Source organism: Mesorhizobium sp. M0437 (assembly GCF_040321335.1).
In the GTDB taxonomy this organism is placed as follows: domain Bacteria; phylum Pseudomonadota; class Alphaproteobacteria; order Rhizobiales; family Rhizobiaceae; genus Mesorhizobium.
Genome location: NZ_JAMYRK010000051.1, coordinates 1 through 43,976, shown reverse-complemented (window position 1 = coordinate 43,976; position 43,976 = coordinate 1). Strand labels below are relative to the sequence as shown.

Genomic DNA, 43,976 nt, shown 5'->3' with positions numbered 1-43,976 from the left:
CTTGAACTCTTCCGCCCGGACGCATCTTCGTCGCGCCAAAGCTCACCACAACGTGAGCCAGCCGGCTACGTTCCTCAGCCGGGGCTTCGGTCCAAATCCCAGAGCGTCTCGCTTGGGACCTAAGTCTGACCAGCTTGGGCGCGCTGAGGCCATGCCGAGCGGGGACGGTCGCCGGCTCGAAGAGAGGGTTCAGGATGCTATCGCAGACCCAAAAAGCTCAAAATGGCGATTACGATCACGATCGCGCCGACCAGCCAGATAATGTTGTTCATCATTGCACTCCTTCGCCTCCGGGCGGGGCGCACGCCGGGGCGAAGCCCGCCACGCAAGTGGAACATTAGATGCGGCTAAAGGTTCCTCGCGGGCCTCGCTGTCGAAAGAGCCACCGCACCAGTCGGCACGGCGGGCGACGCAGAGTTTTACCCCGGTGGTGGCGCAGCAGACGGCGTTGCGCCCAAGGCTCAGCTGATGCTTCGGGACCAGTCATCTACCTGGCGCTCTGCCTCTTCCTTGGCGATGCCATATCGCTCCTGGATACGTCCCAAAAGCCGGTCCCGGTTGCCCTCGATGCGATCAAGATCGTCGTCGGTGAGGTCACCCCACTGCTCCTTCGCCTTGCCTTTGAACTGCGTCCATTTTCCCTTGATTTGATCCCAGTTCATATGTTCCTCCTTGCTTGCGCGCCAGCTCGCGTTGTTGAAAGCCACCTTTCAGGAGAAACCGCTCAGGCGATAGGCTCGGTTGATGCCAACAAAAACTGGGTTGCCAATGCCCTTGCTACAAGCCCGGAAGCCTACGCAACGCATCGAGGAGATCGGGAGGACGGCCCGGGGGCTTTGGAACTCGCCTTAATCCGGCAACAGGATCTGAAGCTTTACGTCCGCGGGCCGGGCTTCGACTGCGCGGTTGAAGGCGTTGATGGAATCTTCGAAGGGGAAGGTCGCCGAAATGAGTGGCTTTAGGTCGACCCGGCCCGACCCCATCAGCGCGATTGCCCGCTCATATTGGTGGGCATATCGGAATACCGTTTCGATGCGAACTTCCTTGGTCGAGGCGGTGGCGACATCGAATGCGATCGGCGCCACCGGCAGGCCGACCACCACTACCGCGCCACCGGGCCGCGGCAGATCGAGCAGGGTCTCCCATGCCTTGGACGAGCCCGAGCATTCAAACACCACGTCGGCGCCCCAGCCATCGGTCAGGCGCTTTACCTCCGCCGCCAGGTTCCTGTCGCGGACGTTGATCGGGATCACGCCTTGATAGCCGCCGGCGATGTCGAGCTTGGGTTGGGCGAGATCTGCAACAACGGCGCGGGCGCAGCCGCCGGCGAGCGCCGCGATCGCCACCATCGTGCCGATTGGCCCTGCGCCAATCACCACCGCCGTGTCGCCCGGCGCGATCTTTGCTTTGGCAGCCGCCTGCATGCCGACAGCGAAGGGCTCCACCATGGCGCCTTCGGCGAAGCTGACATTGTCGGGCAGTTTGAAAGTGTAGTTGGCGGGGTGGACGACATAGGGCGTCAGCACGCCGTGGATCGGCGGCGTTGCCCAGAACCTGACCGCTGGATCGATGTTGTAGAGGCCGAGCCGGCTCGCCCGCGAATTGGGATCGGGGATACCCGGCTCCATGCAGACGCGGTCGCCGACCTTCAGATGCTCGACGCCTTCCCCCGTTTCGGAGACGGTGCCGGCGGCTTCATGGCCCAAGACCATCGGCGCTTCGACCACGAATGGGCCGATGCGGCCATGCGTATAGTAGTGCACGTCGGAGCCGCAAATGCCCACCGTATGGATCTTGATGCGAACTTCGCCCGGGCCGACGGTCTGTGGCAGATCGATGTCACGCAGCTTGAGTTCGTGCTGGCGTTCGAGGACAAGGGCGCGCACGTTCGACATCGACGTAGTCTCCTCTAAAATTTATTGTAGGGGCCTTCGTGACCTTACTTGCACTCGGCGCGTTCATCATAGCCGCTCGTTCACGGCTTCAAAATCCAGCTCGGAAAACAGGGGTATTGCCTGATTCCGACTATCCGTACCAACTTCCTGGCCAAAGGACTTTGAAGGCCGGCCATGCCGCTGCCGAATGCCCTCGGCGGAGTTCGCCCCGAGACTCCCCACTCCCCAGCCTCCAAGCCAGCAGGCCGGCATCGGTCAGTCATCAACAGGGGTCCAGCAGGTGCGCGATACCCGACGCTACATGCCATGGAACGCTTGCCCAATCCGCTTCTGGTCGATGCGGCCCACCAGGTGAAATGTCCGCCATCTTTTTTTTGGCGCCAGAAGTTCCCGGTTCGCTTCCGGCCCATAATGCTGCCCGGGCGGCAATGCGCTTCATTAACGTCATTCTCCATCCGAAGCGCTCAGGCCGGAAGCTGCGGTGCGTAAGACGCCGGGTCATTGCCCGCCGCGGATAAGTTTGCAGCTGGACGATATTGGCCAGCCGGGCGATCCCAGCATTTGGCGTTGCTTCGGCGAGTCAATACTGAGCCTGCGCTTACGCGCCATCCTTCTCGACAAGACCAACGGCTGGACCCGATCGAGTGCAGACGGGTTCAGTTGGTGCTGGTTGTGGCGGTGAACCCGCACTGCTTCTGTTCCATATCGATCTGCTTCGTGATGCGGATGGCGTTCTGTGCGTAGGCCTCCGTCACGGAGCCACTATTCACAGTCTTGTCCTTCAGCGGGCTCACGCCTGCGCAGAGGTGGAAAACATGCGGCTCGCTGGACTTCGCGGCTCCGTTTTCGGGCGCGATCCAGTAGACGACATCCTGACCGGCGGGGTGGCTCGCGTCCCGCGTCGCCGCCGCCACGGCGGCGGTGTCCGTTGCAATCGCCTGCGCCTGAGCGGCGACATCGGGCGAACAGGCCGTGGTGGGCTGCCCCGACTTGATCTGGGCTGCGCATGCGTTCATATCCTGGGTGTACTGTTCGACCGACGGGGGTTTGAAACTGATCCCCATGACCGTCGCGAGCACGGCCAGCGCGGCGCCGACGCCGCCGGCAACCTTCTTGGTCCGCGGATCCATGTTCTTGTCAGTGAGGATCAGGAAAACCAGCGGGAGGAAGGCAATCAGCGTGATGATTGCGCCGAGCTGGTTTTGGAAGAAGAACCTGGCCGCGTCGGATGCACGAGCCGGATCGTGTCTGTTGGCCGCCTTCCATAGCAAGTTGCCGGCGATTGCGAAAATCGCGATGCCGACCAGAAGGCCGATGACCAGCGGCAGGTGTCCCTGGTCGAACTTGTTCTGGCGAAGCAGCATAATTCCGTAGATCTCGCCGCCAATGGCGACGACCCACGAGAGTGCGGCGAAAAGGCGAAGACGTGTGGCGGAGGACTTCTGGCCCTGCGTCGCTTGCCAATCCTTGGTAACGTCTGGCTTGTTGTCGGTCATTGACCAGATCCCCTGATATCGACACTTCTGCCGGCGGCGTTAGACCAGAAGGCCAACCCGCCCTGCGCAGCGTCATTGAACGAGCGTCACCTGCCTTAGCGACACGGCAAAAATGTGAGCGCCACGGCAGGCCTCATCTCCATTCATGATTCATATTGCGCATGAGTGAATCCGTCCATACCCACGCAGGCAGACGCCTATGCGGCGATGGCTTCGTTCTTGTTAATCTCTGGCTCGAACTTGACGCTCCCTTCCCTCGCTTCCCGGCGGCGGTCGCGCCATTCCCGACACCAGCCGAAGCGAAGTGACGAGCCATTTTTAACGAGACAGTTCTAACGAGACAAACATTGCGGCAAGATCGACGCGGATAGCGGCCGTGGTGTTGGCTTGCATGCTGACCTCCAGGTGATGTTTGGCGACTTCGCTCTGGCAGAGCGCTGGTCGCGATTCAGTCGCCGCATGGACGCCAAGCTTGGCCCCGACCATTTGCATAATAATGCAGATTTGCATTGCCTTATCGCGATGAACAGGAATGTTTAACATGACAACGTTGACAGTGACGACAAGGGGACAGGTGACGTTCCGCAAGGACGTGCTGCAACATCTGGGCATCAAACCGGGCGAGAAGATCGAACTTGATCTGCTGCCCGACGGTCGGGCGGAATTGAGGGCGGCACGGGCAAAGGGGTCGTTCCGGGACCTCCACGGGTTCCTCAGAGGCAAGACGAACGGCCGGGTGCTCAGCATCGAGGAGATCAACGAGGCAATGGCGGAAGCGGGCGCTGTGGCCGGGTCCGGCGAGGAATGAGGGTTACGCCCGACACGAATGTGCTGCTGCGCACCTATGTCGTCGATGATGAGGGGCAGGCGGCCATTGCCGTGGACCTGCTGGCCAAAGCGGACGTCGTGGCCGTGAGCGTGAAGGCCTTGTGCGAGTTCCCAGGGCTCTGGCCCGGCGGTACCAGACAGAGCGCGAAAATTTGCCGCAGCGATCCGGGCGTTGCTGAACACCGCGAGTGGTTGTCGTCAACCGGCCGGCAGTTGAGGCAGGGCTGTCAGTCCTCGATGCCGGCGGCGATTTCGCGGACGGCGTGATCGCTTTTGACGGCGGCTGGCTTGGCAGGGATAGGCAGGTAGCCGTACAGCTTGCGGAGTTGCGACAATCTCGGACCAAAGGCAACAGGCGAAAAGATGAACAAAATTGATACTTTGATCCACCGAAGAGCTGACGATCGCCGGAAGACCGCGCAAGCCTGTGTAGCGCGTATTCTTCGGAACGCCAAAGCCCGCGGCGTCGATATCTCTGTTGTCGGATCCCTGGCGAAAAACCGTTTCCGCGTCCACTCGGACGTAGATGTTCTGGTGCACGGACGCACTAATCCCGCGCGCCGGGCCGTGGTAGAGCGCTTGGTCGCAGACCAGCTTCGTGGAACGAACATTCCTTATGACCTGATCTTTGCCTCAGACGTTTCGTCCGAACGAGTGCAGGAATTGCTTAATGATAGCGTTTAAGCATCCGGCATTCGCAAAACTGTCGCCAAAATCGACTGCGCTGCGAAGGAACTGCAGCAAATCTAGGAATATCTGGCGGCTCATCGGAGTGAGCTGTCACATGGCGAATGGGGCGCGGTCCACAATGTCTACAACGGCATCGAGGACACGCACGACAGTGATGGCGGCGGCGACGGCTCAGGAGGCCGGGCATCAGGTGGTCGCTGAACCAATGGCTCAGTCGTGCGCGCCGGAAGAGATTCTGCGGGCGTTGACCCCTGAGAATTGTCGGCTGGTGGCGCTGATCCATCGGTATCGACCGCAAAGCATCACGGAACTGTGCAGATTGGCGGCGCGTCCGCAGCCGAACGTATCCCGCTCCTTGGCGGCCCTTGAGCGGGCGGGAATTGTCTCAATGGCGGGCGCCAGGCCGAAGAGACCCGAACTCGCCGTGCAACGAGTCACGATCGATCTCGCTGAGCTTAGAATGGCCGATGCGAGGTCGACGATTCGTGGAGACAAACCGCCGGACCATCATCTTTGCTGCGCGATGGGTGACAGGGCAAAAGTCGATCAGTGGGTTGCGAAACCGCCGCTGACCACGCTTGGCAAGTATTGGACGTGAAGCCGCATTTGCGCAGAGTTCGGCGTCCTGGAAGCATCGCCGATGCCTGCGCAGTGACTGCGTCGTTGTTATAGCCAGCATCGCCAACAATCGCCCAGCCTGGCCCGTATCGCTTGCTCGCAACGCTGCGCCAGCGAGTGGCCTCTCGCGCCTTGCTGCGCCAAGACGGTCGGCGAAGGCAGGCCATCCCGGCTCCGATCAAGAGCCCCGCGCGCCAGCCGGCCCACCAAGGTTGCCGCGATCTCCCTTGATGTCGTAGAGCCTAAGGTCGGCGGTTAAAATTGATGGAGAAGAATATATGCCAGAGCACCTGAAACTGGTCTCGACTGCCAAGTCGCATGGCGGCGCCCAGCATGTTTACTCTCATCTTTCGACGAGCTGCTCGTGCGAAATGACGTTTGCCATTTTCGTGCCTCCGCAGGCACGGGAAAGCCGTTGCCCCGTGGTGTGGTACCTCTCCGGACTCACCTGCACCCATGCGAATGTAATGGAAAAAGGTGAATACAGACGTATTGCCGCCGAACTTGGCCTGATCGTCGTCTGTCCCGACACCAGCCCGCGTGGTGCCGACATTCCGGATGAAAAGGACAATTGGCAGTTCGGCAGCGGCGCCGGTTTCTACCTTGACGCGACGCAAGAGCCGTATGCCAAGAACTATCGCATGTATTCCTATATCGTCGAGGAGCTGCCAGCCGTGATCGGGCGCGAATTTCCCGCCGATATGGCGCGCCAGTCGATCTTCGGCCATTCGATGGGCGGGCATGGCGCGCTGACGATCGCACTGAACAATCCCGGGCGTTTCAGAAGTTGCTCGGCCTTTGCGCCGATCGTGCAGCCAAGCACAGCCGGCTGGTCGAAGCCGGCTTTCGAAAAATATCTCGGCCTGGATGAGGCCTCGTGGCGGCGCTACGATGCAACTTCGCTCATCGAGGATGGGCACCGTTTCCCGGAATTCCTGGTCGATCAGGGAACGTCAGACGGTTTCCTCCAGGAGGGCCTCAGGCCTTGGCTGCTCGAAGACGCCTGCTCCAAGGCAGGCATTCCGTTGAAATTGCGGATGCAGGACGAATACGATCACTCCTATTTTTTCATTTCGACATTCATGCATGACCATATGACGTGGCATGCCGAACGGCTTTCACGAGGGTAGGCCGTAGGAATTGGTCGGCAGTCAGGCGGGCTCGGTGACGACGCCGATGCGCCGGTAGACGAATGGTTCGTCCTTCGAAGGAACCGTCGCAGCGCGCTGGGCCTCGTCGATCAGCATTGCCATGCGCGCATGGATCGGCGATTTCGCGCAAGCCGGGTCCGTCGCGGCGGCATCGCCGGCGATTGCCATCGCCTGGCAGCGACAGCCGCCCCAGTCGATCTCGCGCCGCTCACAGTTGCGGCAGGGCTCCTGCATCCAGTCTGTGCCTCGAAAGGCATTAAATGCCGGCGAATCGGTCCAGATCGCGGCCAGGCTGCGTGTTCCAAAACGCTCGAAACCGAGCGACGGGATGGTCTGGGCGGCATGGCATGGCAGTACGGTGCCGTCCGGCGTCACCATGAAGGCGTCGCGCGCCCAGCCGCCCATGCACGGCTTGGGATAGATGGCGAAATAATCCGGCGTGACGAAATCTATGTTTATGATGCCGGTGAGCCGTTCGCGTGCCGCCGCGACGATCTCCGCCTGGCGGTCGACGGCAGCACGCTCGGGCATGAGTTGATCGCGATTGGTCAGCGCCCAGCCGGCGTACTGCACGTTGGCGATCTCGAGACGCTCCGCACCCAGCGAAAGGGCCAGATCGATGAATTCCGGTACCTCCTCGATATTGTGGCGATGGATCGGCGCGTTGATGGTAAGCGGCAAGCCGGCCGCGCGAGCGCGGCGTGCCGTTTCCAGCTTCTTTTCGTGGCTGCCCCTGTGATTGCCGATGCGCTCGGTGGTCGCCGGCCGTGCGCCTTGAAAGCTCAGTTGCAGATGGTCGAGCCCGGCTTCGGCAAATGCCTCGATGCGGCCATCCGCAATGCCGACGCCGGCGGTGATCAGGTTGGTGTAGACGCCCCGCGCCGAAAGCCCGGCGATCAATTGCTCGAGATCGCGACGCAGCGTCGGTTCACCGCCGGACAGATGCACCTGGATAACGCCAAGGTCGGCCGCCTGCGAGAACAAGTCGAGCCAGCTCTGCGTGTCGAGTTCGCGATTGGCCTTCAGCAACTCGAGCGGATTGGAGCAATAGGGGCATTGCAGCGGGCAGCGATGCGTCAGTTCCGCCAGCATGCCGATCGGGGGGAGAGGGGGCTCGCTCATAGCTTCACCAGCAGCTTGTCCGACCATTCCTGCAGGAAGGCGACGACATCGGCCGCCACAGCCTCCCGTTCGGCATCATAATCTGCGGCAAGGCCGGCAATGATGTGGCCGACCGTGGACCGTCCGTCGCAGCGGCGCAATATGTCGAGGCTTATGTCGTTTGGCCAGAACACCTTTTCGGGCGACAGCACGGCGAACGCCTGGCGCACGGGGTCATGCTGTATGCGCACGTGCTTCGGCAGCGATGGAACCGACTGCAGCGACACCATGGCTCTTTCGCGCAGTGCCATCATTGGGCTGCCTCCGGACGGAAGGCGCCGGGCGGGATATTGCCCGGCTCGCCATAGGCGTGTTGAAGCGCGTCGAGCATGGCCCAGAGTATATCGCATTTGAACACCAGTGCATCGATCGCCTGCTGCTGGCGTTCCGCCGCGTCGGCATGTTCGAGCACATAGGCGAGGGCGAAGTCGGCGTCGCGCGAGGCCTGTTCGGGCCGTCGGGTGAAATAGGCCAGCGTGTCCTCGGTGATATAGTCGTATCTGGCCAGCATCGCGGGTACCCGCTCGCCGATGATGAGCGGCGAGAACATCTCGGTCAGCGACGACGCGACCGCCTCCAGCAGGGTCCGGTTCGTGCAAAAGGAGAGGTAAGCGCCAACCGCAAAACGCGTCGCCGGCAGGGCCAGCCTCTCGCTCTTCACCGCGTCGGCATCGAGACCGAGCGAGGTCGCCAGGTGCAACCAGCGCGCAATACCGCCGCTCCAGCCGTCCTCGCCGTCATGATCCTCGATGCGTTTGCGCCAGGCGGCGCGAAACGCCGGATCCTCGGCATGCGCGAGGATCATGGCGTCCTTGCGCGGAATGACCGCCTGATAGCAATAGCGGTTCAGCGCCCAGGCCTGCATCTCGGTCCTCGACAGCGCACCGCTGGTCATCCTGTGATGGAAAGGATGGCGGTTGTGATAGCGCTCGGCACCGACCTGCCGCAGCACTGCTTCGAGCTCGCTTGAGGACAGGCCGTTGCTGGCCGCGTCGTGGAAATCACTCAAAGTTCTATCTCCATCCCGTCGCGGGCCACTTCCCAGCCAGCCGCTTCGACGGCTGCATGCTCGGCAGAATTCTCGTCCAGAACAGGATTGGTGTTGTTGATGTGGACGAAGACACGGCGGCCGATCCTCACATCGGCCAAGCCGGCGATCGACCCCGCGTCTCCCGACATTGCCAGATGCCCCATGCGTGCACCGGTCTTTTGGCCGACGCCGGCAGCAATCATCTCGTCGTCGGTGAAGACCGTGCCGTCGAACAGAAGGCATGCGGCATCGGCCAGACGCGTGCGCAGGGTCGCATCGATGCGGGCGCAGCCGGGGATGTAGAAGCCGGAGCCGCGACTGCCGGCACCGGCGATACGGACGCCAATCGTGTCGCCGGCATCGGAGCTGAAATTGGCATCCGGCTGGCCTCTTTCTTCGAGATAGAGGGCTATCTTCCCGGGCACGGGAAAGCTCTCGACAGCCACCCCGGTGTCGTGGCCGTCTGCGTCGCAGATCGACAGCTCTTGCGCCGGCGGCAAGATGCGTCGCGGCACGAGCGCCGGATCGAGGACATTGAAAATCGAATTCGCCTTCAGCGTCGCCAGAACCTGTGTCGTTGCATAGATAGCGAAAGGCTGCCGCTCACGCAGGCTGAGCAGGCCGGCGACATGATCGACATCGGCATTGGTCAGCACCACCGCGCGAATAGGCGTCGAGCGCAGCGGCGCATCGTGCGCGGGCTGCAATTCAGGCGTTGCCGCGATCTGCTGGCGAATGTCGGGCGAGGCGTTGAACAGAACCCACCCGAGGCCATCCGCCGACGCGGCGACACTCGATTGGGTTCGTGAATGCACACCAGCTACCCCGGTGCGAGCCGCACGGCTCAGACGATAATTGCAGTTCCATTGCGGAAAGCCGCCGCCGGCCGCCGATCCGATGATTCTCAAGCGCATGAAAACGCCCGCCCCGCGGCTTCTCTGACCAGCAGCCAATTTGCAGCCGCAAAAAACGGCCCGCCCGCCTTGCGCGCCTCAAACTCTTTCACGAAAATCCCATACGGCAAGGGGATGCGTGCCCCTGTTGCCAGGGACACGCACCTCTGCGGCCTACTTCTTGGGAGTAATTTCAGCAGGCAGATAGCGCGAAATTTCAAAGCCCGCAGCAACCTGGCACATGGTCGGTTTTGTCCAGCTCTTCTTCATAGCATTTCTCCTCTTTTACCAGCCCGAAGGGGCCGATCCGGTGGTTAGCCAACCATTGCAGGGCACCGAAGCAATGGCTCGTCCATCACGTTCTCAAAATGGACAAATGAACACAAGGTTTTGAAAGGCCGAAAAACAAAAAAGTATCGAAAGTAGCTGTAGTCTTCTCTTCAATTGTTCATCGCGTAGGTTTTTCCTCCTCCTGACCCATCCCAACTATTGCGTAATCGGATTGTCGTGCTCGTCGATCAGCGGCACATTGTAACCCAGCAGGAGCTTGGTGATCTCCGCCTGGTTTTCCCTGATCACCCGGTTTAGCGTCCGTTTCCATTCCTGGTCGGACGGACGTACACCCATGGTAATGCGGTAGGACATGCGCGAGCCGGTTTTTTCCTTCAACAGCGGAACAATGGTGACATCGGCTCCGAGTTCCCTGGCATAGTAGCCAGCCATCGGCCCCCACAGGACCGCCGCGTCGATCTTGCCGGCGAGCATGTCCTTGATCATGACCTCCCCCATGGAAGGCGTGACGCGCGTATCCACCGCCAGCGGGTAGATCTTGGCGGTCCGCAGAAGCTTGTTGGCGGCCATGTTGGCGGTTGGCGGCGTGCTTTCGACGACGCCGATTCTCTTGCCGGAAAGTTTCGGGTCTTCGATCGTCTCGATGCCTTCCATGCCGTTGCCTTTGGGGTATACGAGCACATAGGCGGAGCGGTAGTAGGCGTTGGTGTTCTGCACCAGTTCATCGCCTTGGGCGTAGCCCATGATGATGTCGCATCGATTGGCCCCCAGCGTATTGCGCACAAAGCCGGTGACAGTGGGAAACCACGTGTAAGCGACTGATTTCCGCCCCGTCTTCTTGGCAACCAGTTCAGCCAGCTTGTTTTCGAAGCCTTGGCCGTTCTTGTCGGTAAAGGGCATGTTCGAGGGATCTGCGCAGACGCGCAGAATGTCGGGATCGACCAGTTCGCCCGCAGCGCCAAGCCCGGCATTTTGCGCCAGAACATTCGACGGCAGCAAGGCGAGCGCGCCGAGGATCGGCAGAACGACACGCAGCTTCGATGCAGTGCAGCCGGTCATATCATCCACCCATGCAGGATGCTTCGGCATCCTTGGCTGCCTGAGCCTTGTTTTCATGCTTCGGCGGCCTGCCGCGGGGTGCCGCGCCATCGGCGCGCGCGCGCAGATAGACGTAGAGATCGTCCAGGTAACAATAGACGTTCTTGTTGTCGCCAAAGGCGGGCATGACGTTTTCCTTGCCGCCGCCGACATTCTTGCGGCCCTCGGCGACGATCGACAGGAACGTGGCGTAATCCATGGTCTTCAGGCTATTAGCCAGGGCAGGCGCATAGCTCGAACCTGTGGCGTCCTGTCCGTGACAGACATGGCAATCTGAGTGATACCGGCGGTACCCGCTGAAGGTGTACCAATCGACGGTTCCGTTTTCGATCTTGTAGGTCGGATTTCCGTCCGCATCTAAATATTTGCCTCCTTCTTGCTTCACCGCCTTGGCTTTCTCCATGCTGTCTTCGGCCCGTACCAGACTTGAGCTGGCCAGAGGCAGCAGGACCAGGGCGAGAGCGGAAACTGCAATGCGAACGATCATTCAGGCTCTTCCTTCGTTTGCCAGAAACCCTGGCTGCCGTCGTGCAGCGGCATTGATCGGAGTTGGGTGCGCGGCGCAATCGAGAGCCCGGTTCCCGGCTTCGGGGTGACCCGGGCTCTCGTTTTCGAACCTAGCCGTGAGGCTCTTCCCGGTTATCAGTCCGGGAGGCCGAAGACGGTGAGCTGGCCGCCCAGCGTCGTATAGTCGGCAAGGGCCGCATAACCGCCGACGGCACCCAGACCGGCGGTTCCAACGACCGCGGCCTGATCGCCCTGCGCACGGCCCTGATCAACGGCGCCATGCCAGGCGGCGGCGTTATCGGGCGAAAGCAGCCCACCTGCCAGACCGATACCGGCCCATCCACCGACGCCGGACAGAACGGCGACGTACTGCTTGCCGTCATGCTCGTAGGTCGTGATGTTGCCGATGATGCCGGACGGGGTCTTGAACTTGTAGAGTTCCTTGCCGTCCTTATCGACCGCCTTGATGTAGCCTTCGAGGGTACCGTAGAAGACGACGTCGCCATCTGTCGCCAATGCGCCCGACCACACCGAGAACTGCTCGGGCTTCGACCAGACGATCTCACCCTTGGCTGCATCCCAGGCAATGAAGTTGCCCATGTTACCGTCACCGCCGGGCGCCGCATACATCGACACGGTGGCGCCCACATAGGGCTGACCGGCGGTGTAGCTCACTTTGTAAGGCTCATAGTCCATGCAGACATGGTTGGTCGGCACGTAGAACAACCCGGTCTTCGGCGAGTAGGCGGCCGGCTGCTGGTCCTTGGTTCCAAGCGCGGCCGGGCAGATACCGGTCGAGTTGGTGTCTTCGCCGTTCTGCTGGGTCGAATACTTGGCCACGACCTGCGGGCGGCCATACTGGTCGCTCTTGGGATCCATGTTGACTTCCGTCGCCCAGTTCACTGCCGGATCGTATTTCTTGGCGACGAGAAGTTCGCCGGTGGCTCGATCCATTGTGTAGGCAAAGCCGTTGCGGTCGAAATGCACCAGCACGTCGTGCTTGGCGCCGTTGACCTCCATGCCATCGACGAGAATCATCTCGTTGATGCCGTCATAGTCCCACTCATCATGCGGGGTCATTTGGTAGAGCCATTTGGCAACACCGGTATCCGCATCGCGAGCCATGATTGTCATGGACCAGCGATTGTCACCGGGGCGCTGGACCGGGTTCCACGTCGAGGGATTGCCGGTGCCGTAATAGACCAGGTTCAGCTTGGGATCATAGGAATACCATCCCCATGTCGTGCCGCCGCCCGTCTTCCACTGTTCGCCTTCCCAGGTGTTCGTGCCGGAATCCTTTCCGACAGGCTTGCCGAGATGGGTCGTCTTCTCGGGATCGAGAAGGGTGTCTGCATCAGGACCTTCCGAATAGGCTTTCCAGGCGAGCTTGCCGTCTTTCAGATTGTAGGCGGCCAGCCAGCCGCGAACACCGAATTCAGCACCGGAGACGCCCACGAGCACCTTGTCCTTGATGACTACGGGTGCCGACGTGCCGGATTCGCCCTTTCCGCCGTCGGTCTGGTCTCCGTTCTTGACAGACCAGACGACCTTGCCGGTCTTGGCATCGAGCGCGACGACGGTGGTGTCGGCCTGGTTGAGAATGATCTTGCCGTCGCCATAGGCAACACCGCGATTGACCGTGTCGCAGCACATGATCGGAATGACGTTCGTGTCCTGCTTGGGCTCGTATTTCCACAGGATCTTGCCGTCATTCTTGAGGTCCAGAGCATAGACGTTGTTTGGGAAAGGCGTGTGGACATACATCACGTCGCCGATGACCAGCGGCCCGCCTTCGTGACCGCGCAGCACGCCGGTGGAAAAGCTCCATTTGACCTGCAGGTTCTTCACATTGTCGGCAGTGATCTGGTTGAGTTTGGAATAGCGGGTGTTGGCGTAGTCACCCGTCTGCATCGCCCAGTTCTTCGCATCCGATGCGAGCTTTGCAAGGTCTTCATTGGCCGAAGCCGTATAGGCAGCGCCGAGCGATAAAAACGCCGCGGTCGTCAGAATGTAAGTAGTTTTCGCAAGTACACGCATCCAAAATCCTCCCGGGTTCGCAGTGAAGAATCGACCGTCAAGCCCCACAAGGGCTTGCCCAAGCAATTCATGTTGGGAAGTTATTTTCCGGCAGCTGTCACGACCTACCCCGAAGCAGAGGGCACCGTTACCGCCCGCCCCCCTTGGTCTTCGAAAGACTGCCGCCGCTCCCTGATGACGGTGGCGCTCTTGAAGCCGGAAACAGGAAAAAGCTATGTCATCGTAAAAGGCCAGGCAAGCAAAAACCTACAATGGGTCGCTGCGCTGCAATATCGATATGGTGCAATGCAATATTTAGAAACAATTGAAATAAGAACCGTATGAACAACTAATAAGAGGATGACCGCCAGCCGCGATATATATAGCAAACATATTGTTCGGGTATTCTCGAGGTGATACACATTTGACTTTATTTCGGTATATTCTGCGGTGCACCTCCGAGTAAGTATGCGTCCTTATCGCTCGCTGCCGATAGTGAGCGAAGCATGAAATGAACGCATGAAGGAGGGTGCGCAGCGGGTCATGAAGCGGGCTCTTGTCGGTCGATAGGGCATTCCTCCTTTGGTCCTATACGCAGGCCATGGGAGCTTGACTGGCTTTGCGGCACGTCGCCAATTGGAGCGATGACCCCGTCTGGATGCATGGTGTCCAGGCCAACTGGAGGTTCCTCATGATAAGGTCTGTTGGATCTCTCACCTTGCCGGTGGCCTTTGCGGCGACGCTGGCCTTTGCGAACTCGGCCAACGCCGCGGGAGACTACCCGACGGCAACGATTGCCGACTACGTGCTCGGCTGCATGCAAACAAATGGCCAGACACGTCAGGCGCTTGAAAGCTGTTCCTGCTCGATCGATGTTATCGCCTCGATCCTTCCTTACGATCACTATGAGAGGGCGGAGACCTTCAAAAGCATGTCGCTGACGACAGGGGAGGCGGCAGGTTTGTTTCGCGAAAGCGCGCCAGCGAAGGCGGCGCGCACGGAACTGAAACGCGCGCAGGCTGAAGCCGACGTACGTTGCTTTTAGTCAGGCGGAACAGGCACGCGTGGCCGTGCGCCTCACAGTCCCGCCGTTTCCATCGGCCATTGGCTGCGAAATACCTTGCCATCCGCGTTCGAGCCGTAAGGCGATCAGGCCACACCCGGAAATTTTTGCTGGAATGACCGCAAAAGGTCGCTCATCACCTGTGGATTGCGATGCTGCCGCGGCACTCTTACGTCGAACATGCCGAGCACGTGGGCTGGGCGCTGCGCAAGCACGATGATGCGGTCCGACAGCATCAGTGCCTCGCGCAGATTGTGCGTTACCATCAAGGCGGTCGTGGGCCGCGCCGACCAGACGGTCAAAAGCAATTGCCGAAGCCGCTCGGCGGTCTGTTCGTCGAGGGAGGCAAAGGGTTCGTCCAGGAAAAGCACCGCCGGTTCGGTGGCGAAAGCCCTGGCAAGCGCTGCCCTGCGCGCAAGGCCGAGCGAAAGCTCCGCCGGATAGAGCGAGCGCATGCCGGCGAGGCCGAGAGTGTCAAACAGTTCGTCGAGACTCTTCGCTCTTAGGCTTTTCGGCAGCGCCAGCCTGACATTCTGCTCCACCGTCCGCCATGGCAGCAAAGTGGGCTCCTGGAACACGGCGGCGATGCGGTTCGAGCCGCCTTGCGGCAGTTGGAAAGAGCCGGAAAAGTCTTTGTCCAGTCCAAGCAGGATGCGCAACGTCGTGGTCTTGCCGCAGCCCGACGGCCCAAGCAGACAAGCGAATTCGCCCTGCCGGACCTCGAAGGACAGACCCTGAAGCGCCGTGATCGACACGCCTTGCGCGGACCTGAAGGTCTTTTCGGCGATGTCGACCCTAAGCGGGACGGCGGCGCCAACGGGTTGCATGTCGTTCAATGGGCTGCACCAGGAGAAGTTCGATGACAAGCATCACCGCCACGAAAGCCAGCGTGTACGCAAGAATGGCGGCGACGTCGAAGAGCTGGAAATAGAGATAGATCTGGAAACCGACGCCATTGGAGCGGCCGAGCAGTTCGACCACCAGGACGATCTTCCATATGAGGGCGATGCCGGACCGCGAGGCCGCGGCAAAATAGGGCTGCAGTTGCGGCAGCAGGACATGGCGGACGCGCTCGAGTGGGGCGAAGCGGTAGACGGCGGCCATTTCGGCATAACGCGGATCAAACGCCCTGGCGCCTTCGCGCATCGTCACCACGACATTCGGGATCTTGTTCACGGCAACTGCGCCAATCGCCGCCGCCTCGTTGAGGCCGAACCAGATATAGGCGAGCACGATGACCACCAGCGCGGGAATGTTGAGAAACAGGACCACCCATGGACTGAAGAACCGGTCCGCACCGCGGTAGCTGCCGAGGATGACGCCGATGACCGAGCCGATAATCATTGCGACGACGTACGCCGCAGCAACCCGTCCGAGCGTCGCGCCAAGGTGATAAAAAAGGTCGCCGCTCGCCGCTTCCCTGAGCAGCACCTGCCAGACCTGCCCTGGTGAGGGGAAAGCTCGGCTTTGCCACAGATTGGCCGCGAGGCTCCACAGCAGGCAAAGTCCCAGCAGGGAAACCGCTACCGTCAGCACCGGTGTCAGCGCCGTCGCAAAGCCGGATGGACGCGACTTGTCTTCCGTTGCGGTCATTTCGCGAGTTCCGGCCAGAACGTGCCGGGCGCCATCTCGGGCGCCCTGCCAACCAGCTTCTCGCCGCCTATCGCGGCCAGCACGTGATAGAGTTTGCCCGCATCGGCCGCTTCTTCGGCGACCGGCCGTCTGGGGATGCCCTGGCGATAGCGGTCGCGCAGTTTTTCCAGCTCCTTGCCTTCTGCGCGAATGAGCGGCGCCAGGCGCAGCCATTCATCATCGGATTTGGCCAGCAAGTCCTTGGCCTGCTTGGATGCCTTCAAGAAGCCCCGGGCGGCATCCGGATCGTCGCTCGCCCATTGGTCGTGGAAGACGTAGCCGAGTGCCGACACGGGGCCCGAGGCACCAAGCGCTTTCGTCGCGTCATCCGCACCGATCAACCGACGAAAGCCATTGGCCTCGAGCCGGGCGCAGAAATGCCAGAAATTGAGCACGGCATCGAGTTCGCCCTGCATCGCCTTTTCAGAAATCAGCGGCGGCGCGCCAAAGACGACGTCACAGGCTGTCGGCAGCTCGAGGCCGTGCTCGCGTCTGGCCAGCGCCTGGACCAGCAGCCAGCTCTTGTCGAGCGGGCCGCCGGCGACACCGATTTTCTTTCCCTTGAGGTCGGCGAGCGTCCGGATCGGCGATTCCTGCTTCACCATGATTGCCCCCACGGCGGTCGAATAGGGGGCCAATGTAAGGTCGCCGCCCTCGGAGCGCTGGCGCGAGACCCACAGCCAGTCGGTCACGATCATGTCGATCGCGCCGGCCAGCAGCGCGACGTTGGTCGCATCCTCCCCGGCGAAGTAGACAATCTCCAGATCGATCCTGTTGGCCTCGTCGAGCTTGTGGCGTTTCAGCGTATCGAGTTCCCAGCTCACGGTGCCGAACTTCAGGACACCAATTCGGACCTTGGCGGCCGCAAAGACAGCAACCGGCCTTGAGGCGAGGATGGCCGCCAGAGCCGCCAAGCGCAGCGTCGTACGCCGCGAAATCATCATGGCGTCTCCTCTTTCAGGGCCGTCGACGAACCAGGAATGTCGATCAAATCGCTCGTTCCTTGCTCGGAACGGCACATTTCCAGCGCACGACCTTGAGACTCGGATGTTCCTGAGACCATTTTGCGATCTCGGCGGGCGCCAGGAACATGCATTGGAACAGAGAGCCGCGGCTCTCGAAATAGAGATGTTCATCTCGGCAATTGCCCGGATTGGCGCTAAGGCACACCGTTAATATGAGATCGACCATGTCCATTTGGCACTTGTCGTCGCCTGCGCGGCGAACTCTCCAGAGTTCGTGCTTTGGAGTTGCGCGGATTCCTGAAGGTGCCCAAACAGCAAACCGGTTGGAGTGAGGCTACGCGTTCGGCCAACAGGCGTCAATGATGTGGACCGCGTGTCGCTACACACTTCCCGTCGCGCAGTCGGGAAACGAAACAGGACCTTTGTACGATTGACTTCCCTCATCGGCAGTCTAGCTTTTCGAGGTGTGCAGGTCCTGTCAGTCCGGGGAGGAAGGACGAATGGTTCGCTCTCCCGCTTTAAAACGAATGCCGGCGATCAAGGCATCGACACGCGTAAAGTGTCCCGGGCACTCACACGATCAATGAGGAAATGCCATGCGCGCAGTCGCTTTTTTCGCCGCCGTGTCCGTCGCCACCTTTGTCACTACCCAGTCTCAGGCACAGGATGCCGCGGCGGGTGAGAAGGTCTTCGCCAAATGCAAGGTCTGCCACGTCGCAGACAAGGACCAGAACAAGGTCGGCCCGTCCTTGAACGGCATTATCGGCCGAACGGCCGGGACGCATCCGGGGTTCAGCTATTCCAAGGCCATGACCGAGGCCGGCAAGTCCGGCGTCACATGGGATGAGGCCACGCTGACGACCTACCTTCGCGATCCCAAGGCGATGGTCAAAGGAACCAAGATGGCGTTTGTCGGCCTCAAGAAAGACGAGGACATCGCCAACGTCATTGCTTATCTGAAACAATTCTCAAAATAACACGGTACCGCCGGCCGTTGGACTGCGCTCGGCCGGCGTTGGCTGGGCTACGCTTGGGGTCACGCAGCGTCTTGCAGCCTCTGCATCGCGGACGGCAGATCGAACAGGCTGTCGCAAACGAGGTCGGCGCCAAGCTCTTCAACGGGAATTTGGCTGTATCCGCCACGCAGCAGAATGACTGCCATGCCGGCGGCGCGGGCGGCGGCCACGTCGGCGCTGCTGTCTCCGACCATCAGCGTGTCACGAGGTTCGACCTGAAGCAGGTCGAGCGCCAGCAACAGCGCGTCTGGCGCCGGTTTCAAGTATGTCACCGCGTCTCCGCCGACGATCGCGCCGAGATATTCCGTCAGCCGAAAATGCAGCAGGATTTCGCGCGCCGCCAGCTGCGGCTTGTTGGTCACCACGGCCATGGCTATTCCGCTCAAATGCAAGTGCGTGAGAACCTCCCTGACGCCAGGCATCAGCCCCGTGCGGCCGGTCAGATGCCTGCGATAGATCGGCGCCATGACGCGGTTGGCCTCATCGAGCGCGCTGCCGAGGAGCGGCGTGCCGGAAGCCGCGAAGGCGCGTTCGACCAGTTTCCTGATGCCGCCGCCGATCATGGCCTTGACCTGATCCAGCCGCAGCGGCGGCAGATCGTGGCCGGCCAGCAATTCGTTGACGGCGGCCGCTATATCAGGCGCCGAATCGACCAGTGTGCCGTCGAGGTCGAACAGGATCGCCTTGGGCGAGCGAAACGGCCTGACTGCGCCGACGTTCATGCAGCATCCTTCCACTTGATCGAACAGCCGATCGAAGCGATCTGGTCAAGCGGTCCGTCGCCGGTTCGGGCAACCTGCTTCATCGCCTCGAACAGGTCGCGCCTCAGCCTGGGCGATTCGGCGTCGCGTCGCGACGCGTCCAGCCGGCCGCGGTATTGCAGCGTCAACTCGCTGTTGAGCCCGAAGAAATCCGGGGTGCAAACGGCTCCGTAGGCACGCGCCACCGTCTGGTGCTCGTCATGGAGATAGGGGAAAGTGAGGCCGTTCGTCCTGGCGAAGAGCTTCATGTTGTCGAAGGAATCATCTGGATAGGCGTCGCTATCATTGGAGTTGATCGCGACAAAGCCGATGCCTTCGGCCTTGAGGTCATTGGCGTCGCGCACCATGCGTGAAATCACCGCCTTCACATAGGGACAGTGGTTGCAGATGAAGGCCACCACCAGCCCGTTCGGGCCGGCGTGGCTTAAGATCGAATGCGATGTGCCGTCGACGCTTGGCGAAACGGCGTCGATGGCTCGCCAGCCGAAATCGCAGACAGGTGGGATTGCCGCCAAGGTTTCCTCCGATGAAATGTTTGCCCTCCGATGAAAGGGTTTACGCCGCTTTCCGGATCGCCCCGTCGGCCGCCTGCCTGATGGCGCCGATATTGGCGCGATAGGCCGCCTCGGTGCCGCCCTTAAAGATGGCCGAGCCGGCGACCAGCACATTGGCGCCGGCCGCGGTGACCAGCGGAGCGGTTTCGGGCGTGATGCCGCCGTCGATCTCTATGTCGATCGGACGATGGCCGACCAGCGCCTTGACCCGCCTGACCTTGTCGACGACCGCCGCGATGAAGGCCTGGCCGCCGAAGCCCGGATTGACCGTCATCAGAAGCACCAGATCGAGCCGGTCAAGTACATATTCGATGACGCTTTCCGGCGTTGACGGGTTCAGCGACACGCCGGCCTTCTTGCCGAGATTCCTGATTGCCTGCAGCGAACGGTCGAGATGCGGTCCGGCCTCGGCATGCACCGTAATGATGTCGCAGCCGGCATCGGCGAAGGCGCCGAGATAGGCGTCGGCCGGCGCGATCATCAGGTGGCAGTCGAAGACCTTGTCCGTTCGATTACGGATCGCCTTGACCACCGGCGGACCGAAGGTGATGTTGGGCACGAAATGGCCATCCATCACATCGAGATGGATCCAATCGGCACCCGCCCGGACGACCGCTTCGACCTCGTCGCCGAGCCGCGAGAAGTCCGCGGAAAGCACCGAGGGCGCGATGATTGTCTTGCTATCCATGGTCGTCGGCTCCCATTCTGTCGTCCGTTTCCGGTCGCTGCACACCAATCGCCGTCATCTTGTCAGCGCGCCTTCGTCTCCGGTTCGCCTTCGAGCTTACCTTCCGCGAACACGCGGCTGCCGCGAATATCGGATTCCTCGATGGTGATAAGATCGATTTTCGTCAACGCCCGGTCGCGCGATGCGAAAAGCCGGCCGGCCTGGCGAAGCCGCGCCCGGTCGAGGCTATTGCGAACGGAGCGGGCGTTGGAGAAATGCGGCAGCCGCATGCGGATCGGGAGATACTCTTCGAGCGCCTTGGCCGCCGCTTCGCTGAGACGGTAATTCTGTTCCGCCAGCATGATCTCGGCGATTGATTTGAGTTCGCTGACGCCGTAGTCCGGAAAATCGAGGTGATGGGCGATGCGCGAGCGCATGCCGGGATTGCTGTCGAAGAAGCGGTCCATCTTGTCCTTGTAGCCGGCAAGAATCACAACCAGATCGTCACGGTTGTTTTCCATGCATTGCAGCAGGATTTCGATCGATTCCTGGCCGTAGTCGCGTTCGTTCTCGGGCTTGTAGAGATAGTAGGCCTCGTCGATGAAAAGCACCCCGCCCATGGCGCGCTTGATCACTTCGCGGGTTTTGGGCGCGGTGTGGCCCACATACTGGCCGACGAGATCGTCGCGCGTCACCGCGACCATGTGGCCTTCGCGGACATAGCCGAGACGATGCAGGATTTCGGCCATTCTGAGCGCCACGGTGGTCTTTCCGGTACCGGGATTCCCCGTAAAGTTCATGTGCAGCGTCGGCGCGCCCGAGGTCAGCCCGAACTTGCGGCGAAGCCGGTCGACCAGAAGCAGCGCCGCGATCTCGCGGATGCGGGTCTTGACGGGCTTCAGGCCGACGAGTTCGCGGTCGAGCTTGTCCATCACCTCATCGATGTTGGACGCCTCGAACTCGGCCTGTAGATCAACCGATTCGCCCTGCGCGGCAGCGCTCTTTGCTATCGCGTCCAGCATGGTTCGCCTAGCTCCGTTCGCCTTCGGGCCTGTCGGTCGCATAAGGCACGATCGAATAGCCCTGACTGCGGCCGTCACGCTCTTGGCGCAGCAGCCGGAACCCGGGTTCATTGGGTGGCCGGTTGACGATGAATGACATGCGCGGTGCTTCCCAGCCCTTGGTCGAATCGAAGGCGGTGACGCGGACATACATGTTGGGCATAGCTTTCCGGCAATTGTCGACTTCAAGCAGGATGCCCGCCGGGTCCCTCAGGTCGAACATCGGGTTGCCGTACATTTCCCAATAGGTGTTTCGCGGGTGTGGATCGTCCGTGTACTCGACGCTGACCGCCCAGTGGTTTTTCAGTGCGTATTTGATCTGCGCCGAAATCTGCTCATCGGTTAGCTCGGGCAGGAACGAAAACTGTCCCTGCGTGACCTTGTTTCCGGGATTGGTCATCATGGCGACGGTTCCTTTCGTCTAGAAGCTCGGCGTTGCGGTTGGCACAAAGTCGGCCGTGTCGGTCGATTCGTAGTTGAAGGTGACGTCCTTCCACGTCTCCAGGGCCGCCTTGAGCGGCGTGCACCATCTGGCCGCCTGTTCGAGGATTTTGGTCCCTTCGCGCAGATAGTCGCGGCCCTCGTTGCGGGCGAGGATCATCGCCTCCAACGCGACGCGATTGGCCGTCGCGCCGGCCTGGATGCCGTCCGGATGGCCGATCGTGCCGCCGCCGAACTGCAGGATGACGTCCTCGCCGAGATAATGGATCAACTGGTGCATCTGGCCGGCATGGATGCCGCCGGAGGCGACGGGCATCACCTTGTTGAGCGAGGCCCAGTCCTGATCGAAGAACAGCCCGGTTTCGAGGTTCTGCGGCGTGCGCTCCTCGCGCAGCGTGTCATAAAACCCCTTGATCATAAGCGGGTCGCCTTCCAGCTTGCCGACCACCGTGCCGGCATGGATGTGATCGACGCCGGCCATCCGCATCCATTTGCAGATGACGCGAAAATTCATGCCGTGGTTCTTCTGGCGCGAATAGGTCGAGTTGCCGGCCCGGTGGAGGTGCAGGATCATGTCGTTGCGGCGTGCCCACTTGGCCATCGACTGGATCGCCGTGTAGCCAATGACGAGGTCGATCATGACGATGCAGGAGCCAAGCTGTTTTGCAAATTCGGCGCGCTCGTACATGTCCTCCATCGTGCCGGCGGTGACGTTGAGATAATGGCCCTTGACTTCGCCGGTGGCGGCCGACGCCTTGTTCACAGCCTCCATGCAGTAGAGGAAGCGGTCGCGCCAATGCATGAAGGGCTGTGAGTTGATGTTCTCGTCGTCCTTGACGAAGTCGAGGCCACCCTTCAGCGCCTCGTAGACGACGCGGCCGTAGTTGCGGCCGGACAGGCCAAGCTTCGGCTTCGTCGTCGCGCCGAGCAGCGGCCGGCCGAACTTGTCGAGCCGCTCGCGTTCCACCACGATGCCGGTCGCCGGGCCCTGGAAGGTCTTGAGGTAAGCCACCGGGATGCGCATGTCCTCGAGCCGCAAGGCCTTGACGGCCTTGAAGCCGAACACGTTGCCGATGATCGATGCAGTCAGGTTGGCGATGGAGCCGGGCTCGAACAGGTCGAGGTCGTAGGCGATATAGGCGAAGTACTGTTGCTCGATCCTGGTGCCTGGACCTGTGTTCGGCACCGGCTCGGATTTGAATGCCTTGGCGCGGTAGAGCTCGCAGGCGGTCAGCCTGTCGGTCCACACCACGGTCCATGTCGCGGTAGAGGATTCGCCGGCGATGGCGGCGGCCGCCTCCTCGTGGTCGACGCCGGGCTGCGGCGTGATCCGAAACATGGCGATCAGGTCGGTCTCCTTGGGCCGGTAGTCCGGCTCCCAGTAGCCCATCTTCTTGTAGGGGATGACGCCCGACCTGTAGCGTTCCTTGCCTTCCTTGAGCGTGCCTGCTGAGGGCGTGTCGATTTTGTTCATGGCAGGTCTCCTGTTTGCCGCTCAGGCGGCTTTCGCGGTTGCGATATGGGGGTCGAGCTTTCCTGCGGCGTAACGTTTCGCCATCTCATCCATGGCGATCACCCTGATCTTCGACGCGTGGCCTGCGGTGCCGAAGCGTTCGAAGCGATCGCGGCAAAGGTCGCGCAGCGCGTCCATGGCGGGTTTCAGGAATTTACGCGGATCGAATTCGCGCGGATCCTCCGTCGCAACGCGGCGGAACTGCCCGGCCATGGCCATTCGGCAATCGGTGTCGATGTTGACCTTGCGCACGCCGTAGCGGATGCCGCGCTCGATTTCCTCGACCGGGACGCCAAAGGTCTGGGGCATCTCGCCGCCATAGTTGTTGATGATATCCTGCAGTTCCTGCGGCACGGAGGAAGACCCGTGCATGACCAGATGCGTGTTGGGCAGCTTTTCGTGAATCGCCTCTATCACCTGCATGGCCAGGATGCCGCCGTCAGGCTTGCGGCTGAATTTATAGGCGCCGTGGGAGGTACCGCAGGCGATCGCCAGCGCGTCGACCCGGGTGGCGGTGACGAAGTCGACCGCCTGATCGGGATCGGTCAAAAGCTGGTCATGGGAAAGCGCACCTTCGGCGCCGTGCCCGTCCTCGGCCTCGCCCTGGCCGGTCTCCAGCGAGCCGAGCACGCCGAGCTCGCCTTCGACCGAAGCGCCGACCCAATGCGCCATGCGTGCGACACGTTCGGTGATGGCGACGTTGTAATCGTAGCTCGCCGGTGTCTTGGCATCCGCCATCAGCGATCCGTCCATCATCACCGAGGTGAAGCCGTGGCGGATCGCCGACAGGCAGGTGGCTTCGTTATTGCCGTGATCCTGATGGATGCAGAGCGGAATGGCCGGATGGATTTCGGTCAACGCCTCCATCATTTTGGCCAGCATGATGTCATTGGCATAGGAACGGGCGCCGCGTGAGGCCTGGATGATAACCGGCGCATCGCAGGCCCTGGCGGCCTCCATGATGGCGAGGCCCTGTTCCATGTTGTTGATGTTGAAAGCCGGCACCCCGTAGCCGTGCTCGGCGGCATGGTCGAGAAGCTGGCGAAGGGTGATGCGGGCCATTGTCGGTTTCTCCTAGATGATGAGCTTCAGCGCCGCTGCCGCGACGGCTTCGGGCGTGATGTCGAAATGCCGGTAGAGATCCGGGGCAGGGGCGCTGGCGCCGAAACCGGCCATGCCGACGAAAGTGCCGGTGTCGCCGATCCAGCGGTCCCAGCCGAGCCGTGCTGCGGCTTCGATGGCAATGCGGGGCGCCGAGCCGAGGACGGCCTTGCGGGTGCCGGCGTCCTGCTCCTCGAAAAGCTCCCAGCACGGCATCGAGACAACCGCGGCGGCGACGCCGTGCTCGGTCTCCAGCCGTTCGGCGGCGGCAACCGCGATCTCGACCTCCGAGCCGGTGGCGATCAGCGTCAACGCGCGCTGCCCGACTGGCTCGCGCAGGATGTAGGCGCCCCGGCTCGACCGGTTCTCGTCGCTGTGTGGCTCGTCGCTAGGTGCTTGGCGCAGCATCGGCAGGTTCTGGCGCGAGAGCACCAGCACGCTCGGCCGCTTCTCGCTTCTCAGCGCCAGTTCCCAGCACTCCGCCGTTTCGATGATGTCGGCCGGGCGGAAGACGTTGAGGTTTGGCGTCGCCCGCAGCATCGCCAGGTGCTCGACCGGCTGGTGGGTCGGGCCGTCCTCGCCGAGACCGATGGAATCATGCGTCATCACATAGATGACGCGCTGGCCCATGAGCGCCGAGAGCCGCATCGCGCCGCGCGCGTAGTCGGCGAAGCACAGGAACGTGCCGCCATAAGGCACGAAGCCGCCATGCAGTGCGATGCCGTTCATGGCTGCGGCCATGCCGTGCTCGCGGATTCCATAGTGGATGTAGCGGCCGGCGTAGTCGCCCGGCGCGATGCGGTTCATACCCTTGGTGATCGTCAGGTTCGAATGCGTCAGATCGGCGGAGCCGCCGACGGTCAGTTCGGTTGCGCCATTGATCGCAGCGAGTGCCATTTCCGAGGCTTTTCGCGTTGCAACCTTGGTCGCCTTCCCGACATGCTCCTTGCGGAAAGCGTCGAGTGCTTCGAAGACCGCGTCGGGCAGGGCGCCGGCGACCGCGCTCTCGAAGGCCTGCCGCCGTGGTGAGGCGGCAAGCCGATTCTCCCAGGCGCGGCGTGCCGCTTGACCGCGGCCGGCAATCTCGCGCCAGGCGAAAAGGATATCGTCCGGCACCTCGAACGGCGCGAAGGCCCAGCCGATGTTTTCGCGCGTCGCGGCGATCTCCGCATCGCCCAGCGGCGCGCCATGGGTCTTTTCCGAACCACCCAGATTTGGCGCGCCCTTGCCGATCACCGTGCGGCAGGCGATCAGAGACGGCTGGTCCGATTGCTGCGCCGCTTCGATTGCCGCCGCAACGGTTTCGGTGTCGTGGCCGTCCACCGACTGGACATGCCATCCAGCGGCTTTGAACCGCGTCGGCTGGTCCATCGATGTCGACAGGGAAGTGGGCCCGTCGATCGAGATCGCATTGTCGTCCCAAAAGACGATCAGCCGGGAGAGCTTCAGGTGACCGGCAAGATCGATCGCCTCGTGGCTGATGCCTTCCTGCAGGCAGCCGTCGCCGGCGATTGCGTAGGTGAAATGGTCGACGAGATCGGCGCCGTGGCGGGCCGCCAGCATGCGCTCCGCCAGCGCCATGCCGACAGCGGTCGAAATGCCTTGTCCAAGCGGGCCGGTCGTCGTCTCGATGCCAAGCGCATGGCCATATTCCGGATGTCCGGCGGTGCGGCTGCCCAGCTGGCGAAACCGCTGCAATTCTTCGATAGGCATGTCTTCAAAGCCTAGCAGGTAATGCAGCGCATACTGCAGCATGGAGCCGTGCCCGGCTGAGAGCACGAAGCGGTCACGATCGGGCCAGTTGGGCGCCGACGGATCGATGTTGATGAAGCGGCTGAACAGCACCGTCGCGACATCGGCCATGCCCATCGGCATACCCGGATGACCGGAATTGGCCTTTTGGACGCTGTCCATCGCCAGTGCGCGAATGGCGTTGGCCATGTCGCGCTCCGAGACGGCGGCGACGGGCTTCAATGCTGCTGCCTGGCTGTTCATGGCGTCCTCCTCACGACACACGGTTCTTGCGTTCGATCAATTGCAGGATGAGCGGCGTCAGGATCAGCTGCATGGCAAGGTCGAGCTTGTTGCCGGGCACCACTATGGAATTCGGCCGCGACATGAACGAGTCGTGGATCATCGAAAGCAGGTAGGGGAAATCGATGCCGCGGGGATTGGCGAAGCGGATAACCAGCATCGATTCGTCGGGCGTCGGAATCCAGCGCGCGATGAATGGATTGGACGTGTCGACGATCGGCACGCGCTGGAAATTGATGGCGGTCTGCGAAAACTGCGGGACGATGTAGCGGACATAGTCCGGCATACGGCGCAGGATCACGTCCATCACCGCCTCGGTGGAATAGCCGCGCGTTGCGCGGTCGCGATGGATCTTCTGGATCCATTCGAGATTTATGACCGGCACCACGCCGATCTTGAGATCCGCGTGCCTGGCCAGGTTGATCTTGTCGGTGACGACGCAGCCATGCAGGCCCTCGTAGAAGAGCAGGTCGCTCGGCGGAAATTCGCGCCATTCGGTGAAATGTCCCGGCGGCGTGCCGTACTGCTTCTCCTCATCCTCATCATGGATGTAGGTGCGGGTCTTTCCGGTTCCCCGGCGGCCATATTCCTCGAATACCTCTTCGAGGATTGCCAGTTCATTGGCCTCGGCGTGGAAGTGGGTGAAGTTCGGATTGCCCGCCTTTTCCTCCTCGGCCACCTTCGCCTTCATCGTGGCTCGGTCGTAGCGATGGAAAGCATCGCCTTCGATGAAGGCGGCCCCGATGTTCTCGCGCCGGAAGATCAGTTCGAAGATGCGCTTGACAGAGGTAGTGCCTGCGCCCGACGACCCGGTGATGGTAATGATGGGGTGCTTTGCCGACATGGTCTTCAGGCCCTGAAAAGGCCGCGGCGGCTGAACAGCGGCGCGCGCTCGCCGATGGCACTCGGCTCGGTGTGGTAGCGGGTGATGCGCGCGACTTCCCGCGCCGATCCGAAAACCATGGGCACGCGCTGGTGCAGGCTCTCGGGTTCGATTTCGAGGATGCGGGCGATCGTGTCGGTGGCCGCACCGCCCGCCTGTTCGACGAGATAGGCGATCGGGTTTGCCTCATAGACGAGGCGAAGTCGCCCCTGCCTGTAGCCCTTGCGCTTGTCGCCTGGATACAGGAATACGCCGCCGCGCATCAATATGCGGTAGCAGTCCGCAACCAGGGAGGCGATCCAGCGCATGTTGAAGTCCTTCTCGCGTGGGCCTTCGGTGCCTTCGAGGCAGTCGTCGATGTAGAGCCGCACCGCCTCGTCCCAATGCCGGTAGTTGGCGGCGTTGATGGCGAACTCCTGGGTTCGCTGTGGGATGATCCGGCTCTCATAGGCCTGCACGAAGGTGCCGAGCCGGGTCGAGAGAACGAAGACATGGGTGCCGCTGCCGAGCGACAGAACCAGCGCCAGCTGCGGGCCGTAGATGAAGAAACCGGCGCCCAGCTGGTTCACCCCTGCCTGCAAAAACGAGGCGGCCGGATTCCCATCCGGCGCACCAATTGCAGGGAGGAGCGAGAAGACCGTTCCGATCGACACGTTGGTGTCGATGTTGGATGAGCCATCGAGCGGGTCGATGGCGATGGCAAGAGCCGCTTGCCTGTCGAGCAGCACCGGCTGCTCCAGTTCCTCGGAAGCGTAGAGCGCGACCGGAGCGTGGCGCATGGCGTCGAGGAAGATGTCATCGGCGAAGACATCGAGATCCTTCTGGATGTCACCGTCAGCATTGGCGCCGCGGGTTCCCGCAAAGGCGGTGCCGAGCACCCCTTGATTGATGGTGTTGCGGATTGTGGTGGCCGCCTGCGTCAGCTGACGGATGGTCGCTACGACGGCGGAGCGCAGTTCGTCCGGCTCGCCAAGATAGGAGTTCAGAAAAGCGTCGAGCGTTGCCGCTGGCATCGTAACCTCCCGATCCTGCCGCCTCTCCTCGGGTCGGCCGGATTGGGAAAGGAGAACAAACGACGCTGAATAAGTAAAATTCAATAACTTTACTCAAGCAGTAAAAAAATTTTAGTATGCCGTATGAGAAACCTCACGCTCAAGCAGTTCAAGACCGTTCAGGCAATCATCAGCCACGGAAAAATCGTCAGCGCGGCCAAGGTGTTAGGCCTGTCTCCTCCAGCGGTGACGATCCAGTTGCGGCAAGTGGAAGAGGAGTTCCAACTGGCCTTGTTCGACCGGACGTCGGACGGCATGCGTCCCACTGCCGCAGGTCTGGCCTTCGTCGAGACGGCACAGGCCATCGAGGAGCGGCTTCGTCTGCTCGAAGACAAGATGGATGCGATCAAGGGCGTGCGCGCCGGCAGCTTGCGGCTCGGCGTCGTTTCCACAGCCAAATATTTCGCGCCGCGGCTGATGGCCGCCTTCATGAAGGAACATCCAGATATCGACATGCGCCTTGCCATCGGCAACCGCGCCGAGACGATCGACAATCTGAAGAACCACGATATCGATATCGCGCTGATGGGACGCCCGGCCAAGGAAGTCCCGGTGCGTGCTTCGGTCTTCGGCGATCACCCGCTGGTCATCATCGCACCGCCCGATCACCCGCTGGCGTCGGCACGCGACATTTCCAAGGAGCGGATCGCCGAGGAGCATTTCCTCATTCGCGAGCCCGGCTCCGGCACGCGCATCTCACTGGAAATATTCCTGAGCGACGTGCCCGGCCGCATCGACGATCTCGGCGTCGAGATGGACTCGAACGAGACCATCAAGCAGGCGGTGATGGCCGGGCTCGGCATCGCCTTCATCTCTGCCCACACCATCGCTGCCGAAACCGAAGCCGGCCGGCTGGTTATCCTCGACGTTGTCGGCATGCCGATCCGCCGGCAATGGTTTTCGGTGATGCGCAGCGACCACGCGATCTCGCCGGCGATGGCGACCTTCCACGATTTTCTGATGCGCAAGGGCGCGATGTACCTGCCCCTGTTCGGAAAGCTCTATCCGCACGAGGAACTGAACAGTAGAGGTCGCGCGAGTTAGCCTAGTTCAACAAGTTTCGGTCGTAGTAGGGACGTGGCGTGCAAATACGGGAGAACGGCGGTGGCGCTGAGCGGCAGCTTCGACTCGACTAACCCCTAAGGCTCGAGTCATTTAGGATGGAAGTCCAAATGGGGCGACGCAACCGCTTGTCCGTATGGCTTAGCTGCGCATGAGCGGTCGCTAAAGCGATCAAGGCCGAGCGGCCGGAGTCAATCCGACTTGCCGAGAGCTTTCAGGATGAATCGGATCTGCTCGCGCAGGCCCGCTTCGGTGTCTTCGCCGTATTGGACGCAGTGCTCGATCAGGATCGGATGGAGGAACGGCGTGAACGCGGTGTGGACGGCACGCGCCGCCGTAGCGGAATCGTCGACATTGAATTCGCCCGATTCGATGCCCTCGCGGATAATGACCCCTAAGGTAGTTACCACGTGCTCGATATGCGCCTTGATGGTCGCCCAGTTCTCCTGCATGGCGGCGACAATCAGGTCGTGCATGCGCCTTTCCTTGACCAGCGTCATCTTCTTGTGATGGTGAACGGCGGTCAGTAGCTGACCCAATTTCTCCCCGGCCGACGCGTTCGTGCGCGCGATTGCGAGGGCGATGTCAGCTACCTCGTTCAAAGCTTTCCCGCAGATGGATTCTTTGATTGCGTCCCTTGAGGGGAAGAAGCGGTAGATGTTTGCCGTGCTCATGCTGAGTTCGGAGGCGATGTCGGCCACCGACGTTTTGTTGTAGCCGATGCGGCGAAAGTGCCCCTCCGCCACCTCCAGGATGCGCGCGCGCACCTCGTCGGGATCAGGTCGCATTCGGAGCGGACGATTCATGGATGTCTCCAGGACTGATGAAACGGATCTGCCGGGCTCGCCCTGGGCGATCATCTGTAAGCGGCAAGATCGTCCGGCTGGCCCTGCATATGTTCAGGCAAAACCGGCGGGCGAGAACTTGAACCGTCTTTTCCGACAACAGTGCCCTATTCGGCAGCCATCGCTGTTTGCAATTCCGGTTCCTCGGTCGAAACCTCATGGGCCACATCTGCGGTCGGCTTGATCCGGAACCACGCGGCATAGAGAGCGGGAAGGAAGAGCAGGATCAGCACCGTGCCGGCCGCCGTGCCGCCGATCAGCGTATAGGCCATCGATCCCCAGAACACGGAGTGCGTAAGGGGGATGAAAGCCAGCACGGCGGCAAGCGCCGTCAGGATCACCGGCCTCGTGCGTTGCACGGTGGCCTCAATGACGGCGTGATAGTCGTCAAGGCCGGCAGCACGGTTCTCCTTGATTTGTTCGGTCAGGATCAGGGTGTTGCGCATCAGGATGCCGGCCAGCCCTATCAGGCCCAGAATAGCGTTGAACCCGAAGGGCTGGTTGAAGGTGAGCAACATCGGCACGACGCCGACGAGCCCAAGCGGTGCGGTCAGCACGACCATGGCCATCGTCGAGAAGGATCGTACCTGCAGCATGATGACGATGAGCATGGCGGCGATCATGGCCGGGAAGATCTTGCCCAAAGCAGTGTTGGCCTTCTCAGCCTCCTCGATCGATCCCCCCATTTCAATGTTATAGCCGGCCGGAAGGGACGCGATCAGCGGCTGAAGGGCTTTCATGATCTGCTTTGAGACCTCCGGAGGCTGAGTCGCTTCGTTGATATCCGACCGGATCGTGACGACGGGCGTCCGGTCGCGGCGCTTCAGGATCGGCTCTTCAAGACGGATCTCCGAATGACCGATCTGGTCGAGCGGAATCTGGCGGCCGTCCCGGCTCATCAGCGAGAAATCCGCCAGACGCGCCGGATCCAGCCGCTCAGCCCCAGCGCTGCGCGCCACGATGGGGACATTGCGAATGTCCTCGCGGACCTGCGTGACAGGGATGCCGGTGAGGAGGAACTGGAGCTGCTGGCCTACTTCCGCCGGCGAGAGGCCGATGAGGTTCAGTCGATCCTGGTCAGGGATGAAGCGTAGTACGGGCGTGCGGTTGCCCCAGTCGCGGTTGGCCTGCCGCACGTCCGGGACGCCCCGCATGATATCGAGGGCCTTCTCGGAAATGCTATAGAGTTGCGCGGGATCAGGCCCCGTGACCCGGAACTCGACAGGGAACGGGGTATAGGGTCCGAACACAAGCTGGGTGACGCGGACATCGGCTTCCGGCGCGAGCCCCTGCGATACCGCCTCCCGGAGCCGGTGCTTCAGCGCCTCGCGCGCCTCCGCGTCCGGTGTCAGCACGACGATCTTGGCAAAGGCAGGATCAGGCAGTTCCGGTGCCATCGCGAAGAAGAAGCGCGGAGCGCCCTGACCGACGTAGCTCGTCACGATCTTGGCTTCGGGCTGGCCGTCCAGCCAGTGCTCCAGCTTCTCCACTGTGGCGGTCGTCGTCTCGATGCTGGTGCCTTCCGGCAGACGAACCTCGACCAGCACTTCGGGGCGATCGGATGTCGGGAAGAACTGCTGTTTCAGGCTGCCCATGCCGACAACCGAAAGTGCGAAGACGATGCCGACGACACCGCAGGTTACGAACTTGTGGCGCACGGCAAAGATGATGAGCCGGCGAAGGCGCCGATAGTTCGGTGTGTCGTATATGGCGTGAACGCCGCCTTCGACCGGTTTGATCGCGGGCAGCATCTTGACGCCAAGGTAGGGCGTGAAAACCACGGCGACGATCCAGGAGACGATGAGAGCGAACCCTACGACCCAGAAGATATTGCCGGCGTATTCGCCGGCCGTCGAGCGTGCGAAGCCCACGGGCAGGAACCCAGCGATCGTCACGAGCGTTCCCGACAGCATCGGCGCCGCGGTATGGCTCCAGGCATAGGCCGCCGCCTTGATGCGATCCATGCCCTCTTCCATCTTCACCACCATCACCTCGATGGCGATGATGGCGTCGTCCACGAGAAGACCGAGCGCCAGGATGAGGGCGCCGAGCGTGATGCGATCGAAGAACCGGCCGGTCTCCAGCATGATGAGGAACACGGCGGCAAGCGTCAGCGGGACGGCGGCCGCCACGACGATGCCGACGCGCCAGCCCATGCTGAGCAGGCTGATCAGCAGCACGACACCGAGCGCCATCGCGAACTTCAACATGAACTCGTCGACCGCCGAGGTGATGTTGACGGCCTGGTCGGACACCTTGTCGAGCGTTATCCCAAGCGGCAATGTTCGTGCGATGGCCGCCGTCCGGTCCTCCAGCGCCTTGCCGAGCGCGCGACCGTCCCAACCCTCCTGCATAACGGCCGCGAGCATGATGGTGGGCTCGCCCTGGCGTCGGATGAGATAGGTGGGAGGGTCCTCGTAGCCGCGGCGGACCTCGGCAACGTCGGAAAGCTTCAGCGTCCGCCCCCCGGCAACGATCGGCGTGTCGGCGATAGCCTGGACACTGTCATAAGCGCCGTTGAGCCTGATGAAGACCTGCGGCCCCTGAGTATCGATCGAGCCCGCCGGTGTGACGGTGTTCTGCCGCTGCAATGCGACGATGATATCCTGTGCGGACATGCCCAGCGTTGCCAGCTTGGCATAGGAGAACTCGACGAATATCTGTTCGGGGCGCTCACCGAGGATGTTGATCTTCTTGACGCCGGGCACGTGCAGGAGGTCCTGTCGAATTGCCTCGGCCTGCCTGGCCAGCTCACGCATCGGCATGCCTCTGGCCTTCAGCGCATAAAGGGCGAAGCTCACATCCGAATATTCGTCGTTGACGAAGGGGCCGTAGACGCCGGGCGGCAGGTTGCGGGCTTCATCCCCCAGCTTCTTGCGGGCTTGGTAAAACTCTTCCTGCACGACGGATGGCGGCGTGCTGTCCTTCAGCGTGACCGTCATATAGGCGTAGCCCGGCCGCGTGGTGGTCTCGACCCGATCGTACCAGGTGAGCTCCTGAAGCCGCTTCTCCAACGGCTCGGCGACAAGGTCCTGCATCTCGCGGGCCGTCGCGCCCGGCCATGCCGTCGTGACCGTCAGGGTCTTAATGGTGAAGTTGGGATCCTCCGCCCGCCCGAGCATAAGGAACGCGTAGGCGCCAGCCGCCACGAGCAGGAGGATGAAGAAGAGGGTGACGGCCCGTTCGCGAACGGCGATCGCTGAAAAATTGAGGTTCATCGTCAGTTGCTCCCGCTTTCGGAAGCAGGCCTGACGCGAGCGCCCTCCTGCAGAAGATGAGCGCCGAGCGAAACGACCGGATCTCCCATGTTCAGCCCGGAGATCACGGCGCTTTCGCTTGTCACACGAACAAGGCCGACAGGTCGGAAGTGTACGGTCGAGGTGGCGCGATCCAGGGCCCAAACGCCTGTTTTGCCGCCATCATCGAGCACGGCTCCGAGCGGCACCTGGACTTCCGGCTGGCTCGCCTGGCTTGTGATCCGGATAGTCACGGTCGCGCCAAGCGGTGCTGCCGCGGCCTCCCCGTCGAGCACATAGCGGGCCTCATAGGTACGGGTCTGGGGATCGGCGGCATCCGACAACTGCCGCAGATGCGCCGTATGGCGCCCATCGGCTGCATAAACGGCGGCCTCGGCCACAGAGCCGATCGCCGGCCGGATCGTTTCGGGAAGCGCGACCACCGCTTCACGAGGGCCGGCCTGGGCGATCCGAATCACTGTCTGACCGGCGGAGACGACCTGTCCCGGCTCGCCGATGGTTTCGACCACAGTTCCATCCGCGTCCGCCACCAGGACGGAATAGGCCGCTTCGTTTTCCGCGACTTTCGCTTCCGCTTCGGCGGCGGCGAGTTGTGCGGTCGCGGTGTCCAACGCGGCCTTCGCCTGCTCGTAGCGCTGCGGAGTTGCTGCCAATTCCTTCTTGACCAGAACGGCATAGCGCTTTTCGTCCGCGCTCGCCTGAACCAGCACAGCGCGTGCCGCGGCGACCGCATTGCGCTTGGCGGTGAGCGCGAGAGCCAGATCGGTGTCGTCGATCCGCAGAAGCGGTTGGCCCGCCTTGACCCGTTCACCGACGTTCACCAGGCGCTCGATGATCTTGCCGGGTACGCGAAAACCAAGATTGCTCTGCACCCGCGCGGCAATCGTGCCCGTGAAACCGCGTTCGGATCCAGCCACTGGCGCCGCCGTCACCAATCTGACGATCGGCGCTTCCTGCCTCGGATCCGCCACTGCGGTTGCCTGCATGCGAATGGGCAGCGTGACGAATGCGGCCACCCCTAACCCCGCGGCCAGGACGCTGCCCAGCCCAATGACAAGTCGCTTTTTCATGCCCATCGCCTCATGCCGAAATAGATTGCGTTCATTCTCTATGCTGTGTCCTGCGTCGACCGGCAGCGGCCGGCTGCGACCTGCGCGGCGAGTCAGTCCGGTAGCGCGTCGGCGCGCGGATGCTTGTCGGTCCCAGTCGCGACTGTCACCTCCTCGCCGGACCTCGAGAACGCGTAGAGAGAGCCCCGGTAGCCCGGCATGGAGAAGGCAACGGAATCGCGGTCGGCGAGGCCCATGACGACGCGCAGCGGATCGCCTCCGCCCTTGGGCGCGAAGGTGGCGGTGACCTCCAGGAGGTCGCCGTCGATTGGGACGTAATAGACCACCATGTCGAGGCGTCCGTTGTGCAGGCTGCCGGCTTCGATTGGGCGTCCGACGGTAGCTTCCTCGGCAAACGCTGGGGTCGCCAGAAACAGCGCGGTCAGGAGCGAAGCGCTCAGGATCTTGCGGATCATTTCGTTCTCCTTTTTAGATTGCATTCGCCATCTATATAGCAGATAGATTACGAATGCAATCTAAAAAAAGAGATCGACGATGCGTGTGAGTCGCATACAGGCCGCGGAAAACCGCGAAACCGCAATCAACGTGGCAAGCCGCCTTTTGCGGGAGCGTGGCTTTGACGGCATCGGCCTCAAGGATCTGATGAAGGGTGCCGGGCTGACCCAAGGCGCCTTTACAAGCATCGCATCAAAGGAGGACTTGGTGGCACAGGCGTCCAAGCGGGCGATGGAGAGTGCCAACCACCGATGGTCGGCCGCGACCGCGGCAAAATCCGAGGATCGGCTTGGCGCGGTGATCGCGTTCTACCGGGTAGATTCTGACATCTTGATCCGGTGAAACCTTAGTGGTTTTCTGTCCGCTGGTCGGATCCGTGGCGCTGTCGGGAAGACCACCGAGCAGGACGCCCGCCAGCACAACGCGGGTCTCGTTTTCATGCCCATCTCAGTGCGGCCAAGAGCGGAGCGGTCGGGTTTCTGCGGATCATCTCTCATCTTCTCTTGATAGATTGCGTTCGCCCTCTATATAAGATATAGATTACGAACACACGCTAAAAGGGAGATTACCGATGCGCGTAAGTCGAATTCAGGCTGCGGAAAACCGTGAAACCGTTATCAATGTGGCAAGCCGCCTTTTTCAGGAGCGTGGTTTTGACGGCATCGGCCTTAAGGATCTGATGAAGGGTGCCGGGCTGACCCAAGGCGCTTTTTACAAGCAGTTCGCGTCAAAGGAGGACCTGGCGGCGCAGGCGTCCAAACGGGCGATGGAGAGCGCCACCCACCGATGGTCGGCCGCGACTACGGCAAAACCCGAGGATCCGCTTGGCGCGGTGATCGCGTTCTACCTCAGCATGGACCATCGCGAAGAAAGGATGGACGGCTGCCCGATCGTGGCGCTCGGTTCGGATGCCGCCAGACAGGGCGTGGACGTGAGAGCGTCGTTCGAAGCCGGGATCAGGGCATATCTTGAGATGTTTGGTAGTTGGGTTGGCGAGGCCGACGGCGAGCGGCCCGGCGACAAGGCCATGGCCATTCTCTCGACAATGGTCGGTGCGGTGCTCCTTTCGCGCGTCGTCAACGACCCCGACCTCGCGCAGGCATTTCTGGATGCGGCGACAGAACAGGTTCGCGAAGCAGCCGGCGCTTGAACGGCGTGCGCAGCGCTGGCGGCGCACCCAAATTGATAGGAAAATAGATGCGACGGATTGTTGTCACAGGCATGGGAGCGGTCACGCCACTTGCTGCCGATGTCGAAGCGTCCTGGTCGCGTCTCCTGGCCGGCCGCTCGGGCATCCGGAGGCTTGCGGATGATGTGGTGTGCGACCTGCCGGCGAAGGTCGGCGGGGTGGTGCCCTCCACAGAAGAAGATCCGGACGCTGGTTTCGATCCGGAAGCCATCCTTCCGCCGAAGGACCAGCGCAAGGTAGACCGGTTCATTCTCTTTGCGCTGGCCGCGGCACAAGAGGCGCTCGCCCAAGCAAGATGGGTCCCCGTCTCGGAAGCGGATCGCTTGCGCACGGCCACGATCATCGCCTCGGGCGTCGGCGGGTTCCCGGCCATAACCGAGGCGGTGCGCACGGTCGACCGCCGCGGCGTCCGCCGTCTATCACCTTTTACGGTGCCGTCCTTCCTGGTGAACCTCGCGGCAGGCCACGTCTCGATCCGCTATGGCTTCAAAGGTCCGCTCGGTGCACCCGTGACGGCGTGCGCGGCCGGCATTCAGGCGATCGGCGATGCGGCTCGCCTGATCCGCGCCGACGAGGCCGATATTGCCGTGTGCGGCGGGACGGAAGCATGCATGAATCTTGTCAGCCTCGGTGGGTTTGCCGCGGCACGCTCTCTTTCGACGTCCTTCAATCACCGTCCTGATGAGGCCTCCCGACCGTTCGACAAGTCGCGGGACGGCTTCGTCATGGGCGAAGGAGCCGGCATGCTGGTCATCGAGGAATTGAGCCACGCGCTGGCGCGCGGCGCAAGACCGCTGGCCGAGCTTGTCGGCTACGGCACGACGGCGGATGCTCATCACGTCACCTCCGGTCCCGAGGACGGCGACGGTGCGCGCCGGGCCATGGAGATCGCAATCGCCCAAGCAGGGATTTCGCCCCGCGAGGTTCGTCATCTCAACGCCCATGCGACCTCCACGCCGGTGGGCGACCTGGGTGAGATCGAAGCGATCAAGAGCGTGTTCGGGCGCGATTTCGCGATAGCTGTCAGTGCAACGAAATCGGCGACCGGACACCTGCTCGGAGCCGCCGGCGGGCTCGGAGCAATCTTCGCAATCCTGGCGCTCAGGGATCAGATCGCACCGCCGACCCTCAATCTGAGCGCTCCCGATCCGGCCGGCGACGGGATCGATTTCGTCGCAAACCGGGCCCGGCCGATGGCGATGGGCTATGCAATCTCCAATGGCTTCGGCTTCGGAGGCGTTAATGCCAGCGCGCTGTTCCGGCGCTGGACGGATGATCTGGCCGGCGCGAGTGCCGGAGACGCTCATGATTGACGCCTTTCGCTCCGACCTGTCGCGCTTCTCCCACGCCAATCCAAAACGAAGAAAGAAGTGACCTCCATGAACAAGACCAATCTAGGCGTCGCCCTGGTGACGGGGGCATCCAGCGGTATCGGGCACACAACGGCCAAAGCCCTGCAGAACGCGGGCTTTCGCGTGTTCGGAACCAGCCGTCGCGCGGTCGTCGACCGATCCGATGGCATTACCATGCTGGCCTGTGACGTGACCGATGACACGTCCGTGGCGAAACTTGTCCAGGACGTGCTGGCCGAGACCGGGCGCATCGACCTGCTTGTCAATAATGCCGGCATTGGCCTGCTTGGTGGCGCGGAGGAGTCCTCGATGGCCCAGGCCAAGTCGTTGTTTGACGTGAACGTCTTTGGCGTTATGCGAGTAACCAAAGCGGTGTTGCCGACAATGCGCCGCCAAGGCAAGGGCAGAATCGTCAATTTGAGCTCGGTGCAGGGGTTCATTCCAGCTCCCTATTTCGCGCTTTATTCGTCGACCAAGCATGCCGTTGAGGGCTACTCCGAATCGCTCGACCACGAACTGCGTCCTTTCGGAATTCGCGTCGTGCTGGTGGAGCCCGCCTATACCCGCACCTCATTTGAAGAAAATCTCGCCAGGCCGGATCAGTTGCTCGATATCTATGACTCTGCGCGCGCCGGCATGAATGCAGCTGTGCGGAAAGCGATGGAAAAAGGCGATGCGCCGGAAGTGGTGGCCAGGACCGTTTTGGCGGCTGCGACCGATCCCGCTCCGAAGGGGCGCTATGCGGCTGGAAAAATGGCGCGCCAAGTCAGTTTCCTGCGCCGTTTCGTCCCCGCATCCGCATTCGACAAAAGCCTGCGAAAGCAACTCGGGCTCCCGGTTTGATAACATCGACGAACACCCGTCAAGATCGGAATCATCGACGCTGGAAACATCGGCACCACATTGGCGCGGCGCAACCTGACGCGATTGCTCTGCAGAACGCCCTGCGGTCGTTGGCGTTAGATTAGCGCTATGTTATATTGCGGCGCGAAAGAGCGGGGGGCACGTTCCTTTCACACACGTAAGTGATCCGTATGTGCGATCGCTGCAGACTGGTCGGAATCACGGAAACCTCCCGGGCATGGGGTTCGGGATCGATGGGGACAAGGGGCAATGCTTTACACGCTCGTTATGATGGTCTGCCTGACGGCTGTGCCGCAGACCTGTGAACAACGCGAACAGATGGTGGACGGCCTGGCGATGAATCCCGGGACCGCCTTCATGCAGGCGCAATCGCTGGTCGCCCAGTGGATCGAGACGCATCCCGGTTATTTCGTTCAGCGCTGGCGCGTGCTGCCCGGCCGTGGATCATGATATCCGCCGCGAAGATCGAATGAGGTTCTATTTCTTCGCGGCGAGCGTTTCCGAGACGGCCTTGGACAATTGATAAAGCCGCTGCTCGATTATTGTCGGCACTTCACAGACGTAGGTCAGTGATTGGACGCGTTCATCGAAAATTCGCGTTGCGAATTTCAGCTGTTCGGTTCGCCGATCGATCTCTTCGGGATCTGCATCCGGCTTTGCCCGCAATGCATCGACCTCGGACGCTTCCTTGCGCAACGCGGCGGCCATTTCGAGCTGCTTGTGGGCGTAGCGGGAAATGCCGGAGATCACCTGCGAGCGCTCGGCGTCCAGGTGGTCGAACATGCCTTGCACCATCATCGCCATTTTGGGTGCACGTTGCTCGGCCGGCAAGGAGGCCGCGAAATCCCTGATCTTCTTTTGAGCTTCCGCAATCGGCATCCGGCGAGCCGACACTTCCTCGATCAGGGCGGAGATGGTGGGGTCCTTCGACCAGTCCTTCGCGGCTGAAGGAAGGTCCGGTCCGCTCCAGATCTGGCCGAGCGAGAGTTGCGGCACCTTGCGCTGCATGCAGGGCCAGTCTGGATCGGGGTTGGCTGCCATGGCGTTGACGCCCGGCGCGAGCATGGCGACCAGAGCCAGACCGCGAACATGGATCATTCGCGCCATCAGGCATTTCCTCCCGTGTCCTGTTTGCGGGTCATCAGGCCGCGCGAAGGGTCGTAGGCGATGATGGCGGCGGCAAGGAACAGCAGCGTGCAGCCGGCAACGACGCCCAGCGATAGCCAGTCAACCTGGCCGTAGAAGGCGAAGCGGATCAGTTCGACGGCGTAAGTAAATGGATTGGCGAGGCAAATTTTGTAGAGCAGGGGGCTAGCCTCCTGGATACGCCACAAGGGATAGAGTGCCGGAGAAGCGAAATAGCCGGGAAAGATGACGAAGTTCATGATGCCAGCGAAGTTTTCGAGCTGCTTGATCATTGAGGACAGAAGCATGCCGAGCGCACACAGCATCATGCCTGACAGGAACAGCGCCGGCAGCACCGTGAGATAGCCAAGCGGCGGCGCTTTGACGCCCCAGAACCAGGCAACGATCAGGAACGCGTAAACCTGCGCGATTGACACGGCGACACCGGCGAGCATCTTCGAGATCAGTAAAAACCATCGCGGGAAGGGGCTGACCAGCAGGGTGCGCATGTTGCCCATTTCGCGATCATAGACCATCGACAGCGAAGACTGCATGCCCGAAAACAGCAGAATCATGCCGCACAGGCCCGGCGTGATGTAGACCTCGTAGAGCACGTAGGTCTTGTAGGGCGGGATGATCGATACGCCGAGCACCTGCCGGAATCCGGCGGCAAAAATGAACAGCCAGACGAGCGGCCGAACCAGCGAGGATATAAAGCGCTCGCGCTGATGCAGGAAGCGCAGGCACTCCCGCACGACGATCCCTTTGAGGCAAACGAGGTAGTGGCGGAGCCCAAACTGTTCGAACTTCACCGGCGTGAGGGCGGCGACTTTTGCGGGCATTGCGGGAGCGCTCATGGCGACATCTCCGCGATGCCGCTTGTCTCGATGCGGTTGAGCCTGGAAAAGGCGTCGCGGATCGAACTGGCGCCGCTCGTCGCAACGACGTCGGCCACCTTACCCTTGGCAACCAGGTCGCCCTGCCGCAGCACGACGACATGGTCGCCGTCTTCGACCTCATCAATCAGATGCGTCGCCCACAGCACGCCGATGCCCTCGGTTTCGACGAGTTTGCGGATGGTGGCCAAAATGCCCGCACGCGACTGGATGTCGAGACCGACCGTCGCCTCGTCGAGCAGCAGCAGGGAAGGGCGGTGGAGCAGCGCCCGCGCGATCTCGATGCGCCGCATTTGGCCGCCGGAAAGACTGCGTGCCTTGTCATGCTGACGGCCCTGCATGTTGACTGTATCGAGCAGCGCGGCAATGCGCTGCCGGGCTTGGTGCCCGCCAATGCCATGCAGCGAGGCGTGGTAGGAGAGGTTCTGGTGGACGCTGAGGTCGAGGTCAAGCGTGCGTGCCTGGAATACGATGCCCACACGCCTGAGCGCTTCGCCCGAAGCGCGGCTGACGTCATGGCCGAAGATGCGGATCGATCCGCGGCGGGTGCCGTAAAGATGGCTGATCAGTGAGAACAAAGTTGTCTTGCCGGCCCCATTGAGGCCGAGCAGAACGGTGAAAGTTCCCGGCGCGATCGAGAATGAGACGTCCTGGAGCGCTCGCTTCGGACCATAGGAATGGCTGACGCCGGCAACATCGAGCGCTGCCACCTCCTCTCCAGCTCCGCTTGTCCTCACATGCTGCATGCCGCTGGCTCCTTCGGGGCGCGCTGGTCATCTAGTGCACTTGCAACATCCCCGCGGCAAATATTCATCACGTCGGTCTCCCTGATCATTGCTGCGGTCTAGTGGGGCGATATGGCCACGCCCCAAGGCTGCTGGCCCACCGTAACCGATTGAACCGGCTCGTCCGTCGCCGTGTCGATGAAGGTGATGTCGTTGGAATTGCCGTTGGTGGTGATCAGCGTCTTCTGATCGGGGGTGAAGTCGAGATGCCAGACGCGCTGGCCGACCAGGATGTATTTTTCCACCTCGTAGGTTTCGGTGTTGATGACGGCGACGTGGTTCGCTGGGCCGAGCGCGACATAGGCTTTCTTGCCGTCCGCGCTGATTGCGATGCCGACCGGCTGGATGGTTTCGGGCCGCAGTCCCGCAATCGCGAACTGGATCTTCTTCACCACCTCGCGTTTGAGACTGTCGATGACGCTCACGGTGCCGCCGATTTCGGCACTGACCCAGATCTGGGATCCGTCGGGCTTGAATTGCGCAAAGCGCGGACGCGTGTCGACCAGGACGTTGTCGGTCACCTCATGGCTGCCGGTGTCGATGAAATGCGCCATGCTGGTGGTTTCGGAGGTGTTGACCATGGTTTTGCCATCGGGACTGACGGCCATGCCTTCAGGCTCCACCCCAACGGGAATCTCGGTCATGACCTGCTTGCTCTCGACGTTGATCGCGGTGACGAGATTGTCGTCCTCGTTGGCGACGTAGAGCGTCTTGCCGTCGGGCGAAAGCACGAACAGTTCGGGATCGGGGCCTGATGGCAGCGTGCCAACGATCTGCAGCGTCGCGGTATCGATGATTTCGATCGTATCGTCATCGCTGGCGCACAAATAGATGAACTTGCCGTCATGCGAGATGGTGATACCGCGCGGCCTCTGGCCGACTTCGACGGTCTTCACCACTTGCATCGTCGCCGTGTCGACGACCGTTATCGTATTGTCTTTCTCGTTGGAGACATACACGGTGTAAGCCCACACCGGATTGGCCATGAAGCCGAGAATGGCGAGTGCGCAAGCTCGTCTCTGCACGAAAATTCCTCCCGATTGGTTCTACTTAAGGACGCATTTCGTTTCCGGCTGATCGACGCCGAGCGTATCGAGCTCGGAGATCTGGTGGAGATAACCCTCCTGTGGCGATGTCGAGACCACGGATTTGGTGTCGCCGAGCAGGATTGGCTGGCGAAGCTGATGGTTCCACTTGCGGAAGGTCAGCTTTTGTCCCTTGAAGGCGGCGACCGAGAAATCGTCCGAGCGGATGTAGTCGCTGATCTTCTTCGGATCGTCGCCATTGGTCCGCGTGCTGGCTTCGCCCACGGCCCGCACCGCCGTCCAGGCCGACATATCCTTGGACCGCATTCGCCGGCCGGTCGTCCTCAGGAAACGGCTTTGCATTTGAATGCCACCCCATTGCTCGCTTGCGGGATGCCAGGACGATGCGACAAGACCGGCCGTGCCAGCGACCAGCCGCGGTGTCCAGGTGCGGTAGGGCACATAGGTTCCGAACACCTCGCTCTCATCGGCGACAAGCACCACGTCATGCTCCGGCAGATCCTGCGTGAACACGGAAATCTGCTGCTGTATCTGCGTGGCGCCGGTGTCGGTGCGGCGCGCCGTGCCAGTGTCTTTGAACTCCTTCTCGGCGACGATCTGACCGCCGAAGCGAGCCGCCGCGCGGCGCAACGCGGCCGCATAGAGATGATCCCGCTCGTGCGAACCATAGAGCAGCACCCAATTCGGCCATTTCTTTACCACGAGATACTGCGCCAGCGCGTCAGCCAGCATGCTTCGTGTCGGCGCCACATGGAAAATGTTTATGCGGCAGTCTTCCTCGCGCAGGCTGTCGTCTGTGGCACCGACATTGAAGACCAGAACGCCCTTGTCGCGGGCGATGTCGGCGATCGACAGCAATTGCCTGGCCGAGAGGTCAGCGACAACATAGCGGTCACTTTTGGCAATCAGATCGTTGAACGCCTGAACCGCGTCGGCGTCCGGCTTGACCTCGGCTATGTCGAGGCTGAATTTCTGGCTGAGGAACTTTCCTGTCGTGTTGTTGTCGCCGATCGCCACATTGGCGCCGGCGACACCTTCGTCGCGTGGCGGCAGGTCCAGCAGGGAAAGCGCCAGTTGCGGCGCGTAGGCCCGCAAATAACCTATTCTGATTTCGGTTATCTTTCTTTCCGGCCTGTCGGCAGCGAGCGGTTGCTTGCCCGTCACTTCCTGGGCCATCACGCCTGTAACGTTGGCGGTCTGGAAAAAAAAGCACAAAAAGGCCGCGAGAGTGCCTGGCACCGCGCTCGTCATCGATAAAACTGCCCATTCTTGCACTAAAGTCCGATTGTTCCCGGACCAGCGCGAATTCAAGGTGCCCACAATGAGCTTAGCGGACGCCACAAGATTTATCAAAGCCCCGCAAGTGGACTTACGTGTCTGCTTTAGTCCTATTCCTTTTCGCGGGGATACGGCGATGAATGAGCGTATTGCGGTCTCATCCGCAGCAATGGCGGAATGAGAAACTCTATGGGTCGTCATGGGAGGATTGCCTGATGAAAACGCGCGCCGCTGTCGCCGTTGCCGCCGGAAAGCCGCTGCAGATCATGGAGGTCGACCTCGAAGGTCCCCGCGA

The 43,976-nt window shown here is 61.6% G+C and carries 47 protein-coding genes and 1 pseudogene; 14 read left to right on the top strand and 34 right to left on the bottom strand.

The window, feature by feature from the left end; all coding sequences use genetic code 11:
• Positions 1 to 461 precede the first annotated feature (461 nt).
• The 3 genes from NKI72_RS25435 to NKI72_RS25425 all read right to left on the bottom strand — a co-directional run bounded on the left by NKI72_RS25435 (position 462) and on the right by NKI72_RS25425 (position 3,391).
• Positions 462 to 662 carry a CsbD family protein gene (locus tag NKI72_RS25435; RefSeq protein WP_352541863.1) on the bottom strand — a complete coding sequence of 67 codons (201 nt, stop codon included), beginning with the start codon at positions 660 to 662 and terminating at the stop codon, positions 462 to 464.
• Between the two features lie 186 nt (positions 663 to 848).
• Positions 849 to 1,895, bottom strand: coding sequence for an NAD(P)-dependent alcohol dehydrogenase (locus tag NKI72_RS25430; protein WP_352819562.1), 1,047 nt, complete (start codon positions 1,893 to 1,895; stop codon positions 849 to 851).
• Between the two features lie 656 nt (positions 1,896 to 2,551).
• Complete coding sequence (locus NKI72_RS25425; RefSeq protein WP_352474932.1) at positions 2,552 to 3,391, bottom strand: succinate dehydrogenase/fumarate reductase transmembrane subunit; 840 nt, start codon at positions 3,389 to 3,391, stop codon at positions 2,552 to 2,554.
• A gap of 541 nt (positions 3,392 to 3,932) precedes the next feature.
• Here NKI72_RS25425 and NKI72_RS25420 point away from each other — a divergent pair.
• The 5 genes from NKI72_RS25420 to fghA all read left to right on the top strand — a co-directional run bounded on the left by NKI72_RS25420 (position 3,933) and on the right by fghA (position 6,657).
• Complete coding sequence (locus tag NKI72_RS25420; RefSeq protein ID WP_352503269.1) at positions 3,933 to 4,199, top strand: AbrB/MazE/SpoVT family DNA-binding domain-containing protein; 267 nt, start codon at positions 3,933 to 3,935, stop codon at positions 4,197 to 4,199.
• Positions 4,200 to 4,219: 20 nt separating this feature from the next.
• Positions 4,220 to 4,486 (top strand): PIN domain-containing protein, encoded by a 267-nt coding sequence (locus NKI72_RS25415; RefSeq protein ID WP_352851149.1) that lies wholly within the window; start codon positions 4,220 to 4,222, stop codon positions 4,484 to 4,486.
• A 96-nt stretch (positions 4,487 to 4,582) separates the two neighbouring features.
• Positions 4,583 to 4,903, top strand: coding sequence for a nucleotidyltransferase domain-containing protein (locus NKI72_RS25410; protein WP_352851148.1), 321 nt, complete (start codon positions 4,583 to 4,585; stop codon positions 4,901 to 4,903).
• A gap of 160 nt (positions 4,904 to 5,063) precedes the next feature.
• Complete coding sequence (locus NKI72_RS25405) at positions 5,064 to 5,507, top strand: HVO_A0114 family putative DNA-binding protein (protein WP_352851147.1); 444 nt, start codon at positions 5,064 to 5,066, stop codon at positions 5,505 to 5,507.
• 298 nt (positions 5,508 to 5,805) lie between these two features.
• Positions 5,806 to 6,657 carry an S-formylglutathione hydrolase gene (gene fghA, locus NKI72_RS25400; RefSeq protein WP_352771230.1) on the top strand — a complete coding sequence of 284 codons (852 nt, stop codon included), beginning with the start codon at positions 5,806 to 5,808 and terminating at the stop codon, positions 6,655 to 6,657.
• Positions 6,658 to 6,678: 21 nt separating this feature from the next.
• Here fghA and pqqE read toward each other — a convergent pair whose 3' ends face one another.
• The 8 genes from pqqE to NKI72_RS25360 all read right to left on the bottom strand — a co-directional run bounded on the left by pqqE (position 6,679) and on the right by NKI72_RS25360 (position 13,569).
• Positions 6,679 to 7,800 (bottom strand): pyrroloquinoline quinone biosynthesis protein PqqE, encoded by a 1,122-nt coding sequence (gene pqqE / locus NKI72_RS25395; protein WP_352851146.1) that lies wholly within the window; start codon positions 7,798 to 7,800, stop codon positions 6,679 to 6,681.
• Positions 7,797 to 8,093 (bottom strand): pyrroloquinoline quinone biosynthesis peptide chaperone PqqD, encoded by a 297-nt coding sequence (gene pqqD, locus NKI72_RS25390; protein WP_352771228.1) that lies wholly within the window; start codon positions 8,091 to 8,093, stop codon positions 7,797 to 7,799. The genes pqqE and pqqD overlap by 4 nt, the downstream gene beginning before the upstream one ends.
• Positions 8,090 to 8,848, bottom strand: coding sequence for a pyrroloquinoline-quinone synthase PqqC (gene pqqC / locus NKI72_RS25385; RefSeq protein ID WP_352851145.1), 759 nt, complete (start codon positions 8,846 to 8,848; stop codon positions 8,090 to 8,092). The genes pqqD and pqqC overlap by 4 nt, the downstream gene beginning before the upstream one ends.
• Positions 8,845 to 9,783: a pyrroloquinoline quinone biosynthesis protein PqqB gene (gene pqqB, locus NKI72_RS25380; RefSeq protein WP_352851144.1), complete on the bottom strand. Its 939-nt coding sequence runs from the start codon at positions 9,781 to 9,783 to the stop codon at positions 8,845 to 8,847. The genes pqqC and pqqB overlap by 4 nt, the downstream gene beginning before the upstream one ends.
• A 153-nt stretch (positions 9,784 to 9,936) precedes the next feature.
• Positions 9,937 to 10,032: a pyrroloquinoline quinone precursor peptide PqqA gene (locus NKI72_RS25375; RefSeq protein WP_101918690.1), complete on the bottom strand. Its 96-nt coding sequence runs from the start codon at positions 10,030 to 10,032 to the stop codon at positions 9,937 to 9,939.
• A 216-nt stretch (positions 10,033 to 10,248) separates the two neighbouring features.
• Entirely contained in the window at positions 10,249 to 11,112 is an 864-nt protein-coding gene (locus NKI72_RS25370) for a substrate-binding domain-containing protein (protein WP_352450664.1), read from the bottom strand.
• Between the two features lies 1 nt (position 11,113).
• Complete coding sequence (locus NKI72_RS25365) at positions 11,114 to 11,638, bottom strand: c-type cytochrome, methanol metabolism-related (protein WP_352474919.1); 525 nt, start codon at positions 11,636 to 11,638, stop codon at positions 11,114 to 11,116.
• Positions 11,639 to 11,793: 155 nt separating this feature from the next.
• Complete coding sequence (locus tag NKI72_RS25360) at positions 11,794 to 13,569, bottom strand: methanol/ethanol family PQQ-dependent dehydrogenase (RefSeq protein WP_502893813.1); 1,776 nt, start codon at positions 13,567 to 13,569, stop codon at positions 11,794 to 11,796.
• A 195-nt stretch (positions 13,570 to 13,764) separates the two neighbouring features.
• On the opposite strand from NKI72_RS25360, the gene NKI72_RS25355 reads away from it, so the two are divergent.
• Positions 13,765 to 14,019, top strand: coding sequence for a hypothetical protein (locus NKI72_RS25355; protein WP_352503277.1), 255 nt, complete (start codon positions 13,765 to 13,767; stop codon positions 14,017 to 14,019).
• A gap of 346 nt (positions 14,020 to 14,365) precedes the next feature.
• Positions 14,366 to 14,719, top strand: coding sequence for a hypothetical protein (locus NKI72_RS25350; RefSeq protein ID WP_352851152.1), 354 nt, complete (start codon positions 14,366 to 14,368; stop codon positions 14,717 to 14,719).
• A gap of 104 nt (positions 14,720 to 14,823) precedes the next feature.
• Here the strand turns inward: NKI72_RS25350 and NKI72_RS25345 are convergent, their stop codons facing one another.
• The 4 genes from NKI72_RS25345 to NKI72_RS25330 are packed head-to-tail and all read right to left on the bottom strand — an operon-like array spanning position 14,824 to position 17,566.
• Positions 14,824 to 15,564, bottom strand: a complete 741-nt coding sequence (locus NKI72_RS25345; protein ID WP_352617382.1) for an ABC transporter ATP-binding protein — start codon at positions 15,562 to 15,564, stop codon at positions 14,824 to 14,826.
• Positions 15,533 to 16,330, bottom strand: a complete 798-nt coding sequence (locus NKI72_RS25340) for an ABC transporter permease (protein ID WP_352851143.1) — start codon at positions 16,328 to 16,330, stop codon at positions 15,533 to 15,535. Before NKI72_RS25340 ends, NKI72_RS25345 begins: the two co-directional genes overlap by 32 nt.
• The gene (locus NKI72_RS25335; RefSeq protein ID WP_352851142.1) at positions 16,327 to 17,313 is read right to left on the bottom strand and encodes an ABC transporter substrate-binding protein; all 987 of its coding nucleotides are present in this window, start codon (positions 17,311 to 17,313) and stop codon (positions 16,327 to 16,329) included. Before NKI72_RS25335 ends, NKI72_RS25340 begins: the two co-directional genes overlap by 4 nt.
• A 43-nt stretch (positions 17,314 to 17,356) precedes the next feature.
• Positions 17,357 to 17,566, bottom strand: a complete 210-nt coding sequence (locus NKI72_RS25330; RefSeq protein WP_023678830.1) for a hypothetical protein — start codon at positions 17,564 to 17,566, stop codon at positions 17,357 to 17,359.
• 364 nt (positions 17,567 to 17,930) lie between these two features.
• Here NKI72_RS25330 and NKI72_RS25325 point away from each other — a divergent pair, with 364 nt between their 5' ends.
• A complete protein-coding gene (locus NKI72_RS25325; RefSeq protein ID WP_352851141.1) occupies positions 17,931 to 18,311 on the top strand; it encodes a c-type cytochrome in 381 nt (126 codons plus the stop codon).
• Between the two features lie 59 nt (positions 18,312 to 18,370).
• On the opposite strand, the gene gph is transcribed toward NKI72_RS25325, so the two are convergent.
• The 10 genes from gph to NKI72_RS25275 all read right to left on the bottom strand — a co-directional run bounded on the left by gph (position 18,371) and on the right by NKI72_RS25275 (position 28,378).
• A complete protein-coding gene (gph, locus tag NKI72_RS25320) occupies positions 18,371 to 19,072 on the bottom strand; it encodes a phosphoglycolate phosphatase (protein ID WP_352541877.1) in 702 nt (233 codons plus the stop codon).
• Complete coding sequence (locus NKI72_RS25315) at positions 19,069 to 19,626, bottom strand: thioredoxin family protein (RefSeq protein ID WP_352851140.1); 558 nt, start codon at positions 19,624 to 19,626, stop codon at positions 19,069 to 19,071. Before NKI72_RS25315 ends, gph begins: the two co-directional genes overlap by 4 nt.
• Before the next feature lie 40 nt (positions 19,627 to 19,666).
• Entirely contained in the window at positions 19,667 to 20,353 is a 687-nt protein-coding gene (rpe, locus tag NKI72_RS25310; RefSeq protein WP_352851138.1) for a ribulose-phosphate 3-epimerase, read from the bottom strand.
• A 62-nt stretch (positions 20,354 to 20,415) separates the two neighbouring features.
• Positions 20,416 to 21,354 (bottom strand): CbbX protein, encoded by a 939-nt coding sequence (gene cbbX / locus NKI72_RS25305; protein WP_352686149.1) that lies wholly within the window; start codon positions 21,352 to 21,354, stop codon positions 20,416 to 20,418.
• A gap of 7 nt (positions 21,355 to 21,361) precedes the next feature.
• Positions 21,362 to 21,796, bottom strand: a complete 435-nt coding sequence (locus NKI72_RS25300; protein ID WP_352474618.1) for a ribulose bisphosphate carboxylase small subunit — start codon at positions 21,794 to 21,796, stop codon at positions 21,362 to 21,364.
• An 18-nt stretch (positions 21,797 to 21,814) separates the two neighbouring features.
• On the bottom strand, positions 21,815 to 23,308 hold the full coding sequence (locus NKI72_RS25295; RefSeq protein WP_352617332.1) for a ribulose-bisphosphate carboxylase large subunit: 1,494 nt from the start codon (positions 23,306 to 23,308) through the stop codon (positions 21,815 to 21,817).
• A 21-nt stretch (positions 23,309 to 23,329) separates the two neighbouring features.
• Positions 23,330 to 24,409 carry a class II fructose-bisphosphate aldolase gene (fba, locus tag NKI72_RS25290; protein WP_352507750.1) on the bottom strand — a complete coding sequence of 360 codons (1,080 nt, stop codon included), beginning with the start codon at positions 24,407 to 24,409 and terminating at the stop codon, positions 23,330 to 23,332.
• 12 nt (positions 24,410 to 24,421) lie between these two features.
• A complete protein-coding gene (gene tkt, locus NKI72_RS25285; protein WP_352851136.1) occupies positions 24,422 to 26,443 on the bottom strand; it encodes a transketolase in 2,022 nt (673 codons plus the stop codon).
• 10 nt (positions 26,444 to 26,453) lie between these two features.
• Positions 26,454 to 27,326 (bottom strand): phosphoribulokinase, encoded by an 873-nt coding sequence (locus tag NKI72_RS25280; protein ID WP_023678839.1) that lies wholly within the window; start codon positions 27,324 to 27,326, stop codon positions 26,454 to 26,456.
• A 5-nt stretch (positions 27,327 to 27,331) separates the two neighbouring features.
• Positions 27,332 to 28,378, bottom strand: a complete 1,047-nt coding sequence (locus tag NKI72_RS25275; protein ID WP_352851134.1) for a class 1 fructose-bisphosphatase — start codon at positions 28,376 to 28,378, stop codon at positions 27,332 to 27,334.
• Positions 28,379 to 28,501: 123 nt separating this feature from the next.
• Here NKI72_RS25275 and NKI72_RS25270 point away from each other — a divergent pair, with 123 nt between their 5' ends.
• On the top strand, positions 28,502 to 29,461 hold the full coding sequence (locus NKI72_RS25270) for a LysR family transcriptional regulator (protein WP_352795826.1): 960 nt from the start codon (positions 28,502 to 28,504) through the stop codon (positions 29,459 to 29,461).
• 209 nt (positions 29,462 to 29,670) lie between these two features.
• Here the strand turns inward: NKI72_RS25270 and NKI72_RS25265 are convergent, their stop codons facing one another.
• The 4 genes from NKI72_RS25265 to NKI72_RS25250 form a co-directional block, all read right to left on the bottom strand.
• Positions 29,671 to 30,285 carry a TetR/AcrR family transcriptional regulator gene (locus NKI72_RS25265; protein WP_352851133.1) on the bottom strand — a complete coding sequence of 205 codons (615 nt, stop codon included), beginning with the start codon at positions 30,283 to 30,285 and terminating at the stop codon, positions 29,671 to 29,673.
• Between the two features lie 146 nt (positions 30,286 to 30,431).
• Positions 30,432 to 33,542 carry an efflux RND transporter permease subunit gene (locus NKI72_RS25260; RefSeq protein ID WP_352851132.1) on the bottom strand — a complete coding sequence of 1,037 codons (3,111 nt, stop codon included), beginning with the start codon at positions 33,540 to 33,542 and terminating at the stop codon, positions 30,432 to 30,434.
• Between the two features lie 2 nt (positions 33,543 to 33,544).
• Complete coding sequence (locus NKI72_RS25255; protein WP_352851130.1) at positions 33,545 to 34,651, bottom strand: efflux RND transporter periplasmic adaptor subunit; 1,107 nt, start codon at positions 34,649 to 34,651, stop codon at positions 33,545 to 33,547.
• A gap of 92 nt (positions 34,652 to 34,743) precedes the next feature.
• Positions 34,744 to 35,106 carry a hypothetical protein gene (locus tag NKI72_RS25250; protein WP_352503292.1) on the bottom strand — a complete coding sequence of 121 codons (363 nt, stop codon included), beginning with the start codon at positions 35,104 to 35,106 and terminating at the stop codon, positions 34,744 to 34,746.
• A 79-nt stretch (positions 35,107 to 35,185) separates the two neighbouring features.
• Between NKI72_RS25250 and NKI72_RS25245 the strand changes: the two are divergent.
• From NKI72_RS25245 to NKI72_RS25225, 5 genes and pseudogenes are all read left to right on the top strand, one after another.
• Positions 35,186 to 35,458 (top strand): annotated as a pseudogene (locus NKI72_RS25245) (TetR/AcrR family transcriptional regulator); the annotation flags it as partial.
• A 259-nt stretch (positions 35,459 to 35,717) separates the two neighbouring features.
• Complete coding sequence (locus NKI72_RS25240; protein WP_352851129.1) at positions 35,718 to 36,296, top strand: TetR/AcrR family transcriptional regulator; 579 nt, start codon at positions 35,718 to 35,720, stop codon at positions 36,294 to 36,296.
• A gap of 47 nt (positions 36,297 to 36,343) precedes the next feature.
• The gene (gene fabF / locus NKI72_RS25235) at positions 36,344 to 37,648 is read left to right on the top strand and encodes a beta-ketoacyl-ACP synthase II (RefSeq protein WP_352851127.1); all 1,305 of its coding nucleotides are present in this window, start codon (positions 36,344 to 36,346) and stop codon (positions 37,646 to 37,648) included.
• Positions 37,649 to 37,714: 66 nt separating this feature from the next.
• The gene (locus tag NKI72_RS25230; RefSeq protein WP_352851126.1) at positions 37,715 to 38,530 is read left to right on the top strand and encodes an oxidoreductase; all 816 of its coding nucleotides are present in this window, start codon (positions 37,715 to 37,717) and stop codon (positions 38,528 to 38,530) included.
• 270 nt (positions 38,531 to 38,800) lie between these two features.
• The gene (locus tag NKI72_RS25225; protein WP_352474601.1) at positions 38,801 to 39,001 is read left to right on the top strand and encodes a hypothetical protein; all 201 of its coding nucleotides are present in this window, start codon (positions 38,801 to 38,803) and stop codon (positions 38,999 to 39,001) included.
• Positions 39,002 to 39,028: 27 nt separating this feature from the next.
• Here NKI72_RS25225 and NKI72_RS25220 read toward each other — a convergent pair whose 3' ends face one another.
• The 5 genes from NKI72_RS25220 to NKI72_RS25200 all read right to left on the bottom strand — a co-directional run bounded on the left by NKI72_RS25220 (position 39,029) and on the right by NKI72_RS25200 (position 43,579).
• Positions 39,029 to 39,658 (bottom strand): hypothetical protein, encoded by a 630-nt coding sequence (locus NKI72_RS25220; protein WP_352851125.1) that lies wholly within the window; start codon positions 39,656 to 39,658, stop codon positions 39,029 to 39,031.
• Entirely contained in the window at positions 39,658 to 40,518 is an 861-nt protein-coding gene (locus NKI72_RS25215; protein ID WP_352503305.1) for a lanthanide ABC transporter permease protein PedC, read from the bottom strand. The genes NKI72_RS25220 and NKI72_RS25215 overlap by 1 nt, the downstream gene beginning before the upstream one ends.
• Before the next feature lie 11 nt (positions 40,519 to 40,529).
• Positions 40,530 to 41,318 carry a lanthanide ABC transporter ATP-binding protein PedB/LutE gene (locus tag NKI72_RS25210; protein WP_352775117.1) on the bottom strand — a complete coding sequence of 263 codons (789 nt, stop codon included), beginning with the start codon at positions 41,316 to 41,318 and terminating at the stop codon, positions 40,530 to 40,532.
• A 98-nt stretch (positions 41,319 to 41,416) separates the two neighbouring features.
• Complete coding sequence (locus NKI72_RS25205; RefSeq protein WP_352851123.1) at positions 41,417 to 42,382, bottom strand: YVTN family beta-propeller repeat protein; 966 nt, start codon at positions 42,380 to 42,382, stop codon at positions 41,417 to 41,419.
• Positions 42,383 to 42,403: 21 nt separating this feature from the next.
• Positions 42,404 to 43,579, bottom strand: coding sequence for a lanthanide ABC transporter ABC transporter substrate-binding protein PedA1 (locus NKI72_RS25200; protein WP_352851150.1), 1,176 nt, complete (start codon positions 43,577 to 43,579; stop codon positions 42,404 to 42,406).
• Between the last annotated feature and the right edge of the window lie 397 nt (positions 43,580 to 43,976).

Coding starts and splice junctions, on each gene's coding strand:
- NKI72_RS25340 (WP_352851143.1), bottom strand. CDS start 16,330: ATGACCGCAACGGAAGACAAGTCGCGTCCATCCGGCTTTGCGACGGCG.
- NKI72_RS25255 (WP_352851130.1), bottom strand. CDS start 34,651: ATGAAAAAGCGACTTGTCATTGGGCTGGGCAGCGTCCTGGCCGCGGGG.
- NKI72_RS25345 (WP_352617382.1), bottom strand. CDS start 15,564: ATGCAACCCGTTGGCGCCGCCGTCCCGCTTAGGGTCGACATCGCCGAA.
- NKI72_RS25215 (WP_352503305.1), bottom strand. CDS start 40,518: ATGCCCGCAAAAGTCGCCGCCCTCACGCCGGTGAAGTTCGAACAGTTT.
- NKI72_RS25375 (WP_101918690.1), bottom strand. CDS start 10,032: ATGAAGAAGAGCTGGACAAAACCGACCATGTGCCAGGTTGCTGCGGGC.
- NKI72_RS25435 (WP_352541863.1), bottom strand. CDS start 662: ATGAACTGGGATCAAATCAAGGGAAAATGGACGCAGTTCAAAGGCAAG.
- fabF (WP_352851127.1), top strand. CDS start 36,344: ATGCGACGGATTGTTGTCACAGGCATGGGAGCGGTCACGCCACTTGCT.
- NKI72_RS25355 (WP_352503277.1), top strand. CDS start 13,765: ATGTTGGGAAGTTATTTTCCGGCAGCTGTCACGACCTACCCCGAAGCA.
- NKI72_RS25260 (WP_352851132.1), bottom strand. CDS start 33,542: ATGAACCTCAATTTTTCAGCGATCGCCGTTCGCGAACGGGCCGTCACC.
- NKI72_RS25265 (WP_352851133.1), bottom strand. CDS start 30,285: ATGAATCGTCCGCTCCGAATGCGACCTGATCCCGACGAGGTGCGCGCG.
- NKI72_RS25335 (WP_352851142.1), bottom strand. CDS start 17,313: ATGATGATTTCGCGGCGTACGACGCTGCGCTTGGCGGCTCTGGCGGCC.
- NKI72_RS25270 (WP_352795826.1), top strand. CDS start 28,502: ATGAGAAACCTCACGCTCAAGCAGTTCAAGACCGTTCAGGCAATCATC.
- NKI72_RS25425 (WP_352474932.1), bottom strand. CDS start 3,391: ATGACCGACAACAAGCCAGACGTTACCAAGGATTGGCAAGCGACGCAG.
- fba (WP_352507750.1), bottom strand. CDS start 24,409: ATGGCCCGCATCACCCTTCGCCAGCTTCTCGACCATGCCGCCGAGCAC.
- NKI72_RS25330 (WP_023678830.1), bottom strand. CDS start 17,566: ATGGACATGGTCGATCTCATATTAACGGTGTGCCTTAGCGCCAATCCG.
- rpe (WP_352851138.1), bottom strand. CDS start 20,353: ATGGATAGCAAGACAATCATCGCGCCCTCGGTGCTTTCCGCGGACTTC.
- NKI72_RS25370 (WP_352450664.1), bottom strand. CDS start 11,112: ATGACCGGCTGCACTGCATCGAAGCTGCGTGTCGTTCTGCCGATCCTC.
- NKI72_RS25360 (WP_502893813.1), bottom strand. CDS start 13,569: ATGCAGACGGGTGACTACGCCAACACCCGCTATTCCAAACTCAACCAG.
- NKI72_RS25280 (WP_023678839.1), bottom strand. CDS start 27,326: ATGTCGGCAAAGCACCCCATCATTACCATCACCGGGTCGTCGGGCGCA.
- NKI72_RS25300 (WP_352474618.1), bottom strand. CDS start 21,796: ATGATGACCAATCCCGGAAACAAGGTCACGCAGGGACAGTTTTCGTTC.
- NKI72_RS25405 (WP_352851147.1), top strand. CDS start 5,064: ATGGCGGCGGCGACGGCTCAGGAGGCCGGGCATCAGGTGGTCGCTGAA.
- NKI72_RS25220 (WP_352851125.1), bottom strand. CDS start 39,658: ATGGCGCGAATGATCCATGTTCGCGGTCTGGCTCTGGTCGCCATGCTC.
- cbbX (WP_352686149.1), bottom strand. CDS start 21,354: ATGCTGGACGCGATAGCAAAGAGCGCTGCCGCGCAGGGCGAATCGGTT.
- NKI72_RS25350 (WP_352851152.1), top strand. CDS start 14,366: ATGATAAGGTCTGTTGGATCTCTCACCTTGCCGGTGGCCTTTGCGGCG.
- fghA (WP_352771230.1), top strand. CDS start 5,806: ATGCCAGAGCACCTGAAACTGGTCTCGACTGCCAAGTCGCATGGCGGC.
- NKI72_RS25240 (WP_352851129.1), top strand. CDS start 35,718: ATGCGCGTAAGTCGAATTCAGGCTGCGGAAAACCGTGAAACCGTTATC.
- NKI72_RS25410 (WP_352851148.1), top strand. CDS start 4,583: ATGAACAAAATTGATACTTTGATCCACCGAAGAGCTGACGATCGCCGG.
- NKI72_RS25200 (WP_352851150.1), bottom strand. CDS start 43,579: ATGGCCCAGGAAGTGACGGGCAAGCAACCGCTCGCTGCCGACAGGCCG.
- pqqE (WP_352851146.1), bottom strand. CDS start 7,800: ATGAGCGAGCCCCCTCTCCCCCCGATCGGCATGCTGGCGGAACTGACG.
- gph (WP_352541877.1), bottom strand. CDS start 19,072: ATGAACGTCGGCGCAGTCAGGCCGTTTCGCTCGCCCAAGGCGATCCTG.
- pqqB (WP_352851144.1), bottom strand. CDS start 9,783: ATGCGCTTGAGAATCATCGGATCGGCGGCCGGCGGCGGCTTTCCGCAA.
- NKI72_RS25325 (WP_352851141.1), top strand. CDS start 17,931: ATGCGCGCAGTCGCTTTTTTCGCCGCCGTGTCCGTCGCCACCTTTGTC.
- NKI72_RS25250 (WP_352503292.1), bottom strand. CDS start 35,106: ATGATCCGCAAGATCCTGAGCGCTTCGCTCCTGACCGCGCTGTTTCTG.
- tkt (WP_352851136.1), bottom strand. CDS start 26,443: ATGAACAGCCAGGCAGCAGCATTGAAGCCCGTCGCCGCCGTCTCGGAG.
- NKI72_RS25210 (WP_352775117.1), bottom strand. CDS start 41,318: ATGCAGCATGTGAGGACAAGCGGAGCTGGAGAGGAGGTGGCAGCGCTC.
- NKI72_RS25230 (WP_352851126.1), top strand. CDS start 37,715: ATGAACAAGACCAATCTAGGCGTCGCCCTGGTGACGGGGGCATCCAGC.
- NKI72_RS25225 (WP_352474601.1), top strand. CDS start 38,801: ATGCTTTACACGCTCGTTATGATGGTCTGCCTGACGGCTGTGCCGCAG.
- pqqD (WP_352771228.1), bottom strand. CDS start 8,093: ATGATGGCACTGCGCGAAAGAGCCATGGTGTCGCTGCAGTCGGTTCCA.
- NKI72_RS25420 (WP_352503269.1), top strand. CDS start 3,933: ATGACAACGTTGACAGTGACGACAAGGGGACAGGTGACGTTCCGCAAG.
- NKI72_RS25275 (WP_352851134.1), bottom strand. CDS start 28,378: ATGCCAGCGGCAACGCTCGACGCTTTTCTGAACTCCTATCTTGGCGAG.
- NKI72_RS25430 (WP_352819562.1), bottom strand. CDS start 1,895: ATGTCGAACGTGCGCGCCCTTGTCCTCGAACGCCAGCACGAACTCAAG.
- NKI72_RS25365 (WP_352474919.1), bottom strand. CDS start 11,638: ATGATCGTTCGCATTGCAGTTTCCGCTCTCGCCCTGGTCCTGCTGCCT.
- NKI72_RS25295 (WP_352617332.1), bottom strand. CDS start 23,308: ATGAACAAAATCGACACGCCCTCAGCAGGCACGCTCAAGGAAGGCAAG.